Genomic DNA, 56742 nt, shown 5'->3' on the forward strand with positions numbered 1-56742 from the left:
TGCGTTTCGCGCCTTCGCCGGCTGCCTTGTCGCGATAGGGCGTGCGCTTGGCGTCGTCAGCGCCTGCGCGGCGCGGGCGCGCATCGTCGTCGCTGCGACGGGGCGGGCGGTCGGACGACGTACGGCGATCGCCGAAGCCGCGTTTCGCGCCTTCGCCGGCTGCCTTGTCGCGATAGGGCGTGCGCTTGACGTCGTCAGCGCCTGCGCGGCGCGGCCGTGCATCGTCGTCGCTGCGGCGGGCCGGGCGGTCGGACGACGTACGGCGGTCGTCGAAGCCGCGTTTCGCGCCTTCGCCGGCTGCCTTGTCGCGATAGGGCGTGCGCTTGGCGTCGTCAGCGCCTGCGCGGCGCGGGCGTGCATCGTCGTCGCTGCGACGGGGCGGGCGGTCTGACGACGAGCGGCGGTCATCGAAGCTGCGCTTCGCGCCTTCGCCGGCTGCCTTGTCGCGATAGGGTGCGCGCGTGCCGCCTTCTGCGCCTGCGCGGCGCGGCCGTGCATCGTCGTCGCTGCGACGGGCCGGGCGATCGGACGACGTACGGCGGTCATCGAAGCTGCGCTTCGCGCCTTCGCCGGCTGCCCTGTCGCGATAGGGTGTGCGCTTTGCGTCGTCAGCGCCTGCGCGGCGCGGCCGTGCGTCGTCGTCGCTGCGACGGGGCGGGCGGTCTGACGACGAGCGACGGTCGTCGAAACTGCGCTTGGCGCCTGCGCCGATTGCGTTGTCACGATAGGGCGCGCGCGCGCCGCCTTCGGCACCCGCGCGGCGCGGCCGTGCATCATCGTCGCTGCGACGGGGCGGGCGCGAGTCGGGCTTGCCGTCAGCGCTGCGATAGCTGCGTTCGGTACCGCCGTCGCGCGGCGCACGCTTGGCCGTTGCGCGATCCGCGCCCGGGCGCTCGGCGCCCGCGGCACCGCGCGGCTTGAACGTGCGTTCGCCGGCGGCTGCCGGGCCCGACGCCTTCTTCGGGCGGGCCGGCTTGTCTGTCGCGGGCGGCGCAGCGGGACGCACCGCCTTGCGGGCGACGAGGCTGCCGGAGCGGACAGGTGCGCGGGTCGGCGACGCCGGCCGCGGATTCTTGACGGTCAATTTGGTGCGCATAAACGCTGGGATTCATTCAGACTGCGATCGCACGCAGCAATTCGGTTTCGAGCTGGATCTGCAGGCGGTTGTCGGACAAGCCGGCGCCCGCGAGCAGGAAGATGTCCTCGACGCGTTCGCCGAGCGTATTGATCCGCGCCGCGTGGACGCCGATCCGATGCTCGGCGAGTACGCGCGCGATCGAATAGAGAAGGCCCGGCCGGTCGTTGGCGGACACGGACAGGATGTAGTACTGACCGCGCTCGTCGGCCCGCAGGTCGACGCGCGGCGTGATCGGAAAGGTTCGGGACAGCCTCGACAGGCGGCCCTTGGACGGTTCCGGCAGCGGTGCGGTTTCGGCGAGCCGCGTTGCGAGCTGCTGTTCGACGAGATTCGCGATGTCGCGGTACCGCACGTCGCGTTCGGTCTGCGTGACGATGAAGTTGTCGAGCGCGTAGCCGTGCCGCGTCGTGCTGACGCGTGCGTCGAGCACCGACAGCCCGTTGCGGTCGAAATACGCGCAGATGCCCGCGAACAGGTCGGGGCGGTCCTTCACGTACACGAGCACCTGCAGTGCGTCGCCGATCGGCGACGGCCGCGCGCGGACGATCGCGGTTTCGGCGTTCACGTGCCGGTACAGCACACGCGTCTGCCATGCGATATCGGCCGCATCGTGACGCAGGAAGAAGCCGACGTCGAGCTGATCCCACAGCGCGCGGTGCGCGTCGTCGGGCACGGTTTCGAGGCGCAGCAGCGCGAGCGCCTGTTCCTGCCGCGACTTCAGCTCCGAATGCGCGTCGGGGTTCGCGCCGCCGAGCACCGCGAGCGTGATGCGGTACAGATCCTCGAGCAGCTTGCCCTTCCACGTGTTCCACACCTTCGGGCTCGTGCCGCGGATATCGGCGACGGTCAGCAGGTAGAGCGCGGTGAGGCGCCGTTCGTTGCCGACGAGTTCGGCGAAGCGCTTGATGACTTCGGGGTCGCTCGTGTCCTGCTTCTGCGCGACTTGGCTCATCGTCAGGTGATGCTGGACGAGCCACACGATCAGCGCCGCGTCGTCGCCGGCGATCTCGTGTTCGCGGCAGAAGCGCCGCGCATCGGCCATCCCGAGCGTCGAGTGGTCGCCGCCGCGGCCCTTCGCGATGTCGTGGAACAGCGCCGCGACATACAGCACCCACGGACGGTCGAAGTTGCCGATCAACTGGCTGCAGAACGGGTATTCGTGCGCATGCTCGGCGACCGCGAAGCGGCGGATGTTGCGCAACACCATCAGGATGTGCTGGTCGACCGTGTACACGTGGTACAGGTCGTGCTGCATCTGGCCGACGATGCGGCGGAAGTTCAGCAGATAGCGGCCGAGCACGCTCGTCTGGTTCATCAGCCGGAACGCGTGCGTGATCCCTTCGGGCTGTTGCAGGATCCGCATGAACGTGTGGCGGTTCTGCGGATCGCGGCGCCACGCGTTGTTCATGATTTCGCGCGAGTTGTACAGCGCGCGCAGCGTGCGCGCGGACAGGCCTTTCACGCCGCGGGTCGTTTCGTACAGCAGGAACGCTTCGAGGATTGCATCGGGATGGCGTTCGAACACGCCGTCGTCGACGATCTCAAGCATCCCCTGCTTCTCGACGAAGCGGTCGGGCGACAGCACGCGCGTGATGCCGCTCGTCGCGGGGAAGAGCTGCGCCTCGATGTTCTGGATCAGGATCGTCGCGAGCTGCGTGACGGCTTTCGCGGCCCAGTAATAGCGGCGCATCAGTTGCTCGCTCGCGCGCTTGGCCTGCGTCGGCTGGTAGCCGAAGCTCTCGGCGGCCTGCGTCTGCAGGTCGAAGACGAGCATGTCCTGGCGGCGGCCGGCGATCACGTGCAGCCGTGCGCGCAGCGTCTTCAGGAAACCCTCGTTGCGGCGCAGCTCGCGCGCTTCGCGATCGGTGATGAGGCCGCGCGTGTCGAGCTCGCGCCAGCTGCTGCCGAAACCCGCCGCGCGCGCGATCCACAGGATCGTCTGCAGGTCGCGCAGCCCGCCGGGGCTTTCCTTCACGTTCGGTTCGAGGCTGTACGGCGTGTCCTGGAACTTCGCGTGGCGCTGGCGCATCTCGAGCACCTTCGCGGTGAAGAACGCGCGGGCGTCGAGCGCCTCGTGGTAGCGCACCGTGAAGCGCTCGAACAGCGCGGTGCTGCCGACGATGCGGCGCGCTTCCAGCAGCGAGGTTTGCACCGTGACGTCCTGCGATGCTTCCTCGATGCATTGCGCGACCGTGCGCACGCTGCTGCCGATCTCGAGGCCGAGATCCCATGCCATCCCGATGAAACGCTCGATGCGCGGGTCGAGCGCCGGGTCGTGCGCATCGGGCAGCAGTACGAGGATGTCGACGTCGGAATAAGGGGCGAGCTCGCCGCGCCCGTAGCCGCCGACGGCGATGAGCGCGAGCGTCGCCGGCAGCCCGCAATCGTCCCACACGCGCTTCAGTGCGTCGTCGGTGAGTTTCGACTGCGCGTGCATCAGCGACGCGACGTTCGTCGCGCGGCGAAAGCGCTCGAGCATGTCGGCCTTGGCGGCCTTGAATTCGGCGCGCCGCGACAGTGCGTCGGGCGAGGGGGCGGCGTGAGCGCTCATGGGCGGCCGTTCAGGTGGGGGCGGGGCGGGCTGGCGCGACGGCGCTCAGACTGCTGCGGCCGGTTGCGCGAACACGGGGCGCGCCGGCGTGCCGGCCGACACGGTCAGCACGTCGTAGCCGGTTTCGGTGACGAGCACCGTATGCTCCCACTGCGCGGACAGGCTGCGGTCGCGCGTCTTGACCGTCCACTGGTCGGGCATCGTGCGGATGTCGCGCTTGCCGGCGTTGATCATCGGCTCGATCGTGAAGATCATCCCGGGCTTCAGCTCGATGCCCGTGCCCGGACGGCCGTAGTGGACGACCTGCGGATCCTCGTGGAACACCGTGCCGATGCCGTGGCCGCAGTATTCGCGCACGACGCTGTAGCCCTGCGCTTCCGCATGCTTCTGGATCGCGTGGCCGATGTCGCCGAGGTGCGCGCCGGGCTTGACCTGGTCGATGCCGAGCCACATGCACTCGTAGGTGGTCTGCACGAGGCGCTTCGCGAGGATCGAGCCCTCGCCGACGATGAACATCCGGCTCGTGTCGCCGAAGTAGCCGTTCTTGATCACGGTGATGTCGATGTTCAGCGCGTCGCCGTTCTTGATCACCTTCTCGCCAGGAATGCCGTGGCAGATCACGTCGTTGACCGAAATGCAGGTGGCCTTCGGGTACGGCGGATAGCCGGGCGGCTGGTAGTTCAGCGGCGCGGGGATCGTGCCCTGTTCGTTGAGCATGAACTCGTGGCAGAGGCGATCGAGTTCGGCGGTCGTGACGCCCGCGACGACGTGCGGCGTGATGAAGTCGAGCACTTCGCTCGCGAGACGGCAGGCGACGCGCATCTCGGCGATATCGTGTTCGTTTTTGAGCGTAATAGTCATCGAGGTATGCCTGGAATGCGGTGAATTGATGGATTATCGCACCTTATGGCGGGCGTCGCAGCCCCTGCCGGCCGCGCCGATGCGGGTTTTCGCGGATTGTCCGGCCGGCTGCCGCACGGCAAGCGAAAGTGGCGGGCGACTTGAGAGCCGACAAATCGGCGTGCTATACTCTTTGGCTAAGTCGATATCCAAATGCCGAGTTTGTCCCATGTTGGGGCGGCATCGCGGTGACAGGCTTACGGCACGGGCGTTTTGCACGTGCCGAATCGCAAGCCGGCGCAACCAGGGTGCCGGCCGCGCAGAATTCGTTGCCTTTCGGAGTAATTCGGGGCAGGTTCGCGCGGCGGTACGGCGGCCGGCTTAAGACCCAACCCTCGTGGAGAATTCACATGGCAGTTACGATGCGCCAAATGCTGGAAGCGGGTGTCCACTTCGGTCACCAGACGCGCTTCTGGAACCCGAAGATGGCACCGTTCATTTTCGGTCACCGCAACAAGATTCACATCATCAACCTCGAAAAGACGCTGCCGATGTTCACGGACGCACAGAAGTACGTGCGCCAGCTGGCAGCGAACCGCGGCACGATCCTGTTCGTCGGCACGAAGCGCCAGTCGCGCGACACGATCGCCCAAGAAGCGCAGCGCGCGGGCATGCCGTACGTCAACGCACGCTGGCTCGGCGGCATGATGACCAACTTCAAGACGCTGAAGGTGTCGATCAAGCGCCTGAAGGACATGGAAGCGGCCGTCGAATCGGGCGAAACCGAGAAGATGAGCAAGAAGGAAGCGCTGCTGTTCGAACGTGAAATCGCCAAGCTGCAGAAGTCGATCGGCGGCGTGAAGGACATGGGCGGCATTCCGGACGCAATCTTCGTCGTCGACGTCGGCTACCACAAGATTGCCGTCACCGAAGCGAACAAGCTGGGCGTGCCGGTCATCGCCGTGGTCGATACGAACCACTCGCCGGAAGGTGTGGACTACGTGATCCCGGGCAACGACGACTCGAGCAAGGCAGTCGCGCTGTACGCGGAAGGCGTGGCCGACGCGATCCTGGAAGGCCGTGCGAACGCGGTCAACGAAGTGGTCCAGGCAGCGCGTGGCGACGACGAGTACGTCGAGGAAAACGCGTAACTGGCCCCGAGCCGGCGCAAAAAGGGGGGCTCTCAACAGGCCCCCTTTTTTTAAGCTTGTGCGCCGGACCTGATCGCGCCGAAGCGGCGCGGGTCCGGAAACGAATCTCGGCCGTTCGCGTCCAAGCGGGCGGCGTTGTGAATACAGACTCAAGGAGCGAATGATGGCGGCAATTACCGCAAGCATGGTGGCAGAACTGCGCGCAAAGACCGACGCACCGATGATGGAGTGCAAGAAGGCGCTGACGGAAGCCGACGGCGATCTGGCCAAGGCTGAAGAGCTGCTGCGCGTCAAGCTCGGCAACAAGGCGAGCAAGGCGGCATCGCGCGTGACGGCCGAAGGCGTCGTCGCATCGTTCGTCGGCGGCAACGCAGGCGCGCTGGTCGAACTGAACTGCGAAACCGACTTCGTCGCGAAGAACGACGACTTCCTCGCATTCTCGAAGACGGTCGCCGAACTCGTCGCGACGCAGAACCCGGCCGACGTGGCCGCGCTGTCGGCACTGCCGCTCGAGGGCTCGACGGTCGACGCAGTGCGCCTGGCGCTGATCGGCAAGATCGGCGAGAACGTGTCGATCCGCCGTTTCGTCCGCTTCGAAACCGCGAACAAGATCGCAACGTACCTGCACGGCGCGCGCATCGGCGTGATCGTCGAGTACACGGGTGCGCAAGAGCAGGTCGGCAAGGACGTCGCGATGCACATCGCGGCAATGAAGCCGGTCGCGCTGTCGTCGGCCGACGTGCCGGCCGAGCTGATCGAGACGGAACGCCGCGTGGCCGAGCAGAAGGCTGCGGAATCGGGCAAGCCGGCCGAGATCGTCGCGAAGATGGTCGACGGTAGCGTCCAGAAGTACCTGAAGGAAGTGTCGCTGCTGAACCAGACGTTCGTGAAGAACGACAAGCAGACGATCGAGCAGATGCTGAAGGCAGCGGATTCCGCCGTGCAGAAGTTCGCGCTGTTCGTCGTCGGCGAAGGCATCGAGAAGCGCCAGGACGACTTCGCCGCCGAAGTGGCCGCGCAAGTCGCAGCAGCAAAGCAGCAGTAAGCAGTCAGGCAGTACCCGCGGCGGGCGTCCGCTCCCCCCCCCCCGGCGGCGCCGCCGGCCGGCCGGGAACCCCGGTCCGGCCGTCGGCGCTTGCCCGAATCAGTATTTCGCCCCTACAGTTCGTGGTTGTCATCCTCTCGTCGCTCGGAAGCCCCTATGTCCAATGCCTATAAACGCGTCCTCCTCAAACTCTCCGGCGAAGCGCTGATGGGCGACGATGCCTTCGGCATCAATCGCGCGACGATCGAACGGATGGTGGCCGATATCGCCGAAGTCGTGCGTCTCGGTACGCAGCTGGCGGTCGTGATCGGTGGCGGTAATATTTTCCGCGGTGTCGCGGGCGGCGCGGCCGGCATGGATCGCGCGACCGCCGACTACATGGGGATGCTCGCAACGATGATGAACGCGCTGGCGCTGCAGGACGCGATGCGCCACGCCGGCATCGAGGCGCGCGTGCAATCCGCGCTGCGGATGGACCAGGTCGTCGAGCCGTACATCCGGCCCCGCGCGATCCGCCAGCTCGAGGAAGGCCGCGTCGTGATCTTCGCGGCCGGCACCGGCAACCCGTTCTTCACGACGGACACCGCCGCGGCACTGCGCGGTTCGGAAGTGGGCGCCGAGGTCGTGCTGAAGGCGACCAAGGTCGATGGCGTATATTCTGCCGATCCGAAGAAGGATCCGTCGGCCACGCGCTACACGACGATCAGCTTCGACGAGGCGATCAGCCGCAACCTGCAGGTGATGGACGCGACGGCGTTTGCGCTGTGCCGCGACCAGAAGCTGCCGATTCGCGTGTTTTCGATCAACAAGCCGGGCGCGCTCAAGCGCATCGTGCTGGGCGAGGACGAAGGTACGCTCGTCCACGTGTAAACTCCCGCGGATGCGGGCATTGGCCGTGGCGCGCAAGATGCGCCGGGCAGCGCCCGCGTTCTTTGAAGGTTTGAAGGTTCGGAGGTTGAAATGAGTGTCGCTGATACCAAGAAGGGCGTCGAGCAAAAGATGCAGCGCTCGATCGAAGCGTTCAAGAACGATCTGGCAAAGATCCGTACGGGCCGTGCGCACACCGGTCTGCTCGATCATGTGCAGGTCGACTACTACGGGTCGATGGTGCCGATCTCGCAGGTCGCGAACCTGACGCTGGTCGACGCGCGCACGATCGGCGTGCAGCCGTGGGAAAAGAACATGGTCGCGAAGGTCGAGAAGGCCATTCGCGAAGCCGATCTGGGCCTGAACCCGGCAACGGCCGGCGACCTGATCCGCGTGCCGATGCCCGCGCTGACGGAAGAGCGCCGCCGCGAGCTGACGAAGGTCGTCAAGAGCGAAGGCGAAACGGCCAAGGTCGCGATCCGCAACCTGCGCCGCGACGCGAACGAAGCGCTCAAGAAGCTCGTGAAGGACAAGGAAATCTCGGAAGACGACGAGCGCCGCGCGAGCGACGACGTGCAGAAGCTGACCGACAAGCACGTTGCCGAAATCGACAAGCTCGTGCAGACCAAGGAAGCCGAGATCATGACGGTCTGACGACCGTCCTCGCGCGCCGCCTTCTTCCCGCATTACTGTCTCAACGGCCATGACCTATACCAGCTCTACCGTTCGCGTGCCTGACGTCGGCGTCGTGCCGCGTCACATCGCGATCATCATGGACGGCAACGGCCGTTGGGCAACCGAACGCCGCTTGCCGCGCGTCGCGGGGCATACCCGCGGCGTCGATGCCGTGCGGGCGGTGGTCGAAGGCTGCGCGCGCGCCGGCGTCGAATACCTGACGCTGTTCGCGTTCAGTTCGGAAAACTGGCGCCGGCCGAACGACGAAGTGTCGTTCCTGATGCGGCTCTTCATCACCGCGCTCGAGCGCGAGGTGGGCAAGCTGCATGCGAACGGAATCCGCCTGCGTGTCGTCGGCGATCTCGAGCGCTTCGAGCCGCGCATCCGCGAACTGATTCGCCGCGCCGAGACGAAGACGGCGCGCAACACCCGTCTTACGCTCACCATCGCTGCCAACTACGGCGGCCGGTGGGACATCCTGCAGGCGACGAAGAAACTCGTCGAGCAGGCCGTGCGCGAGGGTCGCGAGGTCGAAGTGACCGAGGACGCATTCGCGCCGCACCTGGCGATGGCCTATGCGCCGGAGCCCGATCTCTTCATCCGCACCGGCGGCGAGCAGCGCGTCAGCAACTTCCTGCTGTGGCAGCTCGCGTACGCCGAATTCTATTTCACCGACAAATACTGGCCGGATTTCGACGGCGCGGCACTGGCCGACGCGATGGCGTCGTATACCGAGCGCGAGCGCCGTTTCGGGCGCACGAGCGCGCAGCTCGAACCGCAATCGCAGAACGCCGACTCCCTTTCATGCTGAAAACCCGTGTGATCACGGCGATCGTGATGCTGGCAGTGCTGCTGCCGGTGACGCTGTTCGCGCCGCTCGCCGCGTTCGGCGCGCTGATCGGCGTCGTGCTCGTGTTCGCCGCATGGGAATGGGCGCGCCTGCTGAAGCTCGGCGGCGCCGGCCCGGTCGTTTATGCGGTCGTCGCGGCGCTCGCGCTGGCGGCCACCACGCCGCTCGGCATCGATGCGACTGCATCCCGTCCCCTTTTCATGGCGGCCGGCGTGTTCTGGCTGCTGGTCGGCCCGTTCGCGCTGCGGCGCAAGCCCGAACTTGCAGGCGGCGTCTGGCGGCCGTTCCTGCTGGCGGCCGGGGTGATCGTGTTCGCGGCCTGCTGGCATGCGCTCGTCGCGGCGCGCGCGCAGGGCGTGCCGTTCGTGCTGTCGCTACTGCTGGTCGTCTGGCTGGCCGATATCGGCGCATACTTCGCGGGCAAGGCCTTCGGAAAGCGTAAACTGGCCATTACGATCAGTCCCGGCAAGAGCTGGGAAGGCGCGATCGGCGGCTGGCTTGCGGTGATGGTCGTCGCCGGTGTCGCGACGGCCGCGCATGCTTTCGAGCCGACCCTGTTTTCCGCATTCGCCGTGCGCTACGGAATGCCCGGTGCGTGGGCCGCGCTGACGCTGCTGGTTGCGTACAGCGTGATCGGCGACCTGTTCGAGTCGCTGCTGAAGCGGCAGGCCGGTGTGAAGGATTCGAGCGGACTGCTGCCCGGCCATGGCGGCGTGCTCGACCGTGTCGACGCGCTGCTGCCGGTGCTGCCGCTCGCGATGCTGCTGCTTGGTTAAACCATTATCTCTGTTATGCAAAAACGTCTGACATTGCTCGGTTCCACGGGCTCGATCGGAGACAGCACGCTCGACGTGGTCGCGCGCCATCCCGAGCGATTCACGGTCTACGCGCTGACCGCGCACCGCAACGGCGACAAGCTCGTCGAGCAGTGCCTGCGCTTCGCGCCTGAAGTGGCGGTGGTCGGCGATGCCGCGACGGCCGCGCACGTCGAAGCGAAACTGCGCGCGGCGGGCAGCAAGACGACCGTGCTGCACGGGTCGCAGGCGCTCGTCGACGTGTCGACGAGCGACGGCTGCGACACGGTGGTCGCGGCGATCGTCGGCGCGGCAGGCCTCGCGCCGAGCCTCGCGGCCGCGCGTGCCGGCAAGCGGATCCTGCTCGCGAACAAGGAAGCGCTCGTGATGTCGGGCGCGATCTTCATGGACGCCGTGCGCGACCATGGCGCGATCCTGCTGCCGGTCGACAGCGAGCACAACGCGATTTTCCAGTGCATGCCGCGCGACGCGGCCGAGCATGGCGGGATCTCGAAGATCATCCTGACCGCATCGGGCGGCCCGTTCCGCACGCGCGAACCGGCCACGCTCGTCGACGTGACGCCGGACGAGGCGTGCAAGCACCCGAACTGGGTGATGGGCCGCAAGATCTCGGTCGATTCCGCGACGATGATGAACAAGGGTCTCGAGGTCATCGAGGCGCACTGGATCTTCGGGCTGCCGGGCGACCGGATCGACGTGCTGATCCATCCGCAGAGCGTGATCCATTCGCTCGTGTCGTACCGCGACGGCTCGGTGCTCGCGCAGCTCGGCAACCCCGACATGCGCACGCCGATCGCGCATGCGCTCGCGTTTCCCGATCGCGTCGATGCGGGCGTCGACCAGCTCGACCTCGCGCAGATCGCGCAGCTGTCGTTCGAGAAGCCCGATTACGCGCGCTTCCCGTGCCTCGCGCTCGCGCTGAAGGCGCTTGAGGAAGGCGGCATCGCGAGCGCCGCATTGAACGCGGCGAACGAAGTTGCGGTCGAAGCATTTCTCGAGCGCCGGATCGGTTTCATGGCGATCGCGGCGACGGTCGACGCAGTGCTCAACGCGCTGCCGAACCGTGCACCCGACGGGCTCGACGACGTCCTGGCGGCGGATGCCGAGGCACGCCGCCTCGCCGCCGCGATCATTGCAAAAGCGCCTGCGCCCCGCGTGGAGCGTACTGTCTGAATGGAGTGCTCATGAACGTGCTGGTCGAACTGATCGCGTTTGCGGTGGCGATCGGGGTGCTGGTCGTCGTGCATGAGTACGGACATTATCGCGTCGCGCGCTGGTGCGGCGTGAAGGTGCTGCGTTTCTCGATCGGCTTCGGCCAGCCCGTCGCGCGCTGGGTCAGCCGCAGGACGGGCACCGAGTGGACGCTGTCCGCACTGCCGCTCGGCGGCTACGTGAAGATGCTCGACGAGCGCGATCCGGGCTCCGGCATCAAGCCGGAGGAGCTCGGCCAGGCGTTCAACCGCCAGTCGGTCTACAAGCGCATCGCGATCGTCGCGGCGGGGCCGATTGCGAACTTCCTGTTGGCAATCGTGCTGTTTTCCGTCGTATTCGCGTCCGGCGTGACCGAGCCGGCCGCGATCGTCGCGCCGCCGGCCGCCGGCACGGTGGCGGCCCGCGCGGGCTTCGACGGCAGCGAGACGATCGTGTCGATCCGCAACGTGCGCGTAGGCGATGCGCAGGGCGGCGAGTCGGAGCCGGTGCGGTCGTGGTCGGACCTGCGCTGGAAGCTGCTGGCGGCCGCGTTCGATCATCGCGAGATCGTGCTCGGCGCGCGCGATGGCAGCGCGACGTTCGATTTCCGCGTCGACCTCCGCAATGTTCCCGAAAGTCAGCTCGACGACGATTTCATGACGCACCTGGGCTTCGAGGCCGGCGGCGGCACGCTGTCGGTCGCGTCGGTGCAGCCCGGCAGCGCGGCGGAGCAGGCGGGCCTGAAGGCCGGCGACAAGCTGGTCGCGCTCGACGGCAAGCCGATCGGCGGCGCGTCGCGCTTCATCGATTCCGTCAAGCACCATGCGGGCAAGGCGCTCGACCTGCGGATCGAGCGCGACGGCGCCGCGCAGACGGTATCGATCGTGCCGCAGATGCAGCGCGACGACGAATCGGGGCAGCAGGTCGGCCGGATCGGCGCGGCGCTGTCGATGCACACGCCGTCCGTCGACGTGCGCTACGGGCCGATCGAGAGCCTGCGGCTCGGCGTGCACCGCACGTGGGACATCTCCGTGTATTCGCTGCGGATGTTCGGGCGGATGATCACGGGCAATGCGTCGCTGAAGAACCTGTCCGGCCCCGTGACGATTGCCGACTACGCGGGCAAGAGCGCACGGCTCGGTCCGTCGGCGTTCCTGTCGTTCCTCGCCCTTGTCAGCATTAGCCTTGGCGTCCTGAACTTGTTGCCGATTCCCGTTTTGGACGGGGGGCATCTGTTATATTATGCGGTTGAAGCCGCGACCGGGAAAGCCGTCTCGGAGCGCTGGCAACTGATTCTGCAAAGAGCCGGGTTGATCTGCATCGTCGTGTTGTCGGCGATCGCGCTGTTCAACGATCTGGCTCGGCTAATCCATTTCTGAAGCGTCAGGCGGCCGCCGCTGGGCAGTCGCCCGATTTGATGCAGCTTAAATATTGGGGATGCATGTTGTTCAAACCTCATCGCTTTGTACCTAAGACAGTTGCAGCGGCCGCGCTCGCCGCGCACGGCCTTGCGGCGCATGCAGCGGCACCGTTCGTGGTGCAAGACATCAAGATCGAGGGGCTGCAGCGCGTCGAAGCGGGTTCGGTGTTCGCCTATCTGCCGATCAAGCAGGGCGATACCTTCACGGACGACAAGGCATCCGAAGCAATCCGCGCGCTGTACGCGACGGGCTTCTTCAACGACGTGCGCATCGCCACGCAGGGCAACGTCGTGATCGTGCAGGTGCAGGAGCGTCCGGCGATCGCGTCGATCGACTTCACCGGCACGAAGGAATTCGACAAGGACAACCTGACGAAGGCGCTGCGCGCCGTCGGTCTCGCCGACGGCCGCTACTACGACAAGGCGCTCGTCGACAAGGCGGAGCAGGAGCTCAAGCGCCAGTACCTGACGCGCGGCTTCTACGCGGCCGAAGTCAAGACGACGGTCACGCCGGTCGACGCGAACCGCGTATCGATCCTGTTCGCGGTGGCCGAAGGCCCGAGCGCGAAGATCCGCCAGATCAACTTCATCGGCAACAAGGCGTTCAAGACGAGCACGCTGCGCGACGAGATGCAGCTGTCGACGCCGAACTGGTTCTCCTGGTACACGAAGAACGACCTGTACTCGAAGGAAAAGCTGACGGGCGACCTCGAGGCCGTGCGCTCGTACTACCTGAACCGCGGCTACCTCGAGTTCAACATCGAGTCGACCCAGGTGTCGATCTCGCCCGACAAGAAGGACATGTACCTGACGGTCACGCTGCACGAAGGCGAGCCGTACACGGTGTCGGGCATCAAGCTGTCGGGCAACCTGCTCGATCGCGAGGCCGAACTCAACAAGCTGATCAAGATCAAGCCGGGCGACCGCTTCTCGGCCGAAAAGCTGCAGCAGACCACCAAGTCGATCGTCGACAAGCTCGGTGAATACGGCTATGCATTCGCGGCCGTCAACGCGCAGCCGGACATCGACCAGGCGAACCACAAGGTGAACCTGAACCTCGTCGTCGATCCGAGCCGCCGCGTGTACGTGCGCCGCATCAACGTCGTCGGCAACACGCGCACGCGCGACGAAGTGGTGCGCCGCGAAATGCGCCAGCTCGAAAGCTCGTGGTTCGATTCGAACCGCCTCGCGCTGTCGAAGGACCGCGTGAACCGTCTCGGTTACTTCACCAACGTCGACGTGACGACGGTGCCGGTCGAAGGCACGAACGACCAGGTCGACGTGAACGTGAAGGTCGACGAAAAGCCGACCGGCGCGATCACGCTGGGCGCCGGCTTCTCGTCGACGGACAAGGTCGTGCTGTCGGCCGGCGTGTCGCAGGACAACGTGTTCGGTTCGGGTACCAGCCTGTCGGTGAACGTCAACACCGCGAAGAGCTACCGCACGCTGACCGTCACGCAGGTCGACCCGTACTTCACGGTCGACGGCATCAAGCGGATCACGGACGTCTACTACCGGACGTACCAGCCGCTCTACTATTCGACGAGCTCGAGCTTCCGGATCATCAGCGCGGGCGGCAACCTGAAGTTCGGCATCCCGTTCTCGGAAGTCGACACCGTCTACTTCGGCGCGGGTTTCGAGCAGAACCGCCTCGACGTCGATTCGAACACGCCGCAGAGCTACCAGGATTACGTGAACCAGTTCGGCCGCGTGTCGAACACGGTGCCGCTGACCGTCGCGTGGTCGCGCGACGCGCGCGACAGCGCGCTGATTCCGAGCCGCGGTTACTTCACGCAGGCGAACATGGAGTACGGCGTGCCGGTCGGCAAGATCCAGTACTACAAGGCCGACCTGCAGGCGCAGTACTACTATTCGTTCTCGCGCGGCTTCATCCTGGGCCTGAACCTGCAGGGCGGCTACGGTAACGGTATCGGCAACCCGTACCCGATCTTCAAGAACTACTACGCGGGCGGTATCGGCTCCGTGCGTGGCTACGAGCCGAGCTCGCTGGGCCCGCGCGACACGAAGACGAACGATCCGATCGGCGGTTCGAAGATGCTGGTCGGCAACATCGAGCTGACGTTCCCGCTGCCGGGCACCGGCTATGACCGCACGCTGCGCGTGTTCACGTTCCTCGACGGCGGTAACGTGTGGGGCAACGCGCCGGGCGGCACGAGTACGGGCGCCAACGGCCTGCGTTACGGCTATGGTGTGGGTCTCGCGTGGATCTCGCCGATCGGCCCGCTGAAGCTGAGCCTTGGCTTCCCGCTGCAGAAGCACGAAGGCGACCAGTACCAGAAATTCCAGTTCCAGATCGGGACGGCGTTCTGACCGAACGCATGACAACAGCAACGAGAGGGTAATTTTGCTAACCGGTAAGTTTTCGAAACGAGTGATGTGCGCGCTGACCGTTGCGCTGGCCCTGGGCGCGGCGACGGTTCACGCACAGGACGTCGCCCGCATCGCGGCGGTCAATTCGGATCGGATCCTGCGCGAGTCGGCGCCCGCGAAGGCGGCGCAGACGAAGCTCGAAGCCGAGTTCGCGAAGCGCGACAAGGATCTGCAGGATCTGGCGGCGCGCCTGAAGTCGATGTCCGATTCGCTGGACAAGGGCGGCACGTCGCTGTCGGCGGCCGATCGCGCGCAGAAGCAGCGCGATCTCGCTCAGCTCGACACCGATTTCCAGCGCAAGCAGCGCGAGTTCCGCGAAGACCTGAACCAGCGTCGCAACGAGGAACTGGCGGCCGTGCTGGAGCGAGCGAACAAGGTCATCAAGCAGATCGCCGAGCAGCAGAACTACGACCTGATCGTGCAGGAAGCCGTGTACGTCAGCCCGCGCATCGACATCACCGACAAGGTGCTCAAGGCGCTCGCGTCCGGCTCGGCGAACTGAACGGAGCAGACGACGAATGGCATTGACGCTTGAGGAACTCGTAAAGCGGTTCGGCGGCGAGATCGCCGGCGACGCACAGTGCAAGGTGAGCGGGCTCGCACCGCTCGACCAGGCAGGCCCTCAGCAACTCGCGTTCCTCGCGAATCCGAAGTACCTGTCGCAGGTCGAGTCGACCCGCGCAGGCGCGGTGCTGATCGCACCGAAGGATCTGGAAAAGCTGGGCGCGGCCGCTAGCAGTCGCAATTTCATCGTGACGCCGAATCCGTACGCGTACTTCGCGCGCGTCGCGCAGATGTTCATCGACCTGGCCGCGCCGCCGCGCGCCGCCGGCGTGCATCCGAGCGCGACGATCGATCCGGCCGCGAAGGTCGCCGCGAGCGCGGTGATCGGCCCGCACGTGACGGTCGAGGCCGGCGCGGTGATCGAGGACGGCGTGCAGCTCGACGCGAACGTATTCGTCGGCCGCGGCACGACGATCGGCGCAGGCTCGCACCTTTATCCCAACGCATCGGTGTACCACGGCTGCAAGGTCGGACCGCGCGCGATCGTCCATGCGGGCGCGGTGATCGGCTCCGACGGCTTCGGCTTCGCGCCGGATTTCGTCGGCGACGGCGACGCCCGCACCGGCAGCTGGGTCAAGATCCCGCAGGTTGGCGGCGTATCGATCGGCCCGGACGTCGAGATCGGCGCGAACACGACGATCGATCGCGGCGCGATGGCGGACACCGTCATCGAGGAATGCGTGAAGATCGACAACCAGGTGCAGATCGGTCACAACTGCCGGATCGGCGCCTATACCGTGATCGCCGGCAGCGCGGGCATTGCGGGCAGCACGACGATCGGCCGCCACTGCATGATCGGCGGCGCGGCCGGGATTGCCGGCCATGTGACGCTCGGCGACTACGTCATCATCACCGCGAAGTCGGGCGTATCGAAGTCGCTGCCGAAGGCCGGCATCTATACCAGCGCGTTCCCGGCCGTCGACCACGGCGAATGGAACAAGAGCGCCGCGCTCGTGCGCAACCTCGACAAGCTGCGCGACCGCATCAAGGCGCTCGAAGCCGCGCTCGCCGCCCAGGGCGGCACGGACGCCTGAGCGCGCCATGCGAGACCACCGACCGGGCACGGCCAGCGCAACCGGCCCGGTTTGTCAGACTGGGCCGCATGGCGGCCCGCTTCAGCCTTTGCATCACCACCGCGCAGCCTCTGCGTGAGACGAACCATCATGAGCACTGAAAAAATCAATCTCGACATCCACAAGATCCTCACGCTGCTGCCGCATCGCTACCCGATTCTGCTCGTCGATCGCGTGCTCGAACTCGAGCCGCACAAAGGGATCAAAGCGCTGAAGAACGTGTCGATCAACGAGCCGTTCTTCCAGGGGCACTTCCCGAAGCGGCCGGTGATGCCGGGCGTGCTGATCCTCGAGGCGCTCGCGCAGGCCGCGGCGCTGCTGACCTTCGCGGAAGAGCAGCCGAAGGATCCGGAGAACACGCTGTATTACTTCGTCGGAATCGACGGCGCGCGCTTCAAGCGCGTGGTCGAACCGGGCGACCAACTGATTCTGAACGTGACGTTCGAACGCTACATCCGCGGCATCTGGAAGTTCAAGGCGGTGGCGGAAGTGGACGGCAAGGTGGCGGCGGAAGCCGAACTGATGTGCACGGTCAAGACGGCCGACGCGGCGCCCTGAGCGACGCGGCACGCATGGGCAACGCAACGCGACACATCACATCGAGAGGCAACGGCGCATGACCAGGATTCATCCCACCGCGATTGTCGAATCGGGCGCGCAGATCGACGAATCGGTCGAGATCGGCCCGTACGCGATCGTCGGCCCGAACGTCACGATCGGCGCGCGCACGACGATCGGCTCGCACAGCGTGATCGAAGGCCACACGACGCTCGGCGAGGACAATCGCATCGGCCATTACGCATCGGTCGGCGGCCGTCCGCAGGACATGAAGTACAAGGACGAGCCGACGAAGCTCGTGATCGGCAACCGCAACACGATCCGCGAATTCACGACGATCCACACGGGCACGGTGCAGGACGTCGGCGTGACGACGCTCGGCGACGACAACTGGATCATGGCCTATGTGCATATCGGCCATGACTGCAGCGTCGGCAGCCACGTGATCCTGTCGAGCAACGCGCAGATGGCCGGCCACGTCGAGATCGGCGACTGGGCGATCGTCGGCGGGATGTCGGGCGTTCACCAGTTCGTGCGCATCGGTGCGCACTCGATGCTGGGCGGCGCGTCGGCGCTCGTGCAGGACATTCCGCCGTTCGTGATCGCGGCAGGCAACAAGGCCGAGCCGCACGGGATCAACATCGAAGGGCTGCGCCGGCGCGGTTTCTCGCCCGACGCGATTTCGGCGCTGCGCAGCGCGTACCGCCTGCTGTACAAGAACGGCCTGTCGCTCGAGGAAGCGAAGGTGCAGCTGCGCGAGCTGGCGGAGGCGGGCGGCGACGGCGATGCGCCGGTGAAGGCGCTCGTCGAGTTCATCGACGCGTCGCAACGCGGCATCATCCGCTAAGCGATGCCGTTTCCGACCAATCAGCTCCGGCTCGCGATGGTGGCAGGCGAGCCATCGGGCGACCTGCTCGCGGCGTCGCTGCTCGGCGGGCTGCGCGAGCGGCTGCCCGAATCGGCTCAGTACTACGGGATCGGCGGGCCGCGGATGATCGCGCAGGGCTTCGATTCGCACTGGCAGATGGACAAGCTGACCGTGCGCGGTTATGTCGAGGCGCTGGGCCAGATTCCCGAGATCCTGCGGATTCGCGGCGAGCTGAAGCGGCAGGTGCTCGCGGAGCGGCCGGCCGCGTTCATCGGCATCGACGCGCCGGATTTCAACTTCAGCGTCGAACAGGCCGTGCGCGACGCGGGCATCCCGTCGATCCACTTCGTGTGCCCGTCGATCTGGGCATGGCGCGGCGGCCGGATCAAGAAGATCGCCAAGTCCGTCGATCACATGCTGTGCCTGTTCCCGTTCGAGCCGGCGATTCTCGACAAGGCAGGCGTCGCGTCGACCTACGTCGGCCATCCGCTGGCCGACGAGATCCCGCTCGAGCCCGACACGCACGGCGCGCGCATCGCGCTCGGCCTGCCCGCGGACGGTCCCGTGATCGCGGTGCTGCCGGGCAGCCGGCGCTCGGAGATTGCGCTGATCGGCCCGACGTTCTTCGCGGCGATGGCACTGATGCAGCAGCGCGAGCCCGGCGTGCGGTTCGTGATGCCGGCGGCGACGCCCGCGCTGCGCGAGCTGCTGCAGCCGCTCGTCGACGCGCATCCGCAGCTCGCGCTGACGATCACCGATGGCCGCTCGCAGGTCGCGATGACGGCCGCCGACGCGATCCTCGTGAAGAGCGGCACCGTCACGCTGGAAGCCGCGCTGCTGAAGAAGCCGATGGTGATCTCGTACAAGGTGCCCTGGCTGACCGGGCAGATCATGCGCCGGCAGGGCTACCTGCCGTATGTCGGCTTGCCGAACATCCTGGCGGGGCGCTTCGTCGTGCCCGAGCTGCTGCAGCATTTCGCGACGCCCGAGGCGCTCGCCGATGCGACGCTCACGCAGCTGCGCGACGACGCGAACCGCCGCACGCTGACCGACGTGTTTACCGAAATGCATCTTTCGCTGCGGCAGAACACGGCCGCGAAGGCGGCCGAAGCGGTCGTGCGCGTGCTCGAACAACGCAAGGGGCGCGCATGACGGCAGTACGTGCACCGCGCCGCCGCGCGTCGAGCGACGTGCAGGGCGGCTTCGACTTCAGCCGGCCCGACGAGATCGTCTGCGGTGTCGACGAAGCCGGCCGCGGCCCGCTCGCGGGGCCGGTGGTGGCCGCGGCGGTGATTCTCGATCCGGCGCAGCCGATCGACGGGCTCGACGATTCGAAGGCGCTGTCCGCGAAGAAGCGCGACGTGCTGTACGACCTGATCGTCGCGCGTTCGCGCGCGTATTGCGTTGCGTCGGCAAGCGTCGACGAAATCGATACGCTGAACATCCTGCACGCAACGATGCTTGCGATGAAGCGGGCCGTCGAAGGCCTGTCGGTCCTGCCGACGCTCGCGCAGATCGACGGCAACCGCTGCCCGACGCTGACGGTGCGTGCCGAGGCGATCGTCAGCGGCGATGCGCTCGTACCGAGCATCTCGGCCGCGTCGATCCTCGCGAAGGTCACGCGCGACCGCATGCTCGTCGACCTGCACGAACGCTTCCCGGTGTACGGTTTCAACATGCATGCGGGTTACGGCACCGCGAAACACCTTGCCGCGCTGCGCGAGCACGGCCCGTGCGAAGCGCACCGGCGCTCGTTCGCGCCGGTCCGGGCGGCACTCGACCTGATTCGATGAAAAGCATTACTTCCCGTGACAACCCGCTGTACAAGCGCCTGAAGGCGCTCGCGGGTTCGACGCACCATCAGCGCCGCGGCGGCCAGGCGCTGCTCGAAGGATTCCATCTCGCGAGCGCGTACCTCGATACGGGTGCGACGCCCGAGCTGTGCGTGGCGACCGAAGGCGCGCTCGGCCACGCCGAGGCGCAGGCGATCGTCGCGCGCATCGACGCGCAGCGTGTCGTCATGCTGCCCGATGCGCTGTTCGGGCAGTTGTCGAACGTCGTCAACGGCGTCGGGTTCCTGCTGCTCGCCGACCGGCCGGCGCAACCGCTGCCTGAGCGCGTGACGCACACGTCGGTCGTGCTCGACGGCGTGCAGGACGCCGGCAACGTCGGCTCGATCCTGCGCAGCGCCGCGGCCGCCGGTGTGCGCCATGTGTTCTGTGCGCCGGGCACGGCCTACGCGTGGTCGTCGAAGGTGCTGCGCTCGGGCATGGGCGCGCATTTCCTGCTGTCGATCCACGAGGACGTTGACGCCGCGGCGCTCGCCGAACGCCTCGACGTGCCGGTCGCGCTGACCGATTCGCATGGCGCGCAGGCGCTCTACGACTGCGACCTGTCGGGGCCCGTCGCATGGGTGTTCGGCAACGAGGGCGCCGGCGTATCGGCGTTCTGGCGCGATGCGGCCACGCATCGCGTGACGATTCCGCAGCCGGGCGGGATGGAGTCGCTGAATGTTGCGGCAGCAGCGGCGGTCTGCCTGTTCGAGCAGGTGCGACAGCAGCGGCCTGCGTGACGCCCCACGCAAGCATTCCCCGCACCACGAAAAAGGCCGCGTTCGACGCGGCCTTTTTGTTTTTCCGGCGGCGGCCGAGCGGCCGCAAGCGCGCCGGCGCTCAGTACGACTGCCGGTCGAGGCGGATTTCCTGCAGGATCGTCGTCGCGATTTCCTCGATCGACTTGTGCGTCGACGACAGCCACTTGATCCCTTCGCGACGCATCATCGCTTCGGCCTCGTTGATCTCGAAGCGGCAGTTCTCGGGCGCCGCGTACTTGCTGCCCGGCCGCCGCTCGTTACGGATCTCGGACAGGCGCTGCGGGTCGATCGACAGCCCGAACAGCTTTTCGCGGTGCGCGGAGAGCGCCGACGGCAGCTTGCCGCGTTCGAAGTCTTCCGGAATCAGCGGATAGTTCGCGGCCTTCACGCCGTACTGCATCGCGAGATACAGGCTCGTCGGCGTCTTGCCGCTGCGCGACACGCCGACGAGGATCACGTCGGCCTCCGACAGGTTGCGGTTCGACTGGCCGTCGTCGTGCGCGAGCGAGAAGTTGATCGCCTCGATCCGCGTCTTGTATTCCTCGGTGTCCGCGTTCTGGTGGCCGCGGCCCATCGCGTGGCTCGACTTGAGCTCCAGCTCCTGCTCGAGCGGCTCGACGAAGCGCTGGAACATGTCGAGCACGAGCGCGTTCGAGCGCTTGACGATGTCGTTCGACTCGCTGTCGACGAGCGTCGTGAACACGATCGCGCGGCGGCCGTCGTGCACGGCGGCCTCGTTGATCTTCTCGACGGTCGCATAGGCCTTGTCGAGCGAGTCGACGAACGGCACGCGCACGAGACGGAATTTCTGGTCGAACTGGGAGAGGATCGAATGCGCGAAGGTTTCGGCAGTAATCCCGGTGCCGTCGGAGACGATGAAAACGGTAGGCAGCATGAATCTGGGCGTCGAACGTGAAGGGCGGTTGCACGGGGCGGCTGGAGGTTCGCCTCCAGACACAGTGACAAGGTCGCGCCACATCCGGCAGCCGGCACGGTAGAATAGCGGCAACCTGTTGGATAAGCAATTGCGGGGGCAGCGCGCGAACGGCGCTCGTGGCCCGGCCGCGCGATTCCAAAATTCCCGGCAAGTTTGGCGATTTGTCTGCAAATATCGCCCTTCTGCCGGGATTTTTGCAAATCGGGTCGGAAGGTTTTCCGCCGCTGCGATTGTTTATCTAACAGGTTGCGCAAGACGCGCCGCGCCTTTTTGCAAGCGCCCGCGTCCAAGCCCACTTGCGCGATCGAGCATTTTTTTCACACTTAGGGGCTTGTATGACTAACGCAGCAAACGTCGCAAAGGACCAGGCGTATGTAATTCCGTTCGAGCAGTTGCGGATGACCGATGTGGAGATCGTCGGCGGCAAGAATGCGTCGCTCGGCGAGATGATCAGCCAGCTTTCCGAAGCTGGCGTTCGCGTGCCCACCGGTTTCGCCACGACCGCGCTCGCCTTCCGCGATTTCCTCACGCACAACGACCTTACCGACCGCATCGCCAAGCGTCTCGAGTCGCTCGACATCGACGACGTGAAGGCGCTCGCCGAAGCCGGTGCCGAAATCCGCAAGTGGATCGTCGACGCGCCGATGCAGGCGCGCCTCGAGCAGGAAATCCGCGCGCAGTTCGAAGTCCTGAAGAACGGCTCGCCGGGCGAGCTGTCGTTCGCCGTGCGCTCGTCCGCGACCGCGGAAGACCTGCCCGACGCATCGTTCGCCGGCCAGCAGGAGTCGTACCTGAACGTCGTCGGCATCGAAGACGTGCTCGACCGCATGAAGCACGTGTTCGCGTCGCTGTATAACGACCGCGCGATCTCGTACCGCGTGCACAAGGGCTTCACGCACGCCGAGGTCGCTCTGTCGGCCGGCGTGCAGCGCATGGTCCGCTCGGACGTCGGCGCCGCCGGCGTGATGTTCACGATCGACACCGAATCGGGCTTCAAGGACGCCGTGTTCATCACGTCGAGCTACGGCCTGGGCGAAACCGTCGTGCAGGGCGCGGTGAACCCGGACGAGTTCTATGTGTTCAAGACGACGCTCGCCCAGGACAAATACCCGATCATCCGCCGCTCGATCGGCTCGAAGCTGATCAAGATGGAATTCACGCAGCCGGGCGAGCCGGGCCGCGTGAAGACGGTCGACGTGTCGCACGAGCAGCGCAACCGCTACTCGATCACCGACGAGGACGTGATCGAGCTGGCGAAGTACGCGGTCATCATCGAGAAGCACTACCAGCGTCCGATGGACATCGAGTGGGGCAAGGACGGCCGCGACGGCAAGATCTTCATCCTGCAGGCACGCCCGGAAACGGTGAAGAGCCAGGCGAGCGGCAAGGCCGAGCAGCGCTTCAAGCTGAAGGGCCAGTCGCAGGTTCTCGCGACGGGCCGCGCGATCGGCCAGAAGATCGGCGCGGGTCGCGTGCGCGTGATCCAGGATCCGTCGGAAATGGAACGCGTGCAGCCGGGCGACGTGCTGGTTGCCGACATGACCGACCCGAACTGGGAGCCGGTGATGAAGCGTGCAGCCGCGATCGTCACGAACCGTGGCGGCCGGACCTGCCACGCGGCGATCATCGCGCGTGAGCTCGGCGTGCCGGCGGTCGTCGGCTGCGGCGACGCAACCGACGTGCTGAAGGACGGCGCGCTCGTCACCGTGTCGTGCGCGGAAGGCGACGAAGGCAAGATCTACGACGGCCTGCTCGAGACGGAAGTCACGGAAGTGCAGCGCGGCGAACTGCCGGAAATCCCGGTCAAGATCATGATGAACGTCGGCAACCCGCAGCTCGCGTTCGACTTCTCGCAGCTGCCGAACGGCGGCGTGGGCCTCGCGCGTCTCGAGTTCATCATCAACAACAACATCGGCGTTCACCCGAAGGCGATTCTCGAGTACCCGAACATCGACCAGGACTTGAAGAAGGCCGTCGAGAGCGTCGCGCGCGGCCACGCGTCGCCGCGTCAGTTCTACGTCGACAAGCTGACGGAAGGTGTCGCGACGATCGCCGCGGCGTTCTATCCGAAGCCTGTGATCGTGCGCCTGTCCGACTTCAAGTCGAACGAGTACAAGAAGCTGATCGGCGGTTCGCGTTACGAGCCGGACGAGGAAAACCCGATGCTGGGCTTCCGCGGCGCGTCGCGCTACATCGCTGAAGACTTCGCACCGGCGTTCGAGATGGAGTGCCGTGCATTGAAGCGCGTGCGCGACGAGATGGGCCTGACCAACGTCGAGATCATGGTGCCGTTCGTGCGTACCGTGAAGCAGGCGGAACGTGTCGTCGGCCTGCTCGAGAAGTTCGGCCTGAAGCGCGGCGACAACGGCCTGCGCCTCGTGATGATGTGCGAAGTCCCGACCAACGCGATCCTCGCCGAAGACTTCCTGCAGCACTTCGACGGTTTCTCGATCGGCTCGAACGACCTCACGCAGCTCACGCTCGGCCTCGACCGCGACTCGGGCATGGAACTGCTGGCGGTCGACTTCGACGAACGCGATCCGGCCGTCAAGTTCCTGCTGAAGCGTGCGATCGATACCTGCCGCAAGATGGGCAAGTACGTCGGCATCTGCGGCCAGGGCCCGTCCGATCACCCGGACTTCGCGCAATGGCTGGCCGACGAAGGCATCGCGTCGATCTCGCTGAACCCGGACACGATCATCGATACGTGGCAGGCGCTCGCCAACCGGAAGTAACGGCCGGTAACGCACCTTCGGCGAAAGCGCGGGTCCGCCGCGCTTTCGTTGAAGGCAAAATGCAAGGTTCATGCTATAAACACCCCGGTAGGCGCCGGGGTGTTTTTGTTTGTCGGGACGCGCCGGGCACGCCCCAAGCGTGCCGACCGCCCCCTCGGGGGGGGCGGTGAGCGTGTCGATCCGGAGTAGCGCTTCAGCGCGTACTCCGGTCCCATGCAACGCAAGTGAGCGTGGGGGCGTTTTCTGGAGACCACAATGATGTCGGGGCATCTGTTCTGGTGGGTCGCGGTGGGTGTGCTGGTCGTGGCCGAGTTGCTGACGGGCACGTTCTATCTGCTGATGATCGCGCTCGGCTTTCTCGCGGGCGGGTTGCTGCAACTGGCGGGTTTCGCGCCGCACGTGCAGTTCGGCGCGGCGGCCGTGGTCGCGATCGTCGCGATGATCGTGCTGCGCCGTTCGGGGCTCGGCCGCAAGCAGAAGCGTGACACGTCGACGAATCCCGACGTCAATCTCGATATCGGTGCGACCGTCACGGTCGACGCGTGGCGTGACGGTCGTGCGCGCGTGCAGTATCGCGGCGCCGACTGGGACGTCGAGCTCGCGAACGGCGAGCGCGACGATGCGCACGTGTATCAGGTAAGCGCCGTGCGCGGCAACTGTCTCGTGGTCGTGGCGAAACCCGCGGGCTGATTGTCCGCCGATACAACAAGGAGGGAATAGTTCATGGATTCGCTGATCATCTGGGTTGTCCTGCTCGTCATCGCGATCGTGATCGTGTCGAAGACGGTGAAGATCGTGCCGCAGCAGCATGCGTGGGTGCTCGAGCGCTTCGGCCGCTATCACGCGACGCTGTCGCCCGGTCTCAATATCGTGCTGCCGTTCGTCGATCGCATCGCGTACCGGCACGTGCTGAAGGAAATTCCGCTCGACGTGCCGAGCCAGATCTGCATCACGCGCGACAATACGCAGCTTCAGGTCGACGGCGTGTTGTATTTCCAGGTGATGGACCCGATGAAGGCGTCGTACGGGTCGAGCAACTTCGTGCTCGCGATCACGCAGTTGTCGCAAACGATGCTGCGCTCGGTAATCGGCAAGCTGGAGCTCGACAAGACCTTCGAGGAGCGCGACTTTATCAACCACAGCATCGTGTCGGCGCTCGACGAGGCCGCGGCGAACTGGGGCGTGAAAGTGCTGCGCTACGAGATCAAGGACCTGACGCCGCCGAAGGAGATTCTGCACGCGATGCAGGCACAGATCACCGCCGAGCGCGAGAAGCGCGCGCTGATCGCCGCGTCCGAAGGCCGCAAGCAGGAGCAGATCAACCTCGCGTCGGGCGCGCGCGAGGCGGCGATCCAGAAGTCCGAAGGCGAGCGGCAGGCCGCGATCAACCAGGCGCAGGGCGAGGCGGCCGCGATTCTCGCGGTGGCCGAGGCGAACGCGCAGGCGATCCAGAAGATCGCGAGCGCGATTCAGTCGCAGGGCGGGATGGACGCGGTGAATCTGAAGGTCGCCGAGCAGTATGTCGGCGCATTCTCGAATCTCGCGAAGCAGGGCAATACGCTGATCGTGCCGTCGAACCTGTCGGATCTCGGCAGTGCGATCGCATCGGCGATGTCGATCGTCAAGAACGCGTCGCCGGCCGCGGGCGGGAAGGGCTGAGCGGGAGCCTGACGCGCAGGCGACCGCCGGGTGCGATCGGCATGCGGCGAATCGTCGCGCAGCCGGGCGGCCCGGATGATGTCCGTCGGTTGCCGGCCGGCCCGTATCGTCAACCGAACCGGCGCGGCATCCGGAATCCCGCCGCCCGCGTCCGGTCGCCGATATGTGCGAATCACGCTTTACAAAGCAACACGGCCCGCTTCGAACGGGCCGTGTCGATTGCGATGCGCGTCGCGCGCGTCAGGTGCCGGCGCGCATGATGCGCGCCTTCTCGCGTTCCCAGTCGCGCTTCTTCTCGGTTTCGCGCTTGTCGTGCAGCTTCTTGCCCTTTGCGAGCGCGATGTCGCACTTCACGCGGCCGCCCTTGTAGTGGAAGTTCAGCGGCACGAGCGTGTAGCCGCGCTGCTCGACCTTGCCGATCAGTTTCTTGATTTCCTCACGGTGCAGCAGCAGCTTGCGCGTGCGAACCGGGTCCGGCTTGATGTGCGTCGAGGCTTCGGGCAGCGGGCTGATATGGGTGCCGATCAGGAAGATCTCGGCGTTCTTCACCACGACGTAGCCTTCCTTGATCTGGCCGCGCCCGGCGCGCAGCGCCTTGACTTCCCAGCCCTCCAGCACGAGCCCCGCCTCGTAGCGTTCCTCGATGTGATAATCGAAGTGCGCCTTCCTGTTGTCGATGATGCTCATGAAAGGATTGGGCCAACTCGTTTAAAATCACGATTTTAGCAAAGCGGGGCGAGAATCGCCCGGCTTGCGTTCCCACCTTGAGCGATGCCGCGCGATTTATGGCAGATGTCCAGAAAACCGTATTGATCCGTCATTCGGCGGAACAGATGTTCGACCTCGTCACCGACGTGGCCGATTACCCCAATTTCCTGCCCTGGTGCGGCGGCGTCGAGATTCGCCGTCAGGACGACAGCGGGATGGAAGCGCGCATCGATATCAACTTCAAGGGCATCAAGCAGCATTTCGCGACGCGCAACACGCAGCAGCGTCCGACGCGGATCGACATGGAGTTCACGGACGGCCCGTTCAAGAAGTTCACGGGCTCGTGGCGCTTCACCGCGCTGCGCGCCGATGCGTGCAAGATCGAATTCGCGCTGCACTACGAGTTTTCGAGCATCCTGCTCGAGAAAATCATCGGGCCGGTGTTCAGCCACATCGCGAACACGTTCGTCGATTCGTTCGTGAAGCGCGCGGACCAGCGCTACGGAAAGGGGTGACGCGATGCTGTCGATCGAAGTCTGCTATGCGCTGCCGGACCGCCAGACGCTGATTCGGGTGTCGCTGCCCGAAGGTGCGACCGTTCGCTCGGCGATCGACGCGAGCGGCGTGCTCGCGCTGCACCCGGAGATCGACCTCGCGCAAGCGAAGACGGGCGTGTACGGCAAGCTCGCGCCGCTCGACGCGCCGCTCGCCGACCACGATCGCGTCGAGATCTACCGCCCGCTGATTGTCGATCCGAAGCTGGCGCGCCAGCGGCGCGTCGACAAGTCCCGCCGCGCCGGCTCGATCGAGGGCCGCAAGTGGATGCACAAGGACGCGCGCTGACGCGCGATTCCGCTTCATTCGCTCCTTCCGCTCCTTCCGCTCCGATTCGTCTGATCAAACGCCGCGGCGCTCAGTGGGCCGCGGCGTTCGCGTTGACCGACGCGCTGCCCGGCGTATCTCCGCCGGCGGGCGTGTCGTCGTGCTGTCGCACCGAGCCGTACACGCCTGCGAGCAGCAGCACGAGCGCGGCGATCTCGAGCGCGTGCGGCATCCGCTGGTCGTAGGCGAACGCGTAAAGCATCGCGAACACGGTTTCGAACACGATCAACTGACCCGACAGCGTGAGCGGCAACCGCTTCGACGCCGCATTCCACAGCCCGTTGCCGAGCCATGACGCGCCGATCGCGAGCACGAGATTCAGCAGCCAGAACAGTTGCCAGCGCGACGCCGGGACGGCCGCCTGCACCGTGCCGGCCGGCAGAGCGAGGATCGCGATCCAGCAGAGCGCGCCGATCAGGCCCGTCACGACACCCCACAGCACCGACCATTCGTTGCCGCCGAAATGATGATGGCGCTGCAGGTAGCGCGTGTTCGCGACCGCGTACCAGGTCCAGCTCGCGAGCGCGCCGGCCGCGCAGGCGATGCCCGCGAGCTTCTGGCCGAGCGTCGTCGCGTGCGCGGCCTCGGACGTGAACAGGTCGACATTGATGCAAGCGATGCCCGCGATCACCAGTGCGAGCGGGACGGCAAGCCGCCGCAGCGGCACGGCGCCGTGGTCGCCGATGCCCGCGAGCGTGACGGTGACGGGCAGCACGCCGACGATCAGCGAACTGGGCGCGATGCCGATCAGGTGCACGGCGCCGGACAGCAGCATGTAGTACGCGACGTTGCCGACGACCGCGAGCTTCACGAGCGCGACGAGATCTTCGCGGGTCAGCCGCGCGAGCAGCGAGCGGGCGGCCGGCAGCGCGGCCGCGAGTGACACGACGCCATACATCGCGTAGCGGCCGGCGCTCAGCAGCAGCGGCGAGAAGTCGGTCAGCAGCCGCGGAACGAGAAACACCATGCCCCACAGGGCACCTGCCAGGACACCATAGACCACACCGCGCCGCATCGACCGCTCCGAACACATGACTGACGAGCGCGCATCTTAGCGACGCCGGTTCGGCGGCGTCTTGTTCATTCCTGCACTCGGGGCACGGCGGGGGTTCGACGTGCCGTGCGACGGAGCGGTCGCGATCCGTTCCTGGTTATCGAGGGCTCGAGGGTTCGCGGCCGCGGTACGGTGCGAATTAGCCGTCGGCCGGGTCGGGCGTCGCACCGGCGCCGTCGCCCGACGCCCGCACGCGCGCCGGGCGCCGCACGGTGCGCAGCTTGCCGCTGTTGCCGCCGCCGCAGTAGAAAAGATCGTGGCCGTCGGATTCGAGCCCCGACACGCCGACGCCGGCCGGCATGTCGACCTGCTCGAGCACTTGGCCCGTACGCGGATCGACGTGCCGCAAATCGCTCTGATCGGCTTCCCAGGTGCCGTGCCACAGCTCGCCGTCGACCCACGTCACGCCGGTGACGAAGCGGTTCGATTCGATCGTGCGCAGCACGGCGCCCGATTTCGGATCGATCTGATGAATCTTGCGTTCGCGGTACTGGCCGACCCACAGCGTGCCTTCGGCCCACGCGAGCCCAGAGTCGGCGCCGCCGCCGGGTGCCGGGATCGTCGCGAGCACGCGGCCCGATTCCGGATCGATCTTCTCGATGCGGTCCTCGACGATCTGGAACAGGTGGCGGCCGTCGAACGCCGTGCCCGCATGCGCGGCGACGTCGAGCGAGCGGACGGTCGTGCCGCGCTCCGGATCGAGCGCATTCAGCTTGTCGCCGGACGCGTACCACACGTGCCGCCCGTCGAACGTGACGCCGTGCACGCCGTCGACGCCCGGAAACGGGCCGTATTCGCGAATGATGTCTGCATTGGAGCGTTTCATGTTCGTCACCTCATTGTTCGGTGAGGCCATCCTAATCTCCCGGCAGCGCGGCAGGGAGTAACAAGGTCGTCGCGAATCCGGGCAGCGGCGGCGTCATCCAGCGGCGCGCGCGTCCGCGTCCGAGCGCCTGCACCTTGGCCGCTTCGGCGAGCGCGTCGAGCGCGCGCTGCACGGTGCGCTGGCTCGCGCCGAGCGCGAGCGCCAGCGCGGAGCTCGACCACGCCTCGCCGTCGGCGAGGAGCGCGAGCACGGCCGCGTGGCGATCGTCGACCGGGCGCGCGAGTACGACGGTCTCGCGCACGCCGAGCGGTTCGAGCGCGAAGCCGCGCGGCGTCGCGGTGACGTTCGCGAGCGGCCGCAGCACCGCTCGGAGCCGGCCGATCTCGACGCGCAGGCGCGCGCGATGCGATTCGTCCGCATGTTTCGCGCGGAACGCGGCGGCCACGAGCGCGTTTCTCGACACGTCGGCCGGCCATGCCTCGCCGAGCGCGCGGGCGAGCACGAACAGCACGGGGCGGCGCGCGAGCGACACGGTCGTGCGCGCGTCGCGCACCGTGTGGCGGCACGCGTCGACGACGAGCGTATTCGACGCGAACAGCGTCTCGACTTCGTCGAGCTGTACGAGCCGCGACGTGCCGCGCGCGATGAGTCGCGCGGCCGGCGCATCGAGCACGCGCGCGGCGGTATCGACTTCGGCCGTCAGCGCGGCGATGCCGGCGTCGTGGGCGGCTGCGCGTGCACGGGCGAGCGCCGCGCGGGCCGCATGCGTGCGGATGCGGCGCATCGCGATGCCGGCCGCGATCAGTTCATGGGCAGCGCGCGACGCGGCCGGCAGCGGCGCGGGATCGAGATGCGCGAGCATCCGTTCGGCATCGTCGATATGACCGATCAGCAGCAGCCGGCGCACGCCGAGATAACGCGCATGCGCGGCGTTCGCGCGGTCGCCGTGCGCGTCGAGCGTCGCGCACGCGGCGTCGAGCGCGCGCGTCGGCCAGCGGAGGTCGCGCGACGCGAGCGCGATCTCGGCTTCCGCGACGACGCAGCGCGCACGCGCCACGGCTTCCTTTGCGCCGAACGCGCGCGCGGCGCCGCGCACGAGTGCCCGCGCGCGCTCGAAATCGCCGAGCTGTGCCATCGCGATCCCGCGCAGCGCGAGCGCCGGCGCGTCGTCGCGCAGCGCGACGCGGTTCAGCGCGCCGAGCGCGTCACCGGCCGCGAGCGCGCGCGCGGCCGCGGTGATCAGCGAATCCATCCGAATCCCGACACACTTGTCACTCCCTCCGGCCCGATGCCGAGCACTAATCTAGCACCACGCACACGGCGCCGTACGCCGTGCCCGGATACCCATCGGAAGGAGGAACCCGCAATGACGACCCATCTCACCGGAACGCGCGACGAATGGCTGGCCGAGCGCAGGGCGCTGCTCGAAGCAGAAAAGGCGCTGACGCGGCAAAGCGACGAACTCGCGCGGCGGCGCCAGGCACTGCCTTGGGTGCGCGTCGACAAGACCTACCGGTTCGACACCGAAGAAGGGCAGGCGACGCTCGACGACCTGTTTCGCGGCCGTTCGCAACTGCTCGTTTATCACTTCATGTTCGGCCCCGACTACAAGGCCGGCTGCCCGTCGTGCTCGGCGCTCGCGGACGGTTTCGACGGTTTTGCCGTGCACCTGGCGAACCACGACGTGACGCTCGCGGCCGTGTCGCGCGCGCCGCTCGCGAAGCTGCTCGCGTACCGGCAGCGGATGGGGTGGACCTTCCCGTGGGCGTCGTCGGTCGGCAGCGATTTCAACTTCGACTTCAACGTGTCGTTCACCGAAACGCAGCGGCGCACGGGCGACGTCGAATACAACTACGCGCGGGCGGGGCACGCGATGGACATGGATCCGCCGCCGGCGCCCGTCGTGCAGTTCGCGGCGACGTGCGGCACCGACGCGGTCACGTATTCGCTCGACCGGCCGGGGATGAGCGCGTTCGTGCGCGAGGACGGCGCCGTCTATCACACATACTCGACCTATGCGCGCGGGCTCGACGGGCTGTGGGGGATGTACCAGTGGCTTGATCGCGCGCCGCGCGGGCGCAACGAGGCGGGCCCGTGGTGGCGCCGGCACGACGAATACGCGCGCGGTTGAGCGCGGGCCGGCGACGGGGCGGGAGCGTGCGATGACACGGCCGGCAACCGGCGACACGGGCCGCGATCGGCGCGCATTCGGCGCGGCGCTCGTCGCCGTGTTCGCCGCCGCGGCGATGGCGACACTGGCGCAGCACGCGTCGATGGACGCGATGGGCGGCGAACCGATGCCCGGTGGCTGGATGCTCTCGTCCGCATGGCTGCGGCCGTGCGGATGGGGCGCCGGCCGCGCGTTCGCGGCGTTCGCCGGCATGTGGGGCGCGATGACGGTGACGATGATGCTGCCCGTGCTGGCGCCGACGCTCTGGCGATACCGGCAGCGCGTCGGCCCGCTGGGCGCGGCGCGCTCGGCCTGGCTGGTCGTCGTCGCGGGCGGCGGGTATTTCGCGGTATGGATGGCGCTCGGCGCGGTGACGTTTGCGCTCGGCGGCGCGCTGACGGCCGCCGCGGCACGGCTGCCGGCGCTCGCCCGTGCGATGCCGTTCGCGGCCGGCGCGGTCGTGCTCGGCGCGGGCGTGTTGCAGTTCTCGGCGTGGAAGGCGCGCCGGCTGGCGTGCTGCCGGCACGCGACGGCGGGCCCGCACCGGTCGCGCTTGGATGCCGGCGCGGCCTGGCGGCACGGCGTGCGAACCGCGATGCGTTGCGGCGCCTGTTGCGGGAACCTGATGGCGGTCGCGCTGGCGGCCGGCATGATGGATCTGCGCGTGATGGCCGCCGTGACGGTCGCGATCGCCGCCGAGCGGCTGGTGCCGGCCGGCGAGCGCGTTGCGCGGCTGGTCGGCGGTATCGTGATCGGGGGCGGTCTCGCGATGATCGCGCGCGCGGCCGGGCTGGTATAAGACCGGGGAGGCGAGCCGATCCGGCGCGTTGCCGGGCCGCGGGCGACCGGTGCCGCCGCTGCCGCGTGGCCCGGCCGCGACAGGCGCGGTTGCCGCGGCGCAGCCCGTTGCGCGAATGGCTCGACGCGGCGGTGAAACGAAAGGCGATCGAAAACGAACCGAACGGCGATCCGAACGATTCGGCCCCCGAACGCACGAAAACGGCTAAGCCGTTGTTCGTGTTGTGAAAATTCGCAGCGCTTCGCGTATAATTCGCTTTTGCGCCCATAGGATTTGCCATGCGTCTGATCCAAAAAGCACTCACTTTCGATGACGTGCTCCTCGTACCCGCCTTCTCCGACGTTCTCCCGCGTGACACCAGCCTCAAGACCAAGCTGACCCGCAACATCTCCCTGAACATGCCGCTCGTGTCCGCCGCCATGGACACGGTCACCGAAGGTCGTCTCGCGATCGCGATGGCGCAGCAGGGTGGCGTCGGTATCGTCCACAAGAACCTCACGCCGGCCGAACAGGCCCGCGAGGTCGCGAAGGTCAAGCGTTTCGAGTCGGGCGTCGTCCGCGACCCGATCACGGTGCCGCCGCAAATGAAGGTGCGCGACGTGATCGCGCTGTCGCGCCAGCATGGCATCTCGGGTTTCCCGGTCGTCGAAGGCCCGCAGCTCGTCGGCATCGTCACGAACCGCGACCTGCGTTTCGAAACGCGCCTCGACGAGCCGGTCAAGTCGATCATGACGCCGCGTGAGCGCCTCGTCACGGTCAAGGAAGGCACGCCGCTCGCCGAAGCGAAGGCGCTGATGCACAGCCACCGCCTCGAGCGCGTGCTGGTCGTCAACGACGCGTTCGAACTGCGCGGCCTGATGACAGTCAAGGACATCACGAAGCAGACCGAGCACCCGGACGCGTGCAAGGACGAACACGGCAAGCTGCGCGCAGGCGCGGCGGTCGGCGTCGGTCCGGACAACGAAGAGCGTGTCGAGCTGCTGGTGCAGGCCGGCGTCGACGTGATCGTCGTCGATACCGCGCATGGTCACAGCAAGGGCGTGCTCGAGCGCGTCCGCTGGGTCAAGCAGAACTTCCCGCACGTCGAGGTGATCGGCGGCAACATCGCGACGGCTGCCGCCGCGAAGGCGCTCGTCGAATACGGCGCGGACGCGGTCAAGGTCGGCATCGGTCCCGGCTCGATCTGCACGACGCGGATCGTCGCAGGCGTCGGCGTGCCGCAGATCAGCGCGATCGCGAACGTCGCGGAAGCGCTGAAGGGCACCGGTGTGCCGTGCATCGCCGACGGCGGCGTGCGCTTCTCGGGCGACGTGTCGAAGGCCCTCGCGGCCGGCGCGAACGCGGTGATGATGGGCAGCATGCTGGCGGGCACCGAAGAGTCGCCGGGCGACGTGTTCCTGTACCAGGGCCGCCAGTACAAGGCGTACCGCGGCATGGGTTCGGTCGGTGCGATGAAGGACGGCGCGGCAGACCGCTACTTCCAGGACAACTCGGCAAACATCGACAAGCTCGTGCCGGAAGGCATCGAAGGCCGCGTCGCGTACAAGGGTTCGGTCAACGCGATCCTGTTCCAGTTGGTCGGCGGCGTGCGCGCCAGCATGGGCTACTGCGGCTGCCGGACGATCGACGAGCTGCACGACAAGGCCGAATTCGTCCAGATCACCGCCGCGGGCATGCGCGAGTCGCACGTGCACGACGTGCAGATCACGAAGGAAGCGCCGAACTACCACGTGGACTGACCGCCGATGAAACCGCTGCTGCGAGCCGTGCTGATCATCGATGCCGTGCTGCTGCTGGCGTTCGGCGTGCTGTTCGTGCTGACGCCCTGGCAGTCGCTCTTCAACGCGCTGCAGCTTGCGAACATCCAGCCGGCGATGCTCGGCCAGGCGTTCGGCATCGCATTGCTCGGGCTCGCGTGGCTCGCGTTTCATGCGGCGTTCAACGGCGATCTCACGGCGCCCGTCGCGCGGTCGGTCGGCCACGTGTACTGGCTGACCGGCGTGCTGACGATCGTCTGGTCGATCGGCACCGGCAGCGGTCCCGCGCTCGCGGCCGCCGGCCGGGTGTTGTCGGCCGTGGCCGGGGTCGCGCTGATCGTGCTCGGCCTCGGCGGCGTGCGGCTCGCATCGGCCGTGCGCCGGCGCGAGAAGGCGCAGGCGAAGGCGCAGGCGCTCGACGCGCGCGCACCGGCGCAGCGTCCGGCCGAGCCGGCGATGGCGCCGGCGTCGTCGCCCGCACCGCAGCGTGTCGAACCCGTCGTCAGCCGTCCCGCGGCGCCCGCCGCGCCGTCGTCGGCCGCATCCGGTCAATCGTCGGGTGGCGTTGCACTCGACGAGCGCCCGCCGATGCAGGATTGACCGGCCATGCGTCGCGCGTGCCGCCTGCCGCCCGACGTCGCTGTCCATGCTATTGACGCAGCGCTTCGTGCGCTGCTTTTCTTATTCTCTTCATCCCGTCCGCAGCCATGCACGACAAAATCCTGATTCTCGACTTCGGTTCGCAAGTCACCCAACTGATTGCGCGACGCGTGCGTGAAGCGCACGTCTACTGCGAAATCCATCCGAACGATGTGTCCGACGACTTCGTCCGCGAGTTCGCGCCGAAGGCGGTGATCCTGTCGGGCAGCCACGCGAGCACGTACGAAGACCACCAGCTGCGCGCGCCGCAGGCCGTGTGGGATCTCGGCGTGCCGGTGCTCGGCATTTGCTACGGCATGCAGACGATGGCCGTGCAGCTCGGCGGCAAGGTCGAGTGGAGCGACCATCGCGAATTCGGCTATGCGGAAATGCGCGCGCACGGCCATACGCGCCTGCTCGACGGCATCGAGGATTTCACGACGGCCGAAGGCCACGGGATGCTGAAGGTCTGGATGAGCCACGGCGACAAGGTTGCCGAGCTGCCGCCGGGCTTCGCGCTGATGGCATCGACGCCGAGCTGCCCGATCGCCGGCATGGCCGACGAGGCGCGCGGCTACTACGCGGTGCAGTTCCACCCGGAAGTCACGCATACGGTAAAGGGCCGCCAGATCATCGAGCGCTTCGTGCTGCAGATCGCCGGCGCGAAGCCCGACTGGATCATGCGCAACCACATCGAGGAAGCCGTCGCGAAGATCCGCGAGCAGGTCGGTGACGAGGAAGTGATTCTCGGCCTGTCGGGCGGCGTCGATTCGAGCGTCGCGGCTGCGCTGATCCACCGCGCGATCGGCGACCAGCTCACCTGCGTGTTCGTCGACCACGGCCTGCTGCGCCTGAACGAAGGCAAGATGGTACTCGACATGTTCGAGGGCCGCCTGCACGCGAAGGTCGTGCACGTCGACGCGTCCGATCAGTTTCTCGGCCACCTGGCCGGCGTGACCGATCCGGAAGCGAAGCGCAAGATCATCGGCCGCGAGTTCGTCGAGGTGTTCCAGGCGGAGGCGAAGAAGCTGTCGAAGGCGAAGTGGCTCGCGCAGGGCACGATCTATCCAGACGTGGTCGAATCGGGCGGTACGAAGACGAAGAAGGCGACGACGATCAAGAGCCACCACAACGTCGGCGGCCTGCCGGAAACGCTCGGCCTGAAGCTGCTCGAGCCGCTGCGCGACCTGTTCAAGGACGAAGTGCGCGAGCTGGGCGTCGCGCTCGGCCTGCCGCCGGAGATGGTGTATCGCCATCCGTTCCCGGGCCCGGGCCTCGGCGTGCGGATCCTCGGCGAAGTGAAGCGCGAATACGCCGACCTGCTGCGCCGCGCGGACGCGATCTTCATCGAAGAGCTGCGCAACACGACCGCGACCGCGCAGGATGCGGCTGCCGGCCTGTGCGGCGAGGCCGATGTCGGCAAGAGCTGGTACGACCTGACGAGCCAGGCGTTCGCGGTGTTCCTGCCGGTGAAGTCGGTCGGCGTGATGGGCGATGGCCGCACGTACGACTACGTGACGTCGCTGCGGGCAGTGCAGACGACCGACTTCATGACCGCACACTGGGCGCACCTGCCGTACGCGCTGCTCGGCCGCGCGTCGAACCGGATCATCAACGAGGTGCGCGGGATCAACCGGGTGGTGTACGACATCTCGGGGAAGCCGCCGGCGACGATCGAGTGGGAGTGATCCAGTGTCGGGGCATGCCTCGATAGCGGATTGCGGCACCGGTTGATGCGAACGCCCGGCAGGAAGTCCTGCCGGGCGTTGTTTTTTGCGCTGTTGGCGGGTCGTCAATCGATTGACGGTAACGGAGGTCTACAGATGCGAACGTCTAACGCTGCCGTGCCCCAACTTACGCTGCCAGGCTTCGAGGCAACGCAATTGGCACCTGAGCATCGCTTTTTCTTCGCCGTGATGCCCGATCCGGACATCGCTGCGTGCATGGCCGAAAGGGGCGCTCGCCTGGGCGCCGGGATGCGAGTCGACGGCCGGCCGCTGCATGCCGAGCGTCTGCATGTCACGTTGCAACTTGTGGGCGATTTCGCGTATGTGCCGGAGGTCATCCTCGCGCGTGCATGCGTCGCGGCGGCAAGTATCGACGTGCCGTCATTCGGCGTGACATTCGATCAGATCCTCAGCTTCAACGGGCGGCCGGGGCATCGGCCTCTGGTGTTGACGGGGAGCGACGGGCTGGACGAACTGGTCAGGTTTCAGCGCCTACTGGTGGATGCGCTCAGAGGGGCCCGCCTGCGTGTTTCGGGCGCGCATTTCACACCTCATCTCACCTTGCTGTACGGCGACGGCAGGGTCACTCGATGTCCAACAGAACCGATCACGTGGACCGTACGCGAATTCATCCTGATCCACAGCTGGCTCGGCAAGACGCACTACGACGTTATCGGGCGCTGGCCGCTGACGGACAGCATCCCGACGATTTGAGAAACTGAATCGTTCACGATTTGCAATCCTGCGATGAGCGGGAGTTGTGCCTGGAACGACAGCAAAAAGGTGATGATTCCGCCGTGGGGTGACGTCGGTGCAGTCCACCTTTCTCTTCGAGGCAGTACGCATCTGGTCGCTTGCGTACCCCGCTATTCTCTAATGACGGACTATCAATACAGTTCATTTGATCTCCACGATCAAGCTGAATTGACGGGAGTCTCGCCTGTTGCTGGATCGTTGAGGCTGAGTGTCGTTTAGAATGGAGAATCCGAATTTTTATGCTTCGAATAAAAATTGCATAAGGATCATATGGTTTCCATCTGGGTAAACGATGAAGACAGAACCAGGCAGATCAGAGACTGGGCGATATGGTGGAGTCCCGACGGGGATGAGTTGATGTTGACTTGCCATTTCCCATCCGGCAAGTCTTTCCATAGTCCGCTCCGCAATTGCAGAATTGAACCCACCGAGGTAGTGCAAGGCAAGCTTCTTTCAAAGAAAGGGGGCGCGGTGTTCAGCGTCGTCGACAAGGTGGTGATCTATGGCGGGAAATATGCGGCCGTCCACTATCCGGGGAACCGAAAGATTTACGTCATGAACGCGCATGATATTGCGCTCACCCTCGCGACGAAAATCAAGGATGGACCGATATTCCGCTATTTCGTTGCCGTGGCAAAGGCCAGGGCAGAGCAAGCGAGCCCGCAGGACAAACCTATTGCCGACAACGTGCTGCGTCAGTTGGAGAAGGTGACTCCTCACGAAGACACGGCGTTGCACGCATATTGCGCGGCACAGCACCAGCCGCGGGCGCAAGGGGGGAGCTTTATTTACCCTTTTGGCGTCAACGAGAGTCAGCTCAAGGCAGTGGAGAAAGCTTTCGCTTCGCAAATCAGCCTGATAGAAGGGCCGCCCGGCACGGGAAAGACGCAAACGATCCTGAACATCCTGGCCAACATCCTGTTGCAGGGAAAAACGGTCGCGGTCCTGTCCAATAACAACGCTGCCGTCGAAAACGTTTATGAAAAACTAGATAAGGTCGGACTGGATTATGTAGTTGCCAAGCTGGGCCGTGCGGCTAATCGCGAGGGCTTCTTCGTCGATGTTCCCGCCTTGCCGTCGGAGCCCCCTGCGCCTGCTCCTGCCATGGAACAGATTCAAGCTGTTCTGCAGAAGCTGAAGCAACACCTGTATGCTCAGAATACAGTGGCTCGACTGCAGGCCGAGGTCGATGAACTGACCGTAGAGCTGAACTACCTGCTGGAATGGCAGCGCGAGAACTCGGTGGCGATGCCGGTTTCTCTGAATAGGTACAAACTGTCTCCACGAAAATCGTCGGACCTGATGGCTTATCTGGCCTATCTTGCCGAGAACCGTATCCGGCTCAAGGACAGACTCGAACTGCTACTTAATTTTAAAATCCTGCGGGCGAAACCATTTGAGGATTGGGAAAAGCGCAAATCGGTGATTTATGCCTTGCAGAAGCACTATTACGAAAGGGCATTGCAGGAGAAAAAATCTGCATTGACAGCCCATCGAGAAGCGCTGGTGCGTGGCAACTTCGACGCATTGCTGGATGAGCTGGTCGCAGGATCGATGGCCCATCTCAAGCACCATCTTCACCAGAATATCTCGCGGCAAGAAGCGTTCGATGCAAAAAATTACAGCAGGAATTTCGATGCGTTTGTGCGGCGTTTTCCGATTATCGGTAGCGGCACGCATTCCATTGTCAACTCGGTCGGCGGTGCGATTCTCGATTATGTGATCATCGACGAGGCGTCTCAGCAAGACATCGTCCCGGGGATACTGGCGCTGGGCTGCGCCAGGAACCTGATCATCGTCGGCGACAGAAAGCAGCTTCCACATATCCCGGGGAATCTTGGCATCGCCTCGCCTGGCGAGTTCTACGACTGCGACAAATACAGTCTGCTCGATTCGTGTGTCGGCGTGTTCAAGGATTCGATACCGATGACGCTCCTGAAGGAGCATTATCGATGCCACCCCAGAATCATCCAGTTCTGCAATCAGCAGTTTTATGACAACCAACTCGTCCCGATGACGCAAGACGCAGGCGAAAATTCACTGGAACTGCTCGTTACGGCCAAGGGAAATCACACGCGAAACAATGCGAATCGACGCGAACTGGATTCTCTGCTTGAGACGCTCAAATGGGATGGCGAGAGCGATTGGGACAGTGCGCACCGCAAGGGATTCATCGCCCCGTACAACGCCCAGGTCACGCTGTCTCGCGCGCATTTGCCGGCCGATTTCGTCAAGGATACGGTACACAAGTTTCAGGGCAGGGAGTGTGACGAGATTGTCTTTTCCACAGTGCTGGACAAGAAGTACCGGAGCCAGCGAAGCCTGGGTTTCGTAGATGATCCGCACTTGGTCAATGTGGCGGTATCGAGAGCGAAGCACAAGTTCACGTTGGTGACGGGGGATGATGTCTTTGCTGCAAACAACGGACATATTGCTGCACTGATCCGTTATATCGAGTACTACGCCGGCGAGAAGCAGATCCATCGAGCTCCGGTCGTGTCAGCTTTCGACCTGCTTTACAAGGAATATGATGCGTCACTTGAGCGGCTCAACGCCAGGCTGCGTCCAAGTGATTCTCGATACAAGTCCGAGCAGATTGTGGCGCAGATACTGCGTGAGGTACTGTCCGGCGACGCTTATCGAGCGATGACATTTCACTCGCAGATTGCCTTGATTCAGTTGGTCTCCTTGAGCAACGGCACACTGACGTCACGGGAGCGGGATTTCATGAGGAATCGCGCCAGTTGCGATTTTGTGCTGTATTTCAAGGTAGGGAAAACGCCGTTGGGTGTGATCGAAGTCGATGGCGGATCGCACAGCATGGCGCAACAAGTCGAGCGGGATGCGCTAAAAGACAGCATTCTGAGGAAAAGCGAGATCCCCTTGCTCCGATTGCAGACTGTTGAGAGTCACATCGAAGAAAAGGTCGTGGCGTTTTTGGCTCGGTGGGTAAGCAGCACTGAAACTGCTTGACATGGTTCGAGTTGTCTTGATGCGGACGCTCGCGGGCGTCCGGTGCCGTCATTTCTTCATGCGAGTCACCCTCGAGACGGTGCAGGAAAGACAGCAGTATTTCAGGTTCAGGAGCGGGGCGATCCGGCACGAATAGATGCCAGGTCGAGTACCCGCCGCGCAATATCTCGCACGTTCGCGCTCATTGGCAGATCGTCGCGATCGAGTTCGGCGAGATCGAACCAGCGCGCCTCGAGCGCATCGTCACATACGACGGGCGTGCCGCGCAGCTATTTGCACGGCACTGCGACCAGCACGTAGTGCTGGTGCAGGCCGCTCTGTCGGCATGATGGCGGGCGCAGGACAAGAAACGGCTTGGCGGTCGCCAAGCCGTTCTACGTTAACGCATTGCGCGGATTTGTCACGCGTGCGAGCGTGCGAGCGAACGCAAGTACATAGGCACGTTCGCCTTGCTCGTCGTCTGGACACGCGTCATGAGCGCATGATCGATGCGATCCAGTCCGTAAGTCCGGGCAATGTCGTGCTGCAACCGGCACCACAGATGACTGGCCATCTCGGCGTCGACCATCGCCCGGTGAGCACGTCCCGATTTCGGCAGCTGCAGCGTTTCGGCCAGGCTCGACAGGCGGTGGCTCCGAGCGTCCGGATAGATACGTCTCGCCACGAGCATCGTGCAAGCAAAGGCATGCTCGGCTGACATGTCGAGAAGCCCGAGCTCTGACTGCCAGAACCGCTTATCGAAACCGGCGTTGTGTGCCACGACGGAATGCTTGCCAACGAACGCCGCCGCTTCTTTCATGACTTTTGACGCCGGGGGAGCCGATGCAATCATGTCGTTCGTGATGCCGGTCAGCGCGACAACATCGGACGGTATGCGTTTGCCGGCATTCATCAAGCTCTGGAAACGGTCGACGACTTGTCCGTCGCGTAGAAGGATCACGGCAATTTCGGTGGCACGGTCGCCCAGATTCGGCGAAAGCCCGGTTGTTTCGAAGTCCAGTACCGCAACGGTTTGCATGGTTGAATCCTATTACTTCATGCGGTGGCGTTTAGTTTGGCCAAGAGGTTAGCATCATCGGGCCTGTGAGAGACTCGTTCAGTCCGAGAAACGATCGTCCTCGCCATTTCCCCGCTTGCGATCCTGTGCCATGCGGTTGCTGTCGACGTCCAATTCCAAAACGGGTCCTTGATGTCTTGATACCAAGTCCGGCGCTCGGTGCATCGTTGGCAGCTTGCCGCATCGGATGATGCAGGCGCCCGACAGGGATACCTGCTGGGCGTTGTTGTTTGCGCGACGGAAGGGTTGTCTTCCGATCGACGATAATGGAGACGTTGCCATCGGCGTATCTGCAATATGGCCATGACTCAGCTGACGCTACCCGGATTCGACGTGCCGCCACCGGTTCCCGAGCATCGCTTTTTCTTCGCTGCGATGCCCGATCCAGTTGCGGCTGCATGTATTGCCGGAATGACTGAAGGCTTGCAATCAGGGAAGCCTGGGGAGCGCGGGGTGCTGCACACGGAGCGTCTGCATGTCACGCTGTACTCTCTGGGCGACTTTGCGTATGTGCCGGGCGCCATCATCGCGCGTGCATGTGCCGCGGCGGATCGCATCGATGTGCCGTCTTTCGGCGTCACCTTCGATCGGCTCGTCAGCTTCAATGGGCGGCCGGGCCATCGGCCTCTGGTACTGACAGGGAGCGCAGGGCTGCAAATATTGATCGATTTTCAGCAGCAACTTCGAGATGCCCTTGGAAAGGCAGGTCTGCGTGTTTCAGGTGCGCGTTTCACGCCCCACGTGACGTTGCTGTACGGCGAACGCGGGCCCGATCAGTACAGGATCGATCCGATTACGTGGACCGTCCGCGAATTCGTCCTGATTCACAGTTGGCTCCGCAGGACGCACTACGATGTAATAGGGCGCTGGCCGCTGACGAACCGCAGTTCGTCGGCGTGATCGTATGTTGGAAGCCCGCTCCGGTCGTCGACCATCCGGATCGAGCCCATGGTTTGCCGTGCGCGCTGCCTGATGCTGAATCCGATCGGATCGCTGTAAATCTCCCGTTTAGCTGCGATGCATGGATTGCATGGGTATCCCGCAATCGAAGGCGAGCGAGTGCTTCGGGGCGTTCGGTGCGTGGTTGGTAAGCAGCGCGGCAGGCGATGCCGCGCAAGTCCAAGTCACGCGTTTTCCTGCGACCGGCCAGACGCGATCGCGCCGCGATAGCGAAGGTGGACCAGCGGATAAGGCCGCCCCTGTCCGTCGAGCGCCGATCGCCCGCAGCGCTCGAATCCGAGCCTTTCATAGAATCCCGCCGCCGATTCGTTCTGCTCGTTGACGTCGGTCGACAGGTCGGGATGGCGCCTGAGCGCTTCTTCCACGAGCAGGCGCCCGATGCCCGCGCCATGGTGAGCGGGATCGATGAACAGCGCTGCCATGTGACTGCCGTCGAGCAGCATGAAGCCGATCGGCCGATCGGTCTCGTCGACGGCCACATCGAGCGGCGCGCTGGGCAGAAACGGCTCGACTTCGGCATCGATCGCGCGGCGGTCGGCGTCGCTCAGGAAGTGATGCGTTGCGTCGACCGCGCTGCGCCAGATATCCAGCACGCGTGCGCCGTCGGCCTGGGTGGATTTGCGGATTCTGATCATGGCTTGATTTGTTGTGGTTCGGATGTCCGTTCGACGGCTCGTCGCACGACGTCCTGGACCCCCGCGCTCATCGGCAGATCGTCCCGATCGAGTTCCGCGAGATCGAACCAGCCTGCCTCGAGCGCACCGTCGCTGCTGTTCGAACGGCTCCGCACGACGAGCGGCGTGCCGGCCCGCGCAAGGTTGAGCGCCATCGGCGTGCCCGTCACGCCGAGGCCGATGAATCCGACTGCCGTTTGCATGTCCTGGCTCCTGTGAAAAAGGGGCGTGCAGCGCGCAGGCGTCAGTATCGCAGCGTTTCAGGGGGCATGACGGCGGCGCGCGAAGGTTTCGGCGGCAACGTCGAGTGCGCCGGGCAGGCGCGGTGCGCAGCGAGGCATGCTGCGAGCCGGAACGGCGTACCGATGCGACGCTGGCCCGCCGACGGTCAGTTTGCGAGATCGCCGAGCATGAGCATGCAATGCGTGCCGATGTCCGGATCCGTCGCGCGTTTTCCGAGTTCCGCCAGATACGGCCACGGATAGATGCCGCGAGCATGACCGTCGCCGAACAGCAGGCGAATGCCGTAACCGGCCGCTTCCACATCGTCCAGCATCACGTCCGGTCGCGCGTCGACCACGCCAGCGTCGAACCGGATCTTGCGGCAAGCGGCGCACGGGCAACTGCTGCGCAACCGCACATAGCCGATGCGTTGCGTGTCGCCGCCCGGCCAGCGCAGCGTCAACACACGGGCAGCGTGGTCGAGCACGATTTCGGTCGGCGGCGTCATCGCGCCTCTCCGATCTGCCGGATTGCGATCCGCACGGCCTTGCGCACTTCGGGATCGCGATCGTCGAGTGCGTCGTGCAGTGCCGGAAGCGTGCCGGGGTCGCGCAGTTCGCCGAGCGCGAGCGCGGCTTCCTTGCGCAGATTGCTGATCGGATGCGGGAGCAGCGCGGCGACGGCCGGCGCTGCAGCCGCATCGCGCAACTGTCCGAGCGCGCGCACGGCGCGCAATCGCACTTGCCAGTAGTCGTCGTCGAGCGCGGCGACGAGTTGGTCACGCGCGACCGCGACGCGCAGCTTGCCGAGCGTTGCGGCCGATTCTTCGCGTACCTGCCATTCGGCGTCGCGCAATGCGGCGAGCAGTGCGGTGATGACGGTCGTGTCGTCCGACGCCGCGAATCCGAGCGCGCCGACCGCGACGCGCCGCACGTCCGCATCGGCATCGGTCGTCGCGACGCGCGCGAGCGGCGACAACGCGCGTATATCCCTGAGCCAGCCGAGCACGGCGACGGCCTCGGCCCGCACGGCGGTGGCGTCGGCGTCGAGCGCGCGCAACGCAGGAGCGAACGCATCGGGATCGCGCAACTCGCGCAGCCCGCGCAGCACGGCGCTGCGAACGTACGGCTCGGGCTGGTCGGCCCAGTCGCACAGCACGGCGCCCGATGCAGCGTCCTTCAATTCGGACAGGCTCTGCGCAGCGGTCGCGCGCACGCCGTCGTCCGGATCGAGCAGCGCGCGGCACAGCGCGTCGACGACGTCGGGTTGTTCCCAGGCGCCGAGTACGCGGGCCGCCTCGCTGCGCACGTTGGCGGACGGGTCGTCGCGCAGCGCCGCGACGAACGCGGGAATGAAACCGGATTCCTCGAGATCGGCGAGTTCGAGCAGCGCTATGCGGCGCACGGATGCGTCGGGCGCAGCGAGGCGGGCGACGAGCGCGGCACGATCCGGACCGTGCGTGCCGGGCAGCGAGGAGGTGGAAGAGAAAGCGGTCATGGGGAAAAAGTCGGTTCGATGAAAGGGCGGCTGCTCACGGAGCGCGGTGCATGGGCGGCGCGGCATGGCGATGCGAACCGGACGCCGGCCCGGCCGTCACGTCGTCGATGCACGGCCCGCGCGGGCAGCGCGACGACGATCGGCACGCGCCCGGTCAGCGCAGCAGATAAGGGATCTCGACCTTGACCGCGCCGGTCGGGCAATCGCGCTCGCACGGCATGCAGTACCAGCATTCGTCGAACTGCATATAGGCCTTGCCCTTGGTTACGTCGATCGCGAGCAGGTCGAGCGGGCACACGTCGATGCAGACGGTGCAGCCCTTGTCGGCGATGCACAGTGCCTCGTCGATCGTGACGGGCGCGCTGCTGCGCTGGAAGATGTCGTGCGGGGTATGGGGCATGGTATGGCTCCTCAGAGGGCGGCCGCGAGCGCGGCCGGTTCGCGGATGCGCAGATGCGCGTAGGCGCCGCGTTCGTCGTCGGCCAGCGGCACGATGTACGGCTCGACCGGCCGCTTCTCGCTGCGCATCACGCCGTCGGCATCCTTGCGCAGCCACGTATGGCAGAACCATTCGGCGTCGTTGCGGTGCGGATAGTCGACGCGATGGTGGTACAGCCCCCAGCGGCTCTCGGCGCGGAACAGCGACGCGCGTGCGGCCATTTCCGCGCAGTCGCGGATCGCGCGAACTTCGGCCGCGCGCATCAGTTCGTGAGGATGGCTCGACTTTATCTCTTCGATATCCTCAGTAATCTCGTCGAAACGTTGCAGCCCGATTTCCATCTTGCGCGTCACCTTCGGCGGTTGCAGATAGTCGTTCACCATGCGGCGCAGCTTGTATTCGACCTGCGCCGGCGCCAGGCCGCGCTCGCGTAACAGCGGGGCGAACACGCGTGTACGTTCCGCGTCGACCTGTTCGTCGTCCACCGGCGCATGGTCGCGGCCGGCGACGTAGTCGGCCGCGTTCTGCCCGGCGAACCAGCCGTACGTGAAAGCGCCGAGCATGTAGTTGTGCGGGACGGCGGCCATGTCGCCGGCGGCGTAGAGCCCCGGCACGGTCGTCTCCGCGCGTGCGTTCACGTACACGCCGGACGCGCTGTGGCCGCTGCAGAAGCCGATCTCGGAGATGTGCATCTCGACCATCTGGCTGCGGTAGTCGGTCCCTCGCCCCGCATGGAAGCGGCCGCGGCTCGGCCGCTCGTTCGTATGCAGGATCTGCTCGATGGTTTGGATCGTTTCTTCCGCGAGATGGTCGAGCTTCAGGAACACGGGGCCGTTGCCGCTTTGCAGTTCCTGATGGAACTCCCACATCATCTGGCCGCTCCAGTAATCGCATTCGATGAAGCGCTCGCCCTTGCCGTTCGCGGTGAAGCCGCCGAGCGGGCCCGTCACGTATGCGCACGCGGGGCCGTTGTAGTCCTTGATCAGCGGATTGATCTGGAAGCATTCGAGATTCGCGAGCGCGGCGCCCGCGTGATAGGCCATCGCGTAGCCGTCGCCCGCGTTGGTCGGATTCTCGTACGTGCCCATCAGGTAGCCCGACGCCGGCAGCCCGAGCCGGCCGGCCGCGCCGCAGCAGAGAATCACGGCCTTCGCGCGAATCACGTGGAACTCCGCGGTGCGGCAATCGAAGCCGAGCACGCCGCTCGCATGGCCGTGCGCATCGGTCAGCACGCGCGTCGCGACGATCCGGTTCGTGATCGCGATGCGTGCGCGCTTCAGTTGCCGGTACAGCACCTTCTTGACGTCGTGTCCTTCCGGCATCGGCAGCACGTACGAGCCCATGTGATGGACCTTCTTCACCGCATAGTCGCCGGTGCCGTCCTTCTCGAACTTCACGCCCCAGCGGTCGAGCTGTTCGATCGTCGCGAAGCTGTGCGTCGCATACGCGTATACGGCTGCCTGGTCGACGATGCCGTCGTTGGCGATCGTGATCTCGCGCGTGTACTGCTCGGGCGTCGCATGCCCGGGGATCACCGCGTTGTTCAGCCCGTCCATCCCCATCGAGATCGCGCCGCTGCGCTTCACGTGGGCCTTTTCGAGCAGCAGCACGCGCAGGGACGGGTCGCGCTCCTTCGCCTTGATCGCCGCCATCGGGCCGGCCGTGCCGCCGCCGACCACGACGATGTCGTATTCGAGCACATGGGTATTCATTTCGGGTTCCTTATAGATTTGCGTGCCTTCTGCCGGTCGATGCGCAACCGGTACTGGAAGGCGTCGCCGCGGAAGTAGAGGTATTCGTAGTCGATCGGCGCGCCCGATGCGTCGTGCGTGAGGCGCTCGATGCGCAGCACGGGGCTGCTTTCCTCGACGTGCAGCGCATCGACGATCTCGTCGTCGGCGAGGATCGCGCCGATCGACACGTCGGCATGACCGAGCGGGATGCCGCAGTCGTTTTCCAGGATCAGGAAGATGTCGCGGGTCGCGAGATCGGCACCCGCGAGGCGCTTGCCGAGCGCTTCGTGCACCCAGGTCTGCTCGAGCGACACGGGCTCGCGGTTCAGCAGCCGCACGCGATGGATCTCGACGAGCGGCGCGCCTTCCGGCACGTTCAGCTTCGTCGCGAGATGGCGATCGGCCTTTACGGTGCGAAAGCTGCGCAACTGGTTGACGATCTCGTAGCCCATCGACGACATCGCTTCGGCGAACCCCTGCAGCGACGTCACGTTCTGGAACGCCTTCGGCTTCGACACGAACGTGCCCTTGCCGTGCAGCTTGAACAGCAGGCCTTCCTTCTGCAGGTCGCCGAGCGCCTGGCGCACCGTGATGCGGCTGACGTCGAACATCGCGCAGAGTTCGTGCTCGGACGGCATCCGGCTGTGCGGCGCATAGGTGCCGTCGAGAATGCGCGCGCGCAGCGTGTCCTTGATCTGCACATAGAGCGGCGGCGCCGACAGCGGCACGACGTTGGTTGGAGGCATCGGTCAACTTGTTATGACAAGATGGTTCGAGTGTAGCCAGCGCGATCGCGCGTCCAAACCAACCATTTCTGATTTCGACTTTCCGAATCCGGAAAAGCAGGGCGGCAGGCGGCGGGCCGGACGGGCGCTCCGGCGGCATTCGGTGTTCGAACGATCCGCCCCTCGCCAGCCGCGCGGATCGGCCGACAATCAAACAAATTCGCCGGCGTGTGCGCCGCACATGTCGATTTCCCGATGCGTCGCCCGTCGTATCGATGTCGACCGGGCTCGCGACAGCGTCGATGCGGCAGCTGGACCTGCCGCCGCGCAGCGCGGCGGGAGCCCGGTTCCGAGGGTTGCGGAAACGAGAAAGGAGACGCCAGATGCCGGATTCCCGATACCGCTGGGTGATCGTCGCCGCGGGTGGCCTGATGGGCTGCATTGCGATCGGCGCGATGTTTTCGCTACCTGTGTTCCTGCGCGCGATCGCGCGCGACACCGGCTGGTCGATGACCGGCATTTCCGGTGCGATGACGATCGGCTTCATCGCGATGGCCTTCGCGAGCATGGGGTGGGGCAGCCTGTCGGACCGCATCGGTACGCGCGCGGTCGTCATGACGGGCGCCGTGCTGCTGTCGGCGAGCCTCGCACTGGCGAGCCGCGCGCCGTCGCTGCTCGCGTTCCAGTTGACCTTCGGCCTTGCCGTCGGCAGCGCGACGGCCGCGGTGTTCGCGCCGATGATGGCATGCGTGACGGGCTGGTTCGATACGCACCGCAGCCTGGCGGTGTCGCTCGTGTCGGCCGGGATGGGAATGGCGCCGATGACGATGTCGCCACTGGCCGCATGGCTCGTATCGACGCACGACTGGCGCACGTCGATGCTGCTCGTCGCCGCGCTGGCGGCCGTCGTGATGATTCCGGTGTCGCTGCTGGTGCGCCGGGCGCCCGCACTCGACCGCGCACACGCGGCGCCTGCGCCTGCCGGCGCGCCCGCGGCGATGTCGGTCGCGGACGCGCTGCGCTCGCCGCAGTTCATGGTGCTGGTGCTGACCAACTTCTTCTGTTGCGCGACCCACTCGGGCCCGATTTTTCATACGGTCAGCTACGCGGTGACGTGCGGGATCCCGCTGATCGTCGCGGTATCGATCTACAGCGTCGAAGGGCTCGCGGGCATGGGCGGCCGGATCGTGTTCGGGCTCCTCGGCGACCGCGTCGGTGCGAAGCGCATGCTGGTGGCCGGGCTGCTTGCGCAGGCGCTGGGCGCGCTCGGCTACTACTTCGTGCGCACGCTCGACGGGTTCTACGCGGTCGCGACGCTGTTCGGCTTCATCTATGCGGGCGTGATGCCGCTGTATTCGGTGCTCGCGCGCGAGAACTTCCCGCTGCGGATGATGGGCACCGTGATCGGCGGCTGCGCGATGGCCGGCAGCCTTGGCATGGCCGCGGGGCCCGTTGCCGGCGGCCTGATCGTCGATACGTTCGGCAGTTACGGCTGGCTGTACCTCGGTTCGTTCGCGGTCGGTCTCGGCGCGTTCCTGATCGCGACGATGTTCCGCCCGTTTGCGAAAGCGCGGCCGGAAACGATGGCCGCGTGACCCGGTAACGGAAGACGGGCGCCTTCCGTTTCGCCGGATTGGCGACGCCCGGGACGCATCGACGCAGATAAAAAACAGGGCCGGACACCGCCTGCATTTGCCGGTGTCCGGACGGCGCTTCGCCCGCTGCGGCGCAGCAGACCGGCAACAGGCGCCGATCGGCGCGCATGCGTCACGATTCGGCCCCTAAAAACGCAATATCGAGCATGTATTCGAAGGGCCTGTCATACCCGCGTCACCCTGCTAGAATTCGGCCTGCCGCATTGTTCCCATTGACTGATGAGATTGCTTGACGCCCTGGTCGAACAACGTATTGCCGCCGCCGCTGCGCGGGGAGAGTTCGACGATTTGCCGGGTACCGGCGCGCCGCAGGCGCTGGATGACGACCTGCTCGTGCCCGAGGAGGTGCGGGTGGCCAACCGTATCCTGAAAAACGCGGGCTTCGTGCCGCCGGCCGTCGAGCAATTGCGCGCGCTGCGCAACCTGCATGACGAAGTGCAGGCGGTCAGCGACCGTGCCGCGCGCTGCCGGCTGCAGGCGAAGATCCTGGCGCTCGACATGGCGCTCGAATCGCTGCGCGGCGGCCCGATGGTGATGCCGCGCGACTACTGCCGTCGCATCGCGGAACGCCTGTGCGAGCGCGGGCTCGACGATGCGCCCGCCGAAGCGGGGCCGATGTGACGTCCGACGCGCTGCACGACGCAGCCCGATCGGTGGCCGACGCGGCCGCTGAACCCGCCGCCCGGTCTCCTGCTCCCGAAACCGCACCCGTATCGGCGCGCGACCTGCATTTCATGCGGCTCGCGCAGGCCGCCGCGGAAGAGGCGCGCGCGGCCGGCGAAGTGCCGGTCGGCGCGGTGCTCGTGCGCGGCGACGAAGTGATCGCACGCGGCTTCAACCATCCGATCGGCGGGCACGACCCGTCGGCCCATGCGGAAATGGCGGCGCTGCGCATGGCCGCGCAAAATCTGCAGAATTACCGGATGCCCGGCTGCGAGCTGTACGTGACGCTCGAGCCATGCCTGATGTGCGCGGGTGCGATCATGCATGCGCGCATCGCGCGGGTCGTCTACGGCGCCGCCGATCCGAAGACGGGCGCATGCGGCAGCGTGATCGACGCGTTCGCGAATCCGCAGCTCAACCACCATACCGAAGTGACCGGCGGCGTGCTCGCCGACGAGTGCGGCGCCGCGCTGAAGTCGTTCTTCGCCGAGCGCCGTCGCGCGTTGCGCGAAGCACGGCTGGCTCGCGACGCCGAATCCGGCGCGTCATAGTCGCGCCGGCCGCGCCTGTCGCTCCGGGTGCGCACGGTTGCCTGAACCGAAGACGGTTCGGACCCTCTAAGCAGGTTTGACGACCCGACACCTTTCGCCATGTCCTTCCAGCCCGCCGCGTCCTACACCATCCGCCTGCTGGCGCCATCCGGTTATCCGCACGATCCCGACGCGATCAATCGCGCGCTCGAACGCCTCAGCATCGCGCAACAGCGCATCGAGAACGTCGAAGCGACGCAGCGGCGCTTCCAGCGTTTCGGCGGCACCGACGGCGAGCGGGCAGGCGACCTGAACCGTCTCGCCGATCCCGAGCGGCCGCTGCCGGACATCGCGCTCGCGGTGCGCGGCGGCTACGGTGCCGCGCGGATCCTGCACGGGCTCGACTATCGCGGGCTCGAGCGCAGGCTGCGCGACCAGCCCGTCGCGCTCGTCGGCCACAGCGATTTCACGGCGATCCAGCTCGCGCTGTACGCGAAGGCGCGCATCAAGACGTTCGGCGGCCCGATGCTGTCCGCCGACTTCGGCGCGCAGACGCCGAGCGATTTCACGATGCAGCACTTCTGGCAGACGCTGACGCAGCCGAGCACGACGATCATCGCCGAGGCACCGCAGGTGCAGACCGTGAACGTGACGGGCACGCTGTGGGGCGGCAATCTCGCGATCCTCACGTCGCTCATCGGCACGCCGTACATGCCCGACATCGAGGGCGGCATCCTGTTCATCGAGGATGTCAACGAACAGCCGTTCCGGATCGAGCGGATGATCTATCAACTGCACCTGTCGGGGCTGCTCGCGCGCCAGCAGGCACTCGTGCTCGGCCAGTTCACCGGCGCGCAGCCGTTCGAATACGACAACGGCTACGACATGCAGGCGATGATCGACCAGGTGCGCGAGGTGGTCGGCATTCCGGTTGTCACGGGGCTGCAGTTCGGCCACGTGCCCGACCTGCTGACGCTGCCGTTCGGTGCGCAGGCGCAGCTGGTCGCGAATGCGCATGGGTTCCGGCTCACGCTGTCGGACTATCCGCACCTCGGCTGATGCGGACGCGGTCGATCGAAAGGCGGGTCTTCCGCCTTTTTCTTTATGTAAGTGTGCAACTAACGGTCAGAAATTTCGGCTGACGCCGACAGAAGCGTCACGGGATTTTGCACCAGTTTTGTCAACAAAATGGCCGGGAGGGTATACGACGAGACGGCCTCTGTTATGGCGTTCAGGCTTGATGTGCATGGATTTCGCGCATCCTGCACCGATTGGGGTCGCGTCCGTGCACGCCGATTGTGCGAAATTCCGGAAAAGAATTGTTGACAATCTTTATGTCCATCCTAGGATGAGGACCATCACACGATGCAGATCATGAACGAGCCCGATTCCCACCCGTCCGGTGCAGCCAGTCCCGAAGCGATCGCCGAGCGGATCCGCACGGCGATTCTCGAGCATCGGCTCGCGCCAGGCGCGAAGCTGACGGAGGCGCAGCTCTGCGACGTGTTCGGCGTGAAGCGCGGGACGATTCGCCAGGCGCTCGCGCAGCTCGCGACCGACAAGCTGGTCGAGCTCGAGCCGAACCGCGGTGCGTTCGTCGCGAGCCCGACGCTGCAGGACGTGCACGAGGTGTTCGAGATGCGCCGGATCATCGAGCTCGCCGTGGTCGAGCGGCTTGCGACCGGGCCCGGCGCGAAGCGGCTGAAGGGCGTCGCCGCGCTGATCGACAAGGAACGCAAGGCGTTCGAGCGGCACGACTTCGCGGCATGGATCCGGCTGTCGGGCGAATTCCACACGGCGCTCGCCACGCTGATGGGCAATGCGACGCTCAGCGAGTGCCTCGAAGGGCTCGTCGCACGCTCGACGCTGATGTCGGCGCTGTACGAATCGCACGGGCGCAGCCCGTGTTCGTGCGACGACCACGACGAGATCCTCGCCGCGCTGGAAGCGGGCGATCCGAAGCGGGCGGTGACGCTGATGGCGCGCCACCTGCAGCATGTCGAACTGAAGATGCTGGACCGGCCCGCGCAAGGGCAGGTCGATTTGCGCGAAGTGTTCGGCGGCGCCTGAGCGGCGACGCGAACCCGGCCGCGCGCCACAGAACGAGAGCAATGCAGGCCTGCGGTGTTCGCCGCGGGCCGCTGGTCCGACTCCGGGCGACGATCCGGAGCGGTAACGATGACGGTGGAGCGGCCACCCGGCCGCGTCAAGGAGAAGTCATGGCTCAGTTCAGTGTGGCGCACGACAGCGCCTATCCGGCGGAAGAAGGCGGCGAGGGCGGCGATCCGACGCTGCCGGGCGGTTACAGCGAACGTCTGTACAACGAAGATTTGGCACCCCTGAAGAATCAGACATGGGGCTCGTACAACATCTTCGCGTTCTGGATGTCGGACGTGCACAGCGTCGGCGGCTACGTGTTCGCGGGCAGCCTGTTCGCGCTCGGGCTGACGAGCTGGCAGGTGCTGATCGCGCTGATCGTCGGGATCGGCATCGTGAACCTGCTGTGCAACCTGATCGCGCGGCCGAGCCAGCAGATCGGCGTGCCGTATCCGGTCGCGTGCCGCGCGACGTTCGGCGTGCTCGGCGCGAACGTGCCGGCCGTGATCCGCGGGCTGATCGCGATCGCGTGGTACGGCATCCAGACCTACCTCGCATCGAGCGCGCTGGTGATCGTCGTGCTGAAGTTCTTCCCGCAATGGCTGCCGTATGCGGACGTCCATCGCTACGGCTTCCTCGGGCTGTCCGCGGTCGGCTGGGCCGGGTTCATGCTGCTGTGGGTGCTGCAGGCGTTCGTGTTCTGGAACGGGATGGAGACGATCAAGAAGTTCATCGACTTCGCGGGCCCGGCCGTCTATGTCGTGATGTTCATCCTCGCCGGCTACATGGTGTGGCGCGCGGGCTGGCGCAACATCGGCATCAACCTCGGCGGCGTCAAGTATCACGGCGCGCAAGTGATCCCGGTGATGATCACGGCGGTGTCGCTGGTCGTGTCGTACTTCTCCGGGCCGATGCTGAACTTCGGCGATTTCTCGCGCTACTGCCGGTCGTTCGGCGAAGTGAAGCGCGGCAATTTCTGGGGGCTGCCCGTCAACTTCCTCGCGTTCTCGCTCGTCACGGTGATCACGACGGCCGCGACCCTGCCGGTGTTCGGCGAACTCGTCACCGATCCCGTGGAGACGGTCGGCCGCATCGATCATCCGACCGCGGTGATCCTCGGCGCGCTGACGTTCACGATCGCGACGATCGGCATCAACATCGTCGCTAACTTCGTGTCGCCCGCGTTCGACTTCTCGAACGTCGCGCCGCGCCTGATCAGCTGGCGCGCGGGCGGGATGCTCGCGGCCGTCGCGTCGATCTTCATCACGCCGTGGAACCTGTTCAACAACCCGGCCGTGATCCACTACACGCTCGACGTGCTCGGCGCGTTCATCGGCCCGCTGTACGGCGTGCTGATCGCCGACTTCTATCTCGTCAAGCGCGGCCGGCTCGTGCGCGACGACCTGTACACGATGTCGGAAAGCGGCACCTACTGGTACACGGGCGGTGTGAACCGTCGTGCGCTCGCCGCGCTGCTGCCGGCCGCGGTGATCGCGGTCGTCTGCGTGATGGTGCCGGGCTGGCAGGGCGTCGCGAACTTCTCGTGGTTCATCGGCGCGGGGCTCGGCTTCGTGTTCTACCGGCTGCTCGTGAGCACGAAGGCGTGAGGAGCATGCGATGAAGATCCGACTGATCAATCCGAATACGACGCAGCGGATGACCGACGCGATGGGCCGCTGCGCGCGCGACGTCGCGGCCGCGGGCACGGAGATCGTCGCGGTGAGCCCGCCGATGGGGCCGCCGTCGATCGAAGGGTATTACGACGAGGCGCTCGCGACCCCCGGGCTGCTCGCGGAGATCGCGCAGGGCGAGCGCGACGGCTGCGACGCGTACGTGATCGCGTGCTTCGGTGATCCCGGCCTCTACGCGGCGCGCGAGCTCGCGCGCGGGCCGGTGATCGGCATCGCCGAGGCCGCGATGCATGCGGCGAGCGTGCTCGCGCCCGGCTTCTCGGTCGTCACGACGCTCGCGCGTACCTGCGGGATGGCGTGGCACCTGGCCGAACGCTACGGAATGAAGCGGTTCTGCCGCAACGTGCGCGCGACCGACGTCGCGGTGCTCGAACTCGACCGGCCGGGCTCGGCCGCACGCCGGATCATCGTCGACGAATGCCGGCGCGCGCTCGACGAGGACGGCGCGGACGCGATCGTGCTCGGCTGCGCGGGGATGGCCGAATTCGCGCACGAGATCGAGCAGCAGATCGGCGCGCCGGTGGTCGAGGGCGTCACGGCGGCCGTCAAGTGGGCCGAGGCGCTCGTTGCGCTGCGCCTCGCGACCGCGAAGCGCGGCGACTACGCGCGGCCGCTGCCGAAGCGCTACGACGGCGCATTCGCCCGCTTCAGTCCGTCGGACGGGGATGCGGCGGAACCGGCCCCGAATTTGCCGCAACCGCACATACACACCGTCTGACACGCACTATCTGCGCCGCTGTATGGGCGCGTATGGACGTTTTCGCTACACTGGGCCGTCATCGCATCGGCTCGCGCGGCCGCCCTGCGGCACCCGCGCGGTCGATGCGAACCCATTACTCCAGCGAACTTTCGCCGCACTTCGAACCATGTCACTCGATCCCAACTATCCTCGCGACCTGATCGGCTACGGCCGCCATCCCGTGCAGGCGAACTGGCCGGGGCGCGCCCGCGTCGCCGTGCAATTCGTGCTGAACTACGAAGAAGGCGGCGAGAACTGCGTGCTGCACGGCGATCCGGGCTCCGAGCAGTTCCTGTCCGAAATCGTCGGCGCGGCCGCGTATCCGGACCGCCACATGAGCATGGAGTCGATCTACGAATACGGTTCGCGGGCCGGCGTGTGGCGCATCCTGCGCGAATTCGAGAAGCGCGGGATGCCGCTGACGGTATTCGGCGTCGGCATGGCGATCGAGCGTCACCCGGAGCTCGCGCGCGCGTTCGTCGAGCTCGGCCATGAGATCGCGTGCCACGGCTGGCGCTGGATCCATTACCAGAGCATGACGCCCGAACTCGAGGCCGAACACATGCGTCTCGGGATGGAGGCGATCGAGCGCGTGACGGGCGAGCGCCCGCTCGGCTGGTATACCGGCCGCGACAGCCCCAATACGCACCGCTTGGTCGCGGAATACGGCGGCTTCCTGTACGACTCCGACAACTACGGCGACGACCTGCCGTTCTGGATGGACGTCGCCGTGTCGGGCGGCGGCACGTCGCCGCAACTGATCGTCCCGTACACGCTCGACACGAACGACATGCGCTTCGCGACGCCGCAGGGCTTCAACACCGGCGATCACTTCTTCGACTACCTGCGCGACGCGTTCGACGTGTTGTATGAAGAGGGTGACGAGGCGCCGAAGATGCTGTCGATCGGCATGCACTGCCGGCTGCTCGGCCGGCCGGGCCGGTTCCGCGGGCTGCAGCGGTTCCTCGATCACATCGAGAAGCACGATCGCGTATGGGTGACGCGCCGTGTCGACATCGCGCGTCACTGGCGTGAACATCATCCGTATCGGCCCATTCATCGAAACGAAGGGAAAGCATGAAGGCGATGCGTTACACGTTGAGTCAACTGAATACGATGGCGCCGAGCGCATTCGTCGCGGCGCTGTCGGGGATTTTCGAACATTCGCCGTGGGTGGCCGAGGTCGCCGCGGGCGAGCGGCCGTTCGCGAGCATCGACGCGCTGCACAAGACGATGTCGGGCGCGGTGGAAACGGGCGGCGAAGTGCGCCAGCTCGCGCTGATCAACGCTCACCCGGAGCTGGCCGGCAAGGCCGCCGTGCGCGGCGAGCTGACGGCCGAGTCGACGCGCGAGCAGAGCGGCGCGGGCCTCGACCAGTGCACGCAGGAAGAGTTCGACAAGCTGCTGACGCTGAACCGCACGTATCGCGAGAAGTTCGGCTTCCCGTTCATCCTCGCCGTGCGCGGCTATGACCGGCACGGCATCATCGCGAACTTCGAGTCGCGCGTGAATCATTCGCGCACCGAGGAACTGCGCGCGAGCCTCGACCAGATCTACCGGATCGCGCGCTTCCGCCTCGACGACCTGATCGACGCCTGACACCGCAATACGGCCTGCTGCGCCGCAGCGGCCCGATCGCATCACTGAAACAAGGAAACATCATGGCTGTTCCGCTTCTCGATCCCAACGCACCCGAATTCACGCGGCGCTACGTGAATCTTGCCGACCCGCGTCTCGGTGCGCAGGCGCTCGAAGCCAGCGACGATTTCTTCGCGCCGAAGGACCGGATGCTGAACCCCGAGCCGGCCGTCTTCATTCCCGGCAAGTACGACGACCACGGCAAGTGGA

The 56742-nt window shown here is 66.0% G+C and carries 53 protein-coding genes and 2 pseudogenes (1 of these 55 only partly in view); 39 read left to right on the forward strand and 16 right to left on the reverse strand.

The features are described from left to right. From AC3WLY_RS31910 to map, 3 genes and pseudogenes are all read right to left on the reverse strand, one after another. Positions 1–1096: pseudogene (locus tag AC3WLY_RS31910) on the reverse strand (pseudouridine synthase); the annotation flags it as partial. A gap of 16 nt (positions 1097–1112) precedes the next feature. Further along, a complete protein-coding gene (locus tag AC3WLY_RS31915) occupies positions 1113–3689 on the reverse strand; it encodes a [protein-PII] uridylyltransferase (RefSeq protein WP_175961139.1) in 2577 nt (858 codons plus the stop codon). Positions 3690–3734: 45 nt separating this feature from the next. Then, positions 3735–4550 (reverse strand): type I methionyl aminopeptidase, encoded by an 816-nt coding sequence (map, locus tag AC3WLY_RS31920; protein WP_072437089.1) that lies wholly within the window; start codon positions 4548–4550, stop codon positions 3735–3737. A gap of 389 nt (positions 4551–4939) precedes the next feature. Here map and rpsB point away from each other — a divergent pair, with 389 nt between their 5' ends. From rpsB to AC3WLY_RS32000, 16 genes are all read left to right on the forward strand, one after another. After that, positions 4940–5680 carry a 30S ribosomal protein S2 gene (gene rpsB, locus AC3WLY_RS31925; protein WP_011352461.1) on the forward strand — a complete coding sequence of 247 codons (741 nt, stop codon included), beginning with the start codon at positions 4940–4942 and terminating at the stop codon, positions 5678–5680. A 163-nt stretch (positions 5681–5843) separates the two neighbouring features. Then, positions 5844–6725: a translation elongation factor Ts gene (tsf, locus tag AC3WLY_RS31930; protein ID WP_111017879.1), complete on the forward strand. Its 882-nt coding sequence runs from the start codon at positions 5844–5846 to the stop codon at positions 6723–6725. A gap of 156 nt (positions 6726–6881) precedes the next feature. Beyond that, a complete protein-coding gene (gene pyrH / locus AC3WLY_RS31935) occupies positions 6882–7595 on the forward strand; it encodes a UMP kinase (protein WP_006402648.1) in 714 nt (237 codons plus the stop codon). A 90-nt stretch (positions 7596–7685) separates the two neighbouring features. Further along, a complete protein-coding gene (gene frr / locus AC3WLY_RS31940; RefSeq protein WP_021159105.1) occupies positions 7686–8246 on the forward strand; it encodes a ribosome recycling factor in 561 nt (186 codons plus the stop codon). Between the two features lie 49 nt (positions 8247–8295). After that, a complete protein-coding gene (gene uppS / locus AC3WLY_RS31945) occupies positions 8296–9078 on the forward strand; it encodes a polyprenyl diphosphate synthase (protein WP_034207662.1) in 783 nt (260 codons plus the stop codon). Next, the gene (locus AC3WLY_RS31950; protein WP_175961136.1) at positions 9072–9893 is read left to right on the forward strand and encodes a phosphatidate cytidylyltransferase; all 822 of its coding nucleotides are present in this window, start codon (positions 9072–9074) and stop codon (positions 9891–9893) included. Before uppS ends, AC3WLY_RS31950 begins: the two co-directional genes overlap by 7 nt. Before the next feature lie 15 nt (positions 9894–9908). After that, complete coding sequence (locus AC3WLY_RS31955) at positions 9909–11105, forward strand: 1-deoxy-D-xylulose-5-phosphate reductoisomerase (RefSeq protein WP_175961135.1); 1197 nt, start codon at positions 9909–9911, stop codon at positions 11103–11105. A gap of 11 nt (positions 11106–11116) precedes the next feature. Beyond that, the gene (gene rseP / locus AC3WLY_RS31960) at positions 11117–12502 is read left to right on the forward strand and encodes an RIP metalloprotease RseP (protein WP_175961134.1); all 1386 of its coding nucleotides are present in this window, start codon (positions 11117–11119) and stop codon (positions 12500–12502) included. Between the two features lie 62 nt (positions 12503–12564). Next, positions 12565–14874 carry an outer membrane protein assembly factor BamA gene (gene bamA, locus AC3WLY_RS31965; protein ID WP_083533996.1) on the forward strand — a complete coding sequence of 770 codons (2310 nt, stop codon included), beginning with the start codon at positions 12565–12567 and terminating at the stop codon, positions 14872–14874. A 64-nt stretch (positions 14875–14938) separates the two neighbouring features. Then, complete coding sequence (locus AC3WLY_RS31970) at positions 14939–15436, forward strand: OmpH/Skp family outer membrane protein (RefSeq protein WP_034184747.1); 498 nt, start codon at positions 14939–14941, stop codon at positions 15434–15436. Between the two features lie 16 nt (positions 15437–15452). After that, positions 15453–16532 carry a UDP-3-O-(3-hydroxymyristoyl)glucosamine N-acyltransferase gene (lpxD, locus tag AC3WLY_RS31975; RefSeq protein ID WP_175961133.1) on the forward strand — a complete coding sequence of 360 codons (1080 nt, stop codon included), beginning with the start codon at positions 15453–15455 and terminating at the stop codon, positions 16530–16532. 129 nt (positions 16533–16661) lie between these two features. Further along, positions 16662–17129, forward strand: a complete 468-nt coding sequence (gene fabZ, locus AC3WLY_RS31980) for a 3-hydroxyacyl-ACP dehydratase FabZ (RefSeq protein ID WP_006495559.1) — start codon at positions 16662–16664, stop codon at positions 17127–17129. 58 nt (positions 17130–17187) lie between these two features. Continuing rightward, complete coding sequence (gene lpxA, locus AC3WLY_RS31985; protein WP_175961132.1) at positions 17188–17976, forward strand: acyl-ACP--UDP-N-acetylglucosamine O-acyltransferase; 789 nt, start codon at positions 17188–17190, stop codon at positions 17974–17976. Positions 17977–17979: 3 nt separating this feature from the next. After that, entirely contained in the window at positions 17980–19149 is a 1170-nt protein-coding gene (gene lpxB / locus AC3WLY_RS31990) for a lipid-A-disaccharide synthase (RefSeq protein WP_072437096.1), read from the forward strand. After that, complete coding sequence (rnhB, locus tag AC3WLY_RS31995; RefSeq protein ID WP_175961129.1) at positions 19146–19790, forward strand: ribonuclease HII; 645 nt, start codon at positions 19146–19148, stop codon at positions 19788–19790. The genes lpxB and rnhB overlap by 4 nt, the downstream gene beginning before the upstream one ends. Continuing rightward, the gene (locus AC3WLY_RS32000; RefSeq protein WP_310143292.1) at positions 19787–20569 is read left to right on the forward strand and encodes a TrmH family RNA methyltransferase; all 783 of its coding nucleotides are present in this window, start codon (positions 19787–19789) and stop codon (positions 20567–20569) included. Before rnhB ends, AC3WLY_RS32000 begins: the two co-directional genes overlap by 4 nt. Before the next feature lie 100 nt (positions 20570–20669). Here AC3WLY_RS32000 and ppsR read toward each other — a convergent pair whose 3' ends face one another. Then, on the reverse strand, positions 20670–21485 hold the full coding sequence (gene ppsR / locus AC3WLY_RS32005; protein WP_034181125.1) for a posphoenolpyruvate synthetase regulatory kinase/phosphorylase PpsR: 816 nt from the start codon (positions 21483–21485) through the stop codon (positions 20670–20672). Positions 21486–21862: 377 nt separating this feature from the next. On the opposite strand from ppsR, the gene ppsA reads away from it, so the two are divergent. The 3 genes from ppsA (at position 21863) to AC3WLY_RS32020 (ending at position 25921) form a co-directional block, all read left to right on the forward strand. After that, positions 21863–24262 carry a phosphoenolpyruvate synthase gene (ppsA, locus tag AC3WLY_RS32010; protein ID WP_175961126.1) on the forward strand — a complete coding sequence of 800 codons (2400 nt, stop codon included), beginning with the start codon at positions 21863–21865 and terminating at the stop codon, positions 24260–24262. Positions 24263–24517: 255 nt separating this feature from the next. Further along, positions 24518–24952, forward strand: a complete 435-nt coding sequence (locus tag AC3WLY_RS32015; protein WP_034181127.1) for an NfeD family protein — start codon at positions 24518–24520, stop codon at positions 24950–24952. 33 nt (positions 24953–24985) lie between these two features. Beyond that, positions 24986–25921, forward strand: coding sequence for an SPFH domain-containing protein (locus AC3WLY_RS32020; RefSeq protein ID WP_069745079.1), 936 nt, complete (start codon positions 24986–24988; stop codon positions 25919–25921). A 240-nt stretch (positions 25922–26161) separates the two neighbouring features. Here the strand turns inward: AC3WLY_RS32020 and smpB are convergent, their stop codons facing one another. Then, positions 26162–26608, reverse strand: coding sequence for an SsrA-binding protein SmpB (gene smpB, locus AC3WLY_RS32025; RefSeq protein WP_006478511.1), 447 nt, complete (start codon positions 26606–26608; stop codon positions 26162–26164). Between the two features lie 98 nt (positions 26609–26706). Here smpB and AC3WLY_RS32030 point away from each other — a divergent pair, with 98 nt between their 5' ends. Continuing rightward, complete coding sequence (locus AC3WLY_RS32030) at positions 26707–27144, forward strand: type II toxin-antitoxin system RatA family toxin (RefSeq protein WP_034181130.1); 438 nt, start codon at positions 26707–26709, stop codon at positions 27142–27144. A gap of 4 nt (positions 27145–27148) precedes the next feature. Beyond that, positions 27149–27472 carry an RnfH family protein gene (locus AC3WLY_RS32035; protein WP_034181131.1) on the forward strand — a complete coding sequence of 108 codons (324 nt, stop codon included), beginning with the start codon at positions 27149–27151 and terminating at the stop codon, positions 27470–27472. Positions 27473–27542: 70 nt separating this feature from the next. Here AC3WLY_RS32035 and AC3WLY_RS32040 read toward each other — a convergent pair whose 3' ends face one another. The 3 genes from AC3WLY_RS32040 to AC3WLY_RS32050 all read right to left on the reverse strand — a co-directional run bounded on the left by AC3WLY_RS32040 (position 27543) and on the right by AC3WLY_RS32050 (position 30643). Beyond that, the gene (locus AC3WLY_RS32040) at positions 27543–28526 is read right to left on the reverse strand and encodes a DMT family transporter (RefSeq protein ID WP_072437103.1); all 984 of its coding nucleotides are present in this window, start codon (positions 28524–28526) and stop codon (positions 27543–27545) included. Between the two features lie 178 nt (positions 28527–28704). Then, positions 28705–29391: a Vgb family protein gene (locus tag AC3WLY_RS32045; protein WP_492308789.1), complete on the reverse strand. Its 687-nt coding sequence runs from the start codon at positions 29389–29391 to the stop codon at positions 28705–28707. 31 nt (positions 29392–29422) lie between these two features. Beyond that, positions 29423–30643 carry a helix-turn-helix domain-containing protein gene (locus tag AC3WLY_RS32050; protein WP_175961119.1) on the reverse strand — a complete coding sequence of 407 codons (1221 nt, stop codon included), beginning with the start codon at positions 30641–30643 and terminating at the stop codon, positions 29423–29425. A gap of 114 nt (positions 30644–30757) precedes the next feature. Between AC3WLY_RS32050 and AC3WLY_RS32055 the strand changes: the two genes are divergently transcribed. From AC3WLY_RS32055 to AC3WLY_RS32085, 7 genes are all read left to right on the forward strand, one after another. Then, positions 30758–31522: a DUF899 domain-containing protein gene (locus tag AC3WLY_RS32055; RefSeq protein WP_175961117.1), complete on the forward strand. Its 765-nt coding sequence runs from the start codon at positions 30758–30760 to the stop codon at positions 31520–31522. Between the two features lie 31 nt (positions 31523–31553). Continuing rightward, positions 31554–32360: a DUF2182 domain-containing protein gene (locus tag AC3WLY_RS32060; RefSeq protein WP_492308787.1), complete on the forward strand. Its 807-nt coding sequence runs from the start codon at positions 31554–31556 to the stop codon at positions 32358–32360. Positions 32361–32638: 278 nt separating this feature from the next. Beyond that, a complete protein-coding gene (guaB, locus tag AC3WLY_RS32065; protein ID WP_034181136.1) occupies positions 32639–34099 on the forward strand; it encodes an IMP dehydrogenase in 1461 nt (486 codons plus the stop codon). A gap of 6 nt (positions 34100–34105) precedes the next feature. Then, positions 34106–34717 (forward strand): hypothetical protein, encoded by a 612-nt coding sequence (locus AC3WLY_RS32070; protein WP_492308786.1) that lies wholly within the window; start codon positions 34106–34108, stop codon positions 34715–34717. A gap of 107 nt (positions 34718–34824) precedes the next feature. Further along, entirely contained in the window at positions 34825–36444 is a 1620-nt protein-coding gene (guaA, locus tag AC3WLY_RS32075) for a glutamine-hydrolyzing GMP synthase (RefSeq protein WP_072437108.1), read from the forward strand. A 135-nt stretch (positions 36445–36579) separates the two neighbouring features. Continuing rightward, positions 36580–37197 (forward strand): 2'-5' RNA ligase family protein, encoded by a 618-nt coding sequence (locus AC3WLY_RS32080; RefSeq protein ID WP_175961111.1) that lies wholly within the window; start codon positions 36580–36582, stop codon positions 37195–37197. Positions 37198–37509: 312 nt separating this feature from the next. Continuing rightward, complete coding sequence (locus tag AC3WLY_RS32085; RefSeq protein ID WP_310141051.1) at positions 37510–40212, forward strand: AAA domain-containing protein; 2703 nt, start codon at positions 37510–37512, stop codon at positions 40210–40212. 400 nt (positions 40213–40612) lie between these two features. Here AC3WLY_RS32085 and AC3WLY_RS32090 read toward each other — a convergent pair whose 3' ends face one another. Next, positions 40613–41230 carry a 3'-5' exonuclease gene (locus AC3WLY_RS32090; protein ID WP_175961107.1) on the reverse strand — a complete coding sequence of 206 codons (618 nt, stop codon included), beginning with the start codon at positions 41228–41230 and terminating at the stop codon, positions 40613–40615. A gap of 342 nt (positions 41231–41572) precedes the next feature. Here AC3WLY_RS32090 and AC3WLY_RS32095 point away from each other — a divergent pair, with 342 nt between their 5' ends. Next, the gene (locus tag AC3WLY_RS32095; protein ID WP_175961105.1) at positions 41573–42169 is read left to right on the forward strand and encodes a 2'-5' RNA ligase family protein; all 597 of its coding nucleotides are present in this window, start codon (positions 41573–41575) and stop codon (positions 42167–42169) included. Between the two features lie 224 nt (positions 42170–42393). On the opposite strand, the gene AC3WLY_RS32100 is transcribed toward AC3WLY_RS32095, so the two are convergent. From AC3WLY_RS32100 to AC3WLY_RS32130, 7 genes and pseudogenes are all read right to left on the reverse strand, one after another. Continuing rightward, complete coding sequence (locus AC3WLY_RS32100) at positions 42394–42864, reverse strand: acetyltransferase (protein WP_175961103.1); 471 nt, start codon at positions 42862–42864, stop codon at positions 42394–42396. Between the two features lie 142 nt (positions 42865–43006). After that, positions 43007–43106 (reverse strand): annotated as a pseudogene (locus AC3WLY_RS32105) (NAD(P)-binding domain-containing protein); the annotation flags it as partial. 185 nt (positions 43107–43291) lie between these two features. Further along, positions 43292–43633, reverse strand: a complete 342-nt coding sequence (locus AC3WLY_RS32110; protein WP_175961101.1) for a gamma-butyrobetaine hydroxylase-like domain-containing protein — start codon at positions 43631–43633, stop codon at positions 43292–43294. After that, positions 43630–44622, reverse strand: coding sequence for a HEAT repeat domain-containing protein (locus tag AC3WLY_RS32115; protein WP_492308785.1), 993 nt, complete (start codon positions 44620–44622; stop codon positions 43630–43632). The genes AC3WLY_RS32110 and AC3WLY_RS32115 overlap by 4 nt, the downstream gene beginning before the upstream one ends. 154 nt (positions 44623–44776) lie before the next feature. Beyond that, entirely contained in the window at positions 44777–45022 is a 246-nt protein-coding gene (locus AC3WLY_RS32120; protein WP_447356283.1) for a 4Fe-4S dicluster domain-containing protein, read from the reverse strand. A gap of 11 nt (positions 45023–45033) precedes the next feature. Next, a complete protein-coding gene (locus tag AC3WLY_RS32125) occupies positions 45034–46773 on the reverse strand; it encodes a fumarate reductase/succinate dehydrogenase flavoprotein subunit (protein ID WP_492308784.1) in 1740 nt (579 codons plus the stop codon). Further along, a complete protein-coding gene (locus AC3WLY_RS32130) occupies positions 46770–47540 on the reverse strand; it encodes a GntR family transcriptional regulator (RefSeq protein ID WP_492308783.1) in 771 nt (256 codons plus the stop codon). The genes AC3WLY_RS32125 and AC3WLY_RS32130 overlap by 4 nt, the downstream gene beginning before the upstream one ends. Before the next feature lie 362 nt (positions 47541–47902). Here AC3WLY_RS32130 and AC3WLY_RS32135 point away from each other — a divergent pair, with 362 nt between their 5' ends. The 10 genes from AC3WLY_RS32135 to alc form a co-directional block, all read left to right on the forward strand. Beyond that, positions 47903–49114: an MFS transporter gene (locus tag AC3WLY_RS32135; protein WP_492308782.1), complete on the forward strand. Its 1212-nt coding sequence runs from the start codon at positions 47903–47905 to the stop codon at positions 49112–49114. Positions 49115–49393: 279 nt separating this feature from the next. Next, positions 49394–49795 carry a DnaJ family domain-containing protein gene (locus tag AC3WLY_RS32140; protein ID WP_072437118.1) on the forward strand — a complete coding sequence of 134 codons (402 nt, stop codon included), beginning with the start codon at positions 49394–49396 and terminating at the stop codon, positions 49793–49795. After that, complete coding sequence (tadA, locus tag AC3WLY_RS32145; RefSeq protein ID WP_175961077.1) at positions 49792–50388, forward strand: tRNA adenosine(34) deaminase TadA; 597 nt, start codon at positions 49792–49794, stop codon at positions 50386–50388. Before AC3WLY_RS32140 ends, tadA begins: the two co-directional genes overlap by 4 nt. Positions 50389–50487: 99 nt before the next feature. Then, on the forward strand, positions 50488–51426 hold the full coding sequence (gene ldcA, locus AC3WLY_RS32150) for a muramoyltetrapeptide carboxypeptidase (RefSeq protein ID WP_175961075.1): 939 nt from the start codon (positions 50488–50490) through the stop codon (positions 51424–51426). A 306-nt stretch (positions 51427–51732) separates the two neighbouring features. Beyond that, positions 51733–52437 (forward strand): GntR family transcriptional regulator, encoded by a 705-nt coding sequence (locus AC3WLY_RS32155; RefSeq protein ID WP_034181153.1) that lies wholly within the window; start codon positions 51733–51735, stop codon positions 52435–52437. A gap of 149 nt (positions 52438–52586) precedes the next feature. After that, complete coding sequence (locus AC3WLY_RS32160) at positions 52587–54071, forward strand: NCS1 family nucleobase:cation symporter-1 (RefSeq protein WP_492308781.1); 1485 nt, start codon at positions 52587–52589, stop codon at positions 54069–54071. Positions 54072–54081: 10 nt separating this feature from the next. After that, positions 54082–54873 carry an aspartate/glutamate racemase family protein gene (locus AC3WLY_RS32165; protein WP_310141089.1) on the forward strand — a complete coding sequence of 264 codons (792 nt, stop codon included), beginning with the start codon at positions 54082–54084 and terminating at the stop codon, positions 54871–54873. A 148-nt stretch (positions 54874–55021) separates the two neighbouring features. Beyond that, positions 55022–55975 carry an allantoinase PuuE gene (gene puuE / locus AC3WLY_RS32170; protein ID WP_492308780.1) on the forward strand — a complete coding sequence of 318 codons (954 nt, stop codon included), beginning with the start codon at positions 55022–55024 and terminating at the stop codon, positions 55973–55975. Next, the gene (uraD, locus tag AC3WLY_RS32175; protein ID WP_492308779.1) at positions 55972–56493 is read left to right on the forward strand and encodes a 2-oxo-4-hydroxy-4-carboxy-5-ureidoimidazoline decarboxylase; all 522 of its coding nucleotides are present in this window, start codon (positions 55972–55974) and stop codon (positions 56491–56493) included. Before puuE ends, uraD begins: the two co-directional genes overlap by 4 nt. A 62-nt stretch (positions 56494–56555) precedes the next feature. Beyond that, positions 56556–56742: the beginning of an allantoicase gene (gene alc / locus AC3WLY_RS32180; protein ID WP_175961067.1), read on the forward strand. 827 nt of this gene lie beyond the right edge of the window; 187 of the gene's 1014 nt are visible here — the first part of the coding sequence; it begins with the start codon at positions 56556–56558; its stop codon lies off the right edge, out of view.

It is taken from the genome of Burkholderia sp. FW306-1C-G01B, from assembly GCF_058781685.1.

Bases quoted from the DNA above. Each gene is read 5' to 3' on its own strand.
- AC3WLY_RS31915 (WP_175961139.1), bottom strand. From the start codon at position 3,689: ATGAGCGCTCACGCCGCCCCCTCGCCCGACGCACTGTCGCGGCGCGCC.
- map (WP_072437089.1), bottom strand. From the start codon at position 4,550: ATGACTATTACGCTCAAAAACGAACACGATATCGCCGAGATGCGCGTC.
- rpsB (WP_011352461.1), top strand. From the start codon at position 4,940: ATGGCAGTTACGATGCGCCAAATGCTGGAAGCGGGTGTCCACTTCGGT.
- tsf (WP_111017879.1), top strand. From the start codon at position 5,844: ATGGCGGCAATTACCGCAAGCATGGTGGCAGAACTGCGCGCAAAGACC.
- pyrH (WP_006402648.1), top strand. From the start codon at position 6,882: ATGTCCAATGCCTATAAACGCGTCCTCCTCAAACTCTCCGGCGAAGCG.
- frr (WP_021159105.1), top strand. From the start codon at position 7,686: ATGAGTGTCGCTGATACCAAGAAGGGCGTCGAGCAAAAGATGCAGCGC.
- uppS (WP_034207662.1), top strand. From the start codon at position 8,296: ATGACCTATACCAGCTCTACCGTTCGCGTGCCTGACGTCGGCGTCGTG.
- AC3WLY_RS31950 (WP_175961136.1), top strand. From the start codon at position 9,072: ATGCTGAAAACCCGTGTGATCACGGCGATCGTGATGCTGGCAGTGCTG.
- AC3WLY_RS31955 (WP_175961135.1), top strand. From the start codon at position 9,909: ATGCAAAAACGTCTGACATTGCTCGGTTCCACGGGCTCGATCGGAGAC.
- rseP (WP_175961134.1), top strand. From the start codon at position 11,117: ATGAACGTGCTGGTCGAACTGATCGCGTTTGCGGTGGCGATCGGGGTG.
- bamA (WP_083533996.1), top strand. From the start codon at position 12,565: ATGTTGTTCAAACCTCATCGCTTTGTACCTAAGACAGTTGCAGCGGCC.
- AC3WLY_RS31970 (WP_034184747.1), top strand. From the start codon at position 14,939: ATGTGCGCGCTGACCGTTGCGCTGGCCCTGGGCGCGGCGACGGTTCAC.
- lpxD (WP_175961133.1), top strand. From the start codon at position 15,453: ATGGCATTGACGCTTGAGGAACTCGTAAAGCGGTTCGGCGGCGAGATC.
- fabZ (WP_006495559.1), top strand. From the start codon at position 16,662: ATGAGCACTGAAAAAATCAATCTCGACATCCACAAGATCCTCACGCTG.
- lpxA (WP_175961132.1), top strand. From the start codon at position 17,188: ATGACCAGGATTCATCCCACCGCGATTGTCGAATCGGGCGCGCAGATC.
- lpxB (WP_072437096.1), top strand. From the start codon at position 17,980: ATGCCGTTTCCGACCAATCAGCTCCGGCTCGCGATGGTGGCAGGCGAG.
- rnhB (WP_175961129.1), top strand. From the start codon at position 19,146: ATGACGGCAGTACGTGCACCGCGCCGCCGCGCGTCGAGCGACGTGCAG.
- AC3WLY_RS32000 (WP_310143292.1), top strand. From the start codon at position 19,787: ATGAAAAGCATTACTTCCCGTGACAACCCGCTGTACAAGCGCCTGAAG.
- ppsR (WP_034181125.1), bottom strand. From the start codon at position 21,485: ATGCTGCCTACCGTTTTCATCGTCTCCGACGGCACCGGGATTACTGCC.
- ppsA (WP_175961126.1), top strand. From the start codon at position 21,863: ATGACTAACGCAGCAAACGTCGCAAAGGACCAGGCGTATGTAATTCCG.
- AC3WLY_RS32015 (WP_034181127.1), top strand. From the start codon at position 24,518: ATGATGTCGGGGCATCTGTTCTGGTGGGTCGCGGTGGGTGTGCTGGTC.
- AC3WLY_RS32020 (WP_069745079.1), top strand. From the start codon at position 24,986: ATGGATTCGCTGATCATCTGGGTTGTCCTGCTCGTCATCGCGATCGTG.
- smpB (WP_006478511.1), bottom strand. From the start codon at position 26,608: ATGAGCATCATCGACAACAGGAAGGCGCACTTCGATTATCACATCGAG.
- AC3WLY_RS32030 (WP_034181130.1), top strand. From the start codon at position 26,707: ATGGCAGATGTCCAGAAAACCGTATTGATCCGTCATTCGGCGGAACAG.
- AC3WLY_RS32035 (WP_034181131.1), top strand. From the start codon at position 27,149: ATGCTGTCGATCGAAGTCTGCTATGCGCTGCCGGACCGCCAGACGCTG.
- AC3WLY_RS32040 (WP_072437103.1), bottom strand. From the start codon at position 28,526: ATGCGGCGCGGTGTGGTCTATGGTGTCCTGGCAGGTGCCCTGTGGGGC.
- AC3WLY_RS32045 (WP_492308789.1), bottom strand. From the start codon at position 29,391: ATGAAACGCTCCAATGCAGACATCATTCGCGAATACGGCCCGTTTCCG.
- AC3WLY_RS32050 (WP_175961119.1), bottom strand. From the start codon at position 30,643: ATGGATTCGCTGATCACCGCGGCCGCGCGCGCGCTCGCGGCCGGTGAC.
- AC3WLY_RS32055 (WP_175961117.1), top strand. From the start codon at position 30,758: ATGACGACCCATCTCACCGGAACGCGCGACGAATGGCTGGCCGAGCGC.
- AC3WLY_RS32060 (WP_492308787.1), top strand. From the start codon at position 31,554: ATGACACGGCCGGCAACCGGCGACACGGGCCGCGATCGGCGCGCATTC.
- guaB (WP_034181136.1), top strand. From the start codon at position 32,639: ATGCGTCTGATCCAAAAAGCACTCACTTTCGATGACGTGCTCCTCGTA.
- AC3WLY_RS32070 (WP_492308786.1), top strand. From the start codon at position 34,106: ATGAAACCGCTGCTGCGAGCCGTGCTGATCATCGATGCCGTGCTGCTG.
- guaA (WP_072437108.1), top strand. From the start codon at position 34,825: ATGCACGACAAAATCCTGATTCTCGACTTCGGTTCGCAAGTCACCCAA.
- AC3WLY_RS32080 (WP_175961111.1), top strand. From the start codon at position 36,580: ATGCGAACGTCTAACGCTGCCGTGCCCCAACTTACGCTGCCAGGCTTC.
- AC3WLY_RS32085 (WP_310141051.1), top strand. From the start codon at position 37,510: ATGGTTTCCATCTGGGTAAACGATGAAGACAGAACCAGGCAGATCAGA.
- AC3WLY_RS32090 (WP_175961107.1), bottom strand. From the start codon at position 41,230: ATGCAAACCGTTGCGGTACTGGACTTCGAAACAACCGGGCTTTCGCCG.
- AC3WLY_RS32095 (WP_175961105.1), top strand. From the start codon at position 41,573: ATGACTCAGCTGACGCTACCCGGATTCGACGTGCCGCCACCGGTTCCC.
- AC3WLY_RS32100 (WP_175961103.1), bottom strand. From the start codon at position 42,864: ATGATCAGAATCCGCAAATCCACCCAGGCCGACGGCGCACGCGTGCTG.
- AC3WLY_RS32110 (WP_175961101.1), bottom strand. From the start codon at position 43,633: ATGACGCCGCCGACCGAAATCGTGCTCGACCACGCTGCCCGTGTGTTG.
- AC3WLY_RS32115 (WP_492308785.1), bottom strand. From the start codon at position 44,622: ATGACCGCTTTCTCTTCCACCTCCTCGCTGCCCGGCACGCACGGTCCG.
- AC3WLY_RS32120 (WP_447356283.1), bottom strand. From the start codon at position 45,022: ATGCCCCATACCCCGCACGACATCTTCCAGCGCAGCAGCGCGCCCGTC.
- AC3WLY_RS32125 (WP_492308784.1), bottom strand. From the start codon at position 46,773: ATGAATACCCATGTGCTCGAATACGACATCGTCGTGGTCGGCGGCGGC.
- AC3WLY_RS32130 (WP_492308783.1), bottom strand. From the start codon at position 47,540: ATGCCTCCAACCAACGTCGTGCCGCTGTCGGCGCCGCCGCTCTATGTG.
- AC3WLY_RS32135 (WP_492308782.1), top strand. From the start codon at position 47,903: ATGCCGGATTCCCGATACCGCTGGGTGATCGTCGCCGCGGGTGGCCTG.
- AC3WLY_RS32140 (WP_072437118.1), top strand. From the start codon at position 49,394: ATGAGATTGCTTGACGCCCTGGTCGAACAACGTATTGCCGCCGCCGCT.
- ldcA (WP_175961075.1), top strand. From the start codon at position 50,488: ATGTCCTTCCAGCCCGCCGCGTCCTACACCATCCGCCTGCTGGCGCCA.
- AC3WLY_RS32155 (WP_034181153.1), top strand. From the start codon at position 51,733: ATGCAGATCATGAACGAGCCCGATTCCCACCCGTCCGGTGCAGCCAGT.
- AC3WLY_RS32160 (WP_492308781.1), top strand. From the start codon at position 52,587: ATGGCTCAGTTCAGTGTGGCGCACGACAGCGCCTATCCGGCGGAAGAA.
- AC3WLY_RS32165 (WP_310141089.1), top strand. From the start codon at position 54,082: ATGAAGATCCGACTGATCAATCCGAATACGACGCAGCGGATGACCGAC.
- puuE (WP_492308780.1), top strand. From the start codon at position 55,022: ATGTCACTCGATCCCAACTATCCTCGCGACCTGATCGGCTACGGCCGC.
- uraD (WP_492308779.1), top strand. From the start codon at position 55,972: ATGAAGGCGATGCGTTACACGTTGAGTCAACTGAATACGATGGCGCCG.